This window comes from Paraburkholderia phymatum (assembly GCF_038900715.1).
Classification (GTDB): domain Bacteria; phylum Pseudomonadota; class Gammaproteobacteria; order Burkholderiales; family Burkholderiaceae; genus Paraburkholderia; species Paraburkholderia phymatum_A.
Window position 1 is genome coordinate 113653 of sequence record NZ_JAYMRZ010000017.1, and the last position, 57671, is coordinate 171323.

Genomic DNA, 57671 nt, shown 5'->3' on the forward strand with positions numbered 1-57671 from the left:
AGACGGTCCCACAGAATTGCCTGCATCAGGTTGCGGTTGTACTTCATCACGGGCGTCTGTCCCGTGTGGAACGAATGCGACTTCGCCCAGCCAAGGCCGAAGCGGATGCTCAGGCTGCCCTTGCGCGCGGCGGCATCGACGGCGCCCGGATCGTCCGTGACGTACAAACCCGGAATACCGATCGCGCCCGCCGGCTTCGTGATGTCCATCAGTGAGTTGAGCACCGTTGCGGGCGCCTCTTCGCGCGAGGCGCTGGTGCCGTGGCCATGCGCCTCGAAGCCCACGCAATCCACGGCGCAATCCACTTCGGGCTTGCCGAGAATCTGCGCGATCTGTTCGCCGAGCGTCGCGTCCTTCGACAGATTGACCGTCTCGAAGCCGACTGCGCGCGCATGCGCGAGCCGCTCTTCGTTCATGTCGCCGACGATCGTGCACGCCGCGCCCAGGATGCGCGCCGATGCAGCAGCCGCCATGCCGACAGGGCCCGCGCCCGCGATATACACCGTCGAGCCCGGCTTCACACCTGCCATGACGGCGCCGTGATAGCCCGTCGGCAGAATGTCCGACAGACACGTGAGGTCGCGGATCTTTTCCATCGCGCGATCGCGATCGGGAAACTTCAGCAGATTGAAGTCCGCATACGGCACCATCACGTATTCGGCCTGCCCGCCGATCCAGCCGCCCATATCGACGTAACCGTATGCGCCGCCGGCACGCGACGGATTCACGTTCAGGCACACGCCCGTATGCTGTTCCTTGCAGGTCTGACAGCGGCCGCACGCGACGTTGAACGGCACGGAGACGAGATCGCCGATCTTCAGCGTCTCCACATCGCGGCCCACTTCGATCACTTCGCCCGTGATTTCATGCCCTAAAACAAGGCCTATTTCGGCCGTTGTGCGGCCGCGCACCATGTGCTGGTCCGAGCCGCAAATATTCGTCGATACCACTTTGAGGATCACACCGTGACCGATCGCGCGTCCGCGCGGATCGACCATTTTCGGGTAATCGATCGGCCGTACTTCCACCTTGCCCTGCCCCAGATACACGACACCGCGATTGCTGCTCATCGTCTCGTCTCCATGTTGGTCTGAATGCGCAAATAGCGCTGATTCGAGGTTAGTCCCTTTGCCCCGTCCACCAATGTTCAAAACGCGACACGCGTTTTCCTCAAACCGACAAAGCCGGATTGCCTCGTTTTTGTTGATTGAACGTTCAATAAAAAAAGACTAGAGTGACGACTTTCGCCAAGCCTCGCGAGACACCATGCCCAAAGTCGGAATGCGCGAAGTGCGTCGCGCGCAGTTGATCGACGCCACGCTGCTCACGATCGACCAGTCCGGTCTGTCGGGCACGACGCTCGCGTCCGTCGCGCAGCGCGCGAACATTTCGACGGGCATCGTGAGCCACTATTTCGGCGACAAGGACGGCCTGCTCGAAGCCACGATGCGTCATATCCTGCGCGATCTGTGGGCCGCCACAACGCGCCGGCGCATCGCCGCGAAGCCGCAGCCCCGTGCGCGTTTGCGCGCGATCGTCGCGGCGAATTTCGACGTATCGCAGGTGAGCGGCCCCGTGATGAAGACGTGGCTCGCGTTCTGGACCGAGAGCATGCACGAGCCCGCGCTGCGCCGCTTGCAGCGCGTGAACACGCGCCGACTCTATTCGAACCTGTGCGCCGAGTTCGCAAAAGAATTACCGCGCACGTCCGCGCGGCGCGCCGCCAGCGGCCTCGCGGCGATGATCGACGGGCTGTGGCTGCGCGGCGCGCTGTCGGGCGATCCGTTCGATACGAAAGCCGCACTGCGTCTCGCCAACGACTACATCGACCTGCTGCTCGCGCGCAACGGCTCATAGAGCGCACACGCGGCGCTGCGCCACGAACACCCGCATTTCAAGGAGAAACCCGATGCCCGTCTACGGCCTGCAACGTCTCTATATCGGCGGCGAATACGTCGACGCCACGAGCGGCGTCACCTTCGACACGTTCGACCCCGCCACGGGCGAAACGCTCGCGACCGTTCAGCAAGCAAGCGACGCCGACATCGAGCGCGCCGTGCAATCCGCGCGCGAAGGCCAGCGCGCATGGGCCGCGATGACGGCGATGCAGCGCTCGCGCATCCTGCGCCGCGCAGTGGAACTGCTGCGCGAGCGCAACGACGAGCTCGCCGAACTCGAAATGCGCGACACGGGCAAGCCGATTGCGGAAACGCGCGCCGTCGACATCGTCACGGGCGCGGACGTCATCGAGTACTACGCGGGCCTCGCCACAGCCATCGAAGGCCAGCAGATTCCGCTGCGCGCCGAATCGTTCGTCTATACGCGGCGCGAACCGCTCGGCGTCACGGCGGGCATCGGCGCATGGAACTATCCGATCCAGATCGCGTGCTGGAAGTCCGCGCCGGCGCTCGCAGCCGGCAACGCGATGATCTTCAAGCCGAGCGAGGTCACGCCGCTCTCCGCGTCGAAGCTCGCGGAAATCTATCTGGAAGCGGGCGTGCCGCCCGGCGTGTTCAACGTCGTGCAGGGCGACGGACGCGTCGGCGCGATGCTGGCCGCACATCCGGACATCGCGAAGATTTCGTTTACGGGCGGCGTCGAGACGGGCAAGAAAGTGATGTCGACGGCAGGCGCTTCGTCGCTGAAGGAAGTGACGATGGAACTCGGCGGCAAGTCGCCGCTGATCGTCTTCGACGATGCCGATCTCGACCGCGCCGCCGATATCGCCGTGACGGCCAACTTCTTCAGCGCGGGACAGGTCTGCACGAACGGCACGCGCGTGTTCGTGCATCAATCGGTGCAGCAGGCATTCGAAGCGCGCGTGATCGAGCGCGTGAAGCGCATTCGCATCGGCAAGCCGTCGGACCCGTCGACGAACTTCGGGCCGCTCGCGAGCGCGGCGCAACTGGACAAGGTGCTCGGCTACATCTTGAGCGGCAAGCAGGAAGGCGCGCGGCTCGTGATCGGCGGCGCGCGCATCACGGACGGCGATTACGCGCGCGGCCAGTATGTGCAGCCGACCGTGTTCTCGAACTGCCGCGACGACATGAAGATCGTGCGCGAGGAAATCTTCGGCCCTGTGATGAGCATTCTGAGTTTCGCCGACGAGGACGACGTGATCGCGCGCGCGAACGACACGATCTACGGTCTCGCAGCGGGCGTCGTCACCGAGAACCTGTCGCGCGCGCATCGCGTGATTCACCGGCTCGAAGCAGGCATCTGCTGGATCAACACGTGGGGCGAGTCGCCCGCCGAAATGCCCGTGGGCGGCTACAAGCAATCGGGCATGGGCCGCGAGAACGGCATCACGACACTCGAGCACTACACGCGCATCAAGTCCATCCAGGTCGAACTGGGCCGATATCAGCCCGTGTTTTGAGGGAGCGCAGCATGGCAGCGAAAGAGTACGACTACATCATCATCGGCGCGGGATCGGCGGGCAACGTGCTCGCGACGCGGCTGACGGAAGACCGCGACGTGACCGCGCTGCTGCTCGAAGCGGGCGGCCCCGACTATCGCTTCGACTTTCGCACGCAGATGCCCGCCGCGCTCGCGTATCCGTTGCAGGGGCGCCGCTACAACTGGGCGTATGAAACGGACCCCGAGCCGTTCATGAACAACCGACGCATGGAATGCGGACGCGGCAAGGGGCTCGGTGGTTCGTCGCTGATCAACGGCATGTGCTATATCCGCGGCAATGCGCTCGACTACGACGGCTGGGCCGAACGAAAAGGCCTTGAAAACTGGGCCTATCTGGATTGTCTGCCGTATTTCCGCAAGGCGGAGACGCGCGATATCGGCGCGAACGATTACCACGGCGGCGACGGCCCCGTGCATGTGACAACCAGCAAGCCCGGCGTGAATCCCCTCTTCGACGCGATGGTCGAAGCGGGCGTGCAGGCGGGCTATCCACGCACGGACGATCTCAACGGCTATCAGCAGGAAGGCTTCGGCCCGATGGACCGCACGGTGACAGCGAACGGCCGCCGCGCGAGCACCGCGCGCGGCTATCTGGATCAGGCGAAGCAGCGCGCGAACCTCACGATCGTCACGCACGCAACCACCGATCGCATTCTGTTTAGCGGCAAGCGCGCGCAAGGCGTCGTGTATCTGGACGGTCAGGCGCAGATCACCGTGCATGCGCGCCGTGAAGTGCTGCTCTGTAGCGGCGCGATTGCGTCGCCGCAGATCCTGCAACGCTCGGGCGTCGGCCCCGGCGCGTGGCTGCGCGAATTCGACATCCCCGTCGTGCTCGATCTGCCCGGCGTGGGCCAGAACTTGCAGGACCATCTCGAGATGTACATGCAGTACGAGTGCAAGGAGCCCGTGTCGCTCTACCCCGCGCTGCTGCTGCGCAATCAGCCCGCGATCGGCATCGAATGGATGCTGAAGGGCACGGGCATCGGCGCGAGCAATCATTTCGAAGCGGGCGGCTTCATTCGCACGCGCGACGACGACCCGTGGCCGAATATCCAGTATCACTTCCTGCCCGTCGCGATCAACTACAACGGCACGAACGCGATCAAGATGCACGGCTTCCAGGCGCATGTCGGCTCGATGCGCTCGCCGAGCCGCGGCCGCGTGAAGCTGCGCTCACGCGATCCGCGCGAACATCCGTCGATTCTCTTCAACTACATGGCGGAAGCGCTCGACTGGCGCGAGTTCCGCGACGCGATCCGCATTACGCGCGAGATCATCGCGCAACCGGCGCTCGACCGTTTTCGCGGACGCGAACTGAGCCCCGGCGCGGAACTGCAAACCGACGCGCAGATCGACGCGTTCGTGCGCGCGCGCGCCGAGACCGCATACCATCCGTCGTGTTCGTGCGCGATGGGCTACGACGACATGGCCGTCGTCGATAGCGAGGGACGCGTGCATGGTCTGGAAGGATTGCGTGTGATCGATGCATCGATCATGCCGCGAATCACGACGGGCAACCTGAACGCGCCGACCATCATGCTCGCCGAAAAAATCGCCGATCGCATTCGCGCACGCGCGCCGCTCGCGCGCTCGACCGCGCCCTACTATGTGGCGAACGGCGCACCGGCGCGTGGCGCGCATATCGTTGCGCATGCACACGCGCGGAGCATGGCGACGCAAACGTATTGACGGGCATTCACGGGCCGTGTGCGTCATCCGCCGATGACGCGCACGTTCCACTGCAATGCCGAATCTGTTCTATATGACGGATTAATGGCGGCGTCTACTGGAGCGGACCGGAGCAACAGAACACCGGTCTATTCCTTCATCCATTCGAGGATGCCATGCCGACCAACGCTTCTTCATCCGTCTCTTCATCCACGAAACGGGCCAGCGCCGCCGCGCGTCTCGAACGCCTGCCTTTCTCGGGCTATCACCGCACCATCTTCATCATCATCGCGATCGCGTTCTTTTTCGACTCCGTCGATCTGGGCACGATGACCTTCGTGCTCGGCTCGATCAAGACCGAGTTCGGCCTGTCGAGCGCGACGGCTGGGCTCGTCGCCAGCGCGAGCTTCTTCGGCATGGTGCTGGGCGCCGCCGTCGCGGGCCTGTTCGCCGATCGCTTCGGGCGCCGGCCCGTCTTTCAATGGAGCATGGTGCTGTGGGGCGTCGCGTCGTATCTGTGCTCGACGGCGCATAGCGTCGAGGCGCTGATCGTGTATCGCGTGCTGCTCGGCATCGGCATGGGGATGGAGTTCCCGATTGCGCAGACGCTCCTCTCCGAATTCGTGCCGACGGCTTCGCGCGGACGTCTCGTCGCACTCATGGACGGCTTCTGGCCATTGGGCTTCATCGCGGCCGGCTGCGTGTCGTTCGTCGTGCTGCCGCAATTCGGCTGGCGCACGGTATTCGCGTTGCTCGCGATTCCCGCCGTCTTCGTGCTGATCGTGCGCCGCATCGTGCCCGAGTCGCCGCGCTGGCTCGAACATCGCGGACGCGACGCGCAAGCCGATGCCGTGCTCGAACAGATCGAAGCGAAAGTGATGAAGTCCAAAGGCATCCGTTCGCTGCCCGCACCGTCGATGCTCGCCGATACCGCCCCGCGTTCGAAACACGGCGCGTTTCGCGAGATCTGGAGCGCGGCGTATCGCCAGCGCACGATCATGGTCTGGGCGCTGTGGTTCTTCGCGTTGCTCGGCTTCTACGGCCTCACGTCGTGGCTTGGCGCATTGATGCAGCAGGCGGGCTTCGCCGTGACGAAATCGGTGCTCTATACGGTGCTGATTTCGCTCGGCGGCGTCCCCGGCTTTCTGTGCGCCGCATGGCTCGTCGAACGCTGGGGCCGCAAGCCGACCTGTATCGCGTCGCTCGCGGGCGGCGGCATCATGGCCTATCTGTACGGACAGACGGCGCTGCACGCCGATAGCGTGACGCTGCTGATCTGCACCGGCCTCGCGATGCAGTTCTTCCTGTTCGGCATGTGGGCCGTGCTCTACACGTACACACCGGAGTTGTACGGCACGGGCGCACGGGCCACGGGTTCGGGCTTCGCGTCGGCGATCGGTCGTGTCGGCTCGCTGATCGGCCCCTATGCGGTCGGCGTCGTGCTCCCGATCTTCGGACAAGGCGGCGTGTTCACGCTCGGCGCGCTGTCGTTCGGCGTCGCGGCGCTCGCCGTGTGGGCGATGGGCATCGAGACAAAGGGCCTGTCGCTCGAAACGCTCGTGTCGCAAGTCGATGAGGAGGCGGCAGAGTATCGCGTCGCCGTCGACGACGTTCGCTGATCGCGATCGTCAGCCTCCGCATCGCCGCATCGCTCGCTCGCGTATCGTCAAACGTCAGCGTGCTTTCCATTTGCTGTATCGGGCTTACCCGCGCGTAAGCCTGTTACAGCCGCGCGCCACCTGTCGAGGCGCATTCCGCGCATGATCGCGCGCGCATGCGCAAGCCGCGTCCTTTCACGATCGTCAAACCTGTAACGGCGTAACGTCATGAAACACATCCGTAGTCAAACTGTAGCGGCGCCCGATTAGCATGTGCGGGACTGATCGCTCACTCGACCATGGAGGTGTCCCGATGTTGAGCCCTCACGAAATCGCGACGCTCATGCTGTTGAACAGCAACGAACACCGTCTCGAATCGCTCGACCCCGATGTGCTCGCGTTGCGTCACTACGAACTCGTCGAAGTGCGCGATCTCGGCGGCGCGGCAGCATTGCAGATCAGCGCGCGCGGCCGCGATCTGCTCAAGCGTCTCGGGATGGATGCGGCACGCTGAGCGCCGCCGATCGCGGCCGGCGTCAAACTCGCACGTCGGCACGCGATGGGGTGTCACGGCATCGTGCTACCGCCGATGCGGGTCGGTGGTATCCGCAGTCGAACGCCCGTCGTTCACGAAGCTGTGCAGGCTCATGCGCACCGTGATGTGCATGCCTTGCGATGCAAACGACGTCAACGGCTCCTGTTTCGGCTGAGATTCGGGCGCGAGTTGTGGCGCGTCGTCCGCAAGCGCCTCCTCGATCACAGGACTCGCGGCAGCCGTTGTCGCAGCACTATCCACGGCAGCGGCGCGCTCTGTCGTCACGGGCGGCTCCTCCACCACAGGTGCTGCTTCGGCCACAGCTTTTTCGGCTACCGGCTCGGACGCGAAACCAGGGTTGCGTCGAATCAGACGCTCCGACATCTCAGGCTCATGAAGCGAGGGTTCTTCATGAGCAGGCTCATCATGAGCCGGGTGCCGATGAACGGGCTCTTGTCGAACAGGCTCTGAATCACCAACGGACGAACGGTCGAAAACTTCGACCCACTGCGGCACGTCCGCGAGATCCATGATCGTGAGCTTGCCGCCGTACACGGCGCCCGTGTCGATATTGATCACGTTGTCTTTCGCGGTGACGCCGGACACAGGCGTATGGCCGACGATCACGGCCGTCACGTTGTCGACGTGCCCCACTGGATGCGCCTGCGCGCGCACACTGCGCTTCGCCCTGTCGAGCAGCCCTCGCAACGTGTTGCGCGAAGGCTCGGGATGCGGCTTATACGTCTTCCAGCGCGTGCGCGCCCAGATGGCCTTGCGACGCATCGATCCATTGGGCGACTCGCGTTCGATTTCACGCACGAACGTCGCCCAGTCCGACGCGGGCGAATCCGCATGCACGATGCCGACGATGCCGTGTTCCGTTTCGATTTCGATCACATACGGCAGCGACGCCATATAGTCGGCGATGCGATCGACCCAGTCCATGTCCTCGGCGCGATCGAGCAGCCAGTTCGCGCCGTTGCCCAGCAGCGAGAGCGCCTGCTCTTCGCCGTGATGCCAGCGCACGATGACATCTTCGTGATTGCCCTTGACGGACCTGATGCGATAGCGCTCGACGGCTTCCAGCACGCAATCGGATTCCGGCCCCCGGTCGACGAGATCGCCGACGGCGAACAGCCGGTCACGTTGCGGATCGAAATGGCGGGCTTCGAGTTCTGCGCGTAATTGCCCGAAGCAGCCGTGAATGTCGCCCACGACGAAGTCACGACCTGAGTCATTACGCGGATAACGGATAACGGCGCGATAGGGCTCTTTCATGGCTCACAGTGAACGAAATAACGACAAACTACAATGGTGAATTCCGCAAAAAAGCGGCATAAAAATCAGCAAGGAATTCCTTTTGAAAGTGACAGCAAAGAACGCCGCTACGCGCGAGCGGCATCGATAACACCAAGCATAGCGCGTGGAAATGTCGGCAGGTGCTACACAAGAACGGATTGTGTAACTGTTGGTGAAGCGCATTTCAACGTGCGCAAGCGGCTCTGCTTCGGCTTACGCGGAGTCAGCCTGCAGCACGGCGTCCGTGGGCGCGACACGCTTGTAGTCCGACGCGAGCATGCGCGAGAGCAGAACTTTGGAAATGCGCAGCTCCGTCGCGGCTGCATCGAGCCGGCCCTGATTGCGTGCGACCGCGAGTTCGACGGCGGCCCATTCGGGAACCTCGTCTGTCTCGTCGGCCGGCCTCAACAAAGGGCCCTGCGCGATCTTGTCGAAACCCAGATCGGCAGCCGAGATCAACTGGCCTCTGCCGACGACGATCGCGTGCCGGATGCGGTTGATCAGTTCCTGCACGTTGCCGGGCCACGTGTGCGTGTCGAGCGCTTCCCATGCGCAGACGGAAAAACCTTGCACGCCATGACGCGAATCTGAGCGAAAGCTCATCAGCAGCCAGGATGCGAGCAGGCGGATATCGGCGCCGCGATCGCGCAGCGCCGGCAGCGTGATCGTATTCCCCGCGAACAACGCGACAAGGCGCGGATGCAGACGATGTTCTTCCGTCGCGCGTTGCAAGTCGAAATGTGTCGAGCAGATGATGCGCACATTGCGCGGCCCACTGTCGAGCAGATCTGCGAGACGTTGTTGCGCCGCAAGCGGCAGTTCGCAGATGCCGTCGATATACAGTGAACCGCCCTCCGCCATTGCCAGGCGGGATCGCTGATTGCCCCTTTCGACCTTGCTCTCCCCGTCGCCAAATAATTCGGCCGCGAGCCGCTCGGGCGCGTAGGCCGCGCAATGGATCGATACCCACGGTCCATCGCGGCGCGTCGAACCCGAATGGATCGCCGTTGCCGTCATCGTCTTGCCGCTCCCCGATTCGCCGACGATCATCACGGGCCGCTCGTGCTCGCACGCGCGCCGGATCGCCGCGCGCACATCCGTCATCGCCGCGCACGCGCCGATCATCGCGGGCGAGTCGTCGTCCGTGCTCTTGCGCGCGTGGCTGTCGCCCGTCGACGTTTCATACACGCGATCGACGGCCTGCGCGATCAGCTCGGCGGCAGCGGGCAGCGTGATGAAACTCACGCAGCGCGTGCGCACGATCCGGCGTATTTCCGGATCGTTCAGGTGCGCCTTCGTCACGACGGCGACCCAGCTGATTTCAGCGCTCGCTTTTGTCAGCACATCGACTTCGTTCAGATCATCTGGAATAGTCAACGACGAGAACTCGATCAAACCAGCAGCCCGATCATTGGCAAGCAACGCAGCGCCTTGCCTCTCGCGCACGTCGATGCAGCGAATACGCCATAACTCCGACGGCAGGTTGCCGTCGAGGCACGCCAGTTCAGGGTTGCACACGTGATAGAGCCGCTTTAGCTTGAGGTCCATGATGTAATCGGTTTTCCCGCCTCGATTGGTCGACATGCACCGACAGCATCACGTCCCCGGGAATTCGTTCGCGATCGGTTACTCAAAAATTAACGGAATCGCGACCCGTTATGCATCAGCGGTTGTTACTGTTTGAAAACGTCGAATCGCGACTACACGTTGGCGATTTTGAGCGCACTGCGCACGCAGTCCGCGCGCAAACGCACGTTTCCAAAGGAGAAAAAAGTTTGGCGGCATGGATCGCGCGGACGCCTCGGCCGACCTCCGAGTAACGATCCTTTACATAAGACACGATTGACTGTGGCGAGCGGGACACAGCGTCAGACGGCCATGTATGAGGTGCGGAAGTTCTTCCTCATTCGATTGCCGCATAGCGAGAAAAGTACTGACGGTGGCGCGCGATGTGCAGTGTGGGTCGGTAATTCTGAATGGGTCGAGTCTAAAAGTGACACGCTTACCGCGTAAAGCACATAACACGCATAGCGATTTTAGGCCACGAAACCTTAAGAGACGCTGATGCGGCGAAATCGACCGGCCATGCAGAGATGAACAATGTCACAGTTGCAACCAGCACATAACGACTGTTTTATGTGCGCGCAGTTCCCCACGTCGATGAACGCGCATGCGAGGTGAACGCAATGCTGTCGAGAGGTGCCGGGCGAATCGGGTCGCAGTTAAGCAAATCTTCAGGAGACACGCGGGACAATGGAGACTCTCTCGGGTTCTGGCAATGGCCCTCGGAATGGCCAGAATCCTTTCGCGCCGGCCTTCATGTTGCCATGAAGGGCCGGCTTTTTTGCTGCTTGCGCGCGCAGTGCGAGGCGCAGTCATGAATCCGCAGTCGTGAATCAATCATGAGCCGCACGGCCGCTCAACGCGCCGCGTCGAAGCTCCACGTTCCCTCGACGTCGATCACCGTCTTTACCGAGTTCGCCAGAAAACACGCATCGTGCGCGAGATGATGCAGATGGTGAAGCGCATCGTCGCTCGGCGCTTTCGCGCCTGCAAATGCAACAGCCGGTTTCAGCACGACGCGCGTCACCACGTCCTTGCCCGCTTCGTTCTTCGCCATCGTGCCTTCCGCTTCGTCGCGATACGAGGTCACGACATAACCCTCGCCTGCTGCAATCGACAGAAACCACAGCATGTGGCAACTCGACAATGCCGCGACATACGCCTCTTCGGGATCGACACCCGCCGGATCGGAGAACGGCACGCGCACCACGTGCGGAGAACTCGATGCGGGCACGACCGCGCCGCCGTCGAACGTCCAGCGATGCGCGCGGCTATAGCGGTTGTCGGTGAACGGGCCGCCGTTACTGCTCCATTCGATCAGTGCCGTGTGTTTGGCCATATGCGTGAGGTCCTCGCGTAGTGAGCAATCCGATGAGCTGAAGGCGGGTCAGGTGCGTGTCAGATAGGCGTGAGCACGTCCTGGCCCGCGAAGTGACGTGTGGCGTTGGCGATGAACGTATCGACACAGGCCGCATTCGCTTCCGGCGACGCGCCCGCCACATGCGGCGTGAGCACGACGTTGTCCAGATGCAGCAGCGACTGCGGCGGATGCGGCTCGCCTTCGTACACGTCGAGCCCCGCTCCCGCGATGACGCCATTGTTCAATGCATGCGCAAGCGCGTCCGTATCGACGACACTGCCGCGCGACACGTTGATGAGAAAGCCCTTCGACCCCAAAGCTTCGAGCACATGCGTATCGATCAAATGATGCGTGCCCGCGCCGCCCGGCGTCGCCACGACGAGATAGTCGCTCCAGCGCGCGAGATCACACAGGTTGTCGAAGTAGCGCAAGCTCACGCCGTCGCGCGGCTTGCGGTTGTGATACGCAACGTCGATATCGAAACCGGCCGCGCGGCGCGCCACCTTCTCCCCGATATGCCCGAGGCCGACGATGCCGAGCCGCTTGCCCGACACCGAGGGCCGCAACGGCAACGCATCGCGCCAGATGCCTTTGCGTGTCGCGCGGTCGCGCTGGGGCACATCGCGCACGACGGCCAGCAGCAATGCAAACGCGTGATCGGCGACGCAATCGTCGTTGGCGCCCGTGCCATTCGTGAGCACGATGCCGCGTGAGCGTGCATGCTCCGTCGCGATGTTCTCGTAGCCTGCGCCCAATGCGCTCACCAGTTCGAGCGCCGGCAACCGGTCGATTTCATCGGCGCTCAGGCCTGTGGTGCCACTCGTCAGCACCGCGCGAATCGCAGCGCCGTGTTTCGCGATCGATTCGGCGCGGGCTTCGTGTGTGGGCGCATAGAGGATGTCGAACGAAGCGGCGATGCGCTCCCGATTGTCGTCGAGAAGTGAGGTCAGTACGAGCAGGGACGGTTTCATGAGCGAGGCGCGAGCAGGAAACGTGAAGTGCTGCAAGACAGGTGCTGCAACGAAGTACCGGCAACGCGCAGTGTAGCAACAAGCCGTATCGGCCGCAGCGGGTTTGGCCGTCGCTCGCCATCAGTGCGCGGCCCATTCGGCGAGCGTCGCGATCGTGTTGATATTGCGCGCGGTCCCTGTTTTCGCAGCGGGAATCTTCAGTTTCGAATTCGCCATCCCTTCGCCGTAGTGCACATAGATTTCCTGCTTGCCGAGCACGACCTTTTCGTTTCGCTGGCCGGCGATGTGGTCGAGCGTATCGGCGGGCGGCGGGCCATCGAGAAAGATCGCGACGGTGCGGTTCGGTGCTTCGTCGCTGAACGGATTGGCGTGCAGCACGTCCGCCATTTCCTTGCCCGTGCGGATCAGCACGCCCACGGGCTTGCCCGTATAGGCTTCGAGCCGGCTTTCGAGCGCCGCTTGCACCGCGCGCCTCGCGAGCTTGCTTTCGAACACGACATTGCCGCTCGCAATGTACGTGCGTACGCCGATGAAGCCCGCTTCTTCGCATAGCCGGCGAAGCTCGGTCATCGGCAGCTTGCCGGTGCCGCCGACATTGACGGCCGCAACAGCGCAACGTAGGTGGTCATGTTCCGTTCATGGAGTCGCGATGGATGCGATGTTATCGCGTCGGCAACGAAGCGCAAACACCGGCGTAATTGCATCACGCGACAGTTCGTGCCGATTGAACAAAGCGAAGCGGCGCATCCCGCACAGGATGCGCCGCCATTGCATACGGTCCGCGTGCGCTTAGCTGTTGATGAACGCGAGCAGATCGGCGTTGATCTTGTCCGCCTCGGTCACGCACATGCCGTGCGGACTGCCCTCGTAGACCTTGAACGTCGCGTTCTTCACGATTTCCGCGGACTTCCTGCCCGCTGCATCGATCGGCACGATCTGGTCGTCGTCGCCGTGCAGGATCAGCGTCGGCACGTCGATCTTCTTCAGGTCTTCCGTGTAGTCGACTTCAGAGAACTCGCGGATGCACAGGTACTGGCCATGAATGCTGCCTGCCATGCCCTGTGCCCAGAACGCGTCGATCGTGCCTTGCGATACCTTTGCGTTCGGCCGATTGAAGCCGAAGAACGGGATCGCGAGATCTTTGTAGAATTGCGAGCGGTTGTCGGCGACACCCTTGCGGATGCCGTCGAACACGTCCAGCGGCAAGCCGCCGGGATTCGCTTGCGTCTTCAACATCATCGGCGGCACCGCGCCGATCAGCACCGCCTTCGCGACACGCTTCGTGCCGTGACGGCCGATATAGTGCGCGACTTCGCCGCCGCCCGTCGAATGCCCGACGAGCGTCGCGCCCTGAATGTCGAGTGCGTCGAGCAGCGCGGCGAGATCGTCGGCGTATGTGTCCATGTCGTTGCCGTTCGACGGCTGACCCGAGCGGCCATGTCCACGGCGATCGTGCGCGATCACGCGAAAGCCCTTCTGCAGCAAAAACAGCATCTGCGCATCCCATGCGTCCGCGTCGAGCGGCCAGCCATGCGAGAAGACGACGGGACGGCCCGAGCCCCAGTCCTTGTAGAAAATCTGCGTGCCATCCCTAGTGGTGATCGTGCTCATTGAACTTCGCTCCTTTTGCGTGGTGACACATTGAGGTGGTGACACATTGCGCCGCCGATGCGGCGGGTGAATCGAAGGAAAGCAATGGGCGAACGTGCTTCGCACCGATGCGCGCGCAATCACCCATCGACGTCGTTTCGATCATCGACGCAGATGGTACTGCGCGACAAAACTCTCTTCAGCAGAGGTCCGCGCGGCCAGACGGAACCGTGGCGGGCCGCGAAAAGACGCGCCGGTGCGACGGCAAACAGAAGCGGTGGCCCGCTATCGGGGCGGGCCGGTTTCACCTCGTTTTGCCTCGTTCGCCTTGTTTCGATTTGTCTCGACGCAATGGGCAAAACGCAATGCGTGGCAGTTTGCTTCGGCGCGGCGCTTCGTCAATGCTCGTTCCTCGGCGCGGCATTGGCAACCGCGCCGTTTTGCGCGACGAGCGTTTGCATCTGCGCGGGCGCGTCCGCGCCGCCCGATTCCGTATCGTCGTGATGCGAGACGATCGCCTTCACGCCGGCTTCGGCGGCGGGTGTCGCGACATAGGGAATGAAGGCCGAGATGGCCATCACGATGACGTAAGTGAACATGACGCTGCCCCTGTTCTTTTCAGGCATGAGGAGGCACACCGGAATGCCGGCGCGCCGCAGACAGATCGTCGCCCGCTTAACGGCGAAGCGCGTCGAATGGCTTCGCCGGAAAACACGTGTTCCTCGTATTGCGCGTGCTGCTCGCGTATGTGACGCGATGCGCGTTCACGTGGCCAATGCGCGAATTGCGTGTACCCTCCGTACAGATTCCGGTGACTCGTATGATCATTTGCACCGATAAACCGACGACCGGTTAAATCGATTCGTAGGGCATCGCAATGCGAAAGTCAAATGACGCGGCAGACAAGCCGTCGCCCGTCGTACTCTTCGGCGCGTTCGACCGGCACAATCTGGGCGACATGCTGTTTCCCCATGTCGTCGCGCGCATGCTGGGCGAGCGCGACGTGCGTTTCGCCGGACTCGCGGCGCGCGACCTGCGCGCGCACGGCGGCCATCGCGTTGAAGCGCTCATGCAGATGCACGAACGCGCGGCCGATCTGATCCACGTCGGCGGAGAAATCCTCACGTGCGATGCATGGGAAGCCGCCGTGATGCTGCAATCACCCGACGACGCGCAACGGGTCATCGCGTCGCATCAGCATGATCGCGATCGCCTGACGTGGGCGCATCGCGTGCTCGGCACGCGGGCGCATGCGCCGTATGTGTGGTCGAAGGAAGCGCTGCCCTCGGCCGCGCGCGTGCTCTTTCATGCCGTCGGCGGCGTGGGCCTGAGCGGCCGCGACGACGCGCTGCGCAACGAAGTGCTCGCGAAGCTCGCCACCGCTGACGACGTCACCGTGCGCGACGCGCGCACGCAGGCATGGCTCGCGCAGTCCGGCATCGAAGCGCGGCTCGTCCCCGATTGCGCGGTCATGGTGGCGGACCTGTTCGGCGATACGATCCGCGAGCGCGCGTCGCCCGCCATCGAACGGATACGCGCAGCGGCGCCCGGCGGCTATCTCGCCGTGCAGTTCAGCGCCGATTTCGGCGACGATGCAACGCTCGCTCAAATCGCCGCGCAACTGGACCGCGTCGCGCAAGCGCATCGCCTCGCCGTCGTGTTCTTTCGCGCGGGCGCTGCGCCGTGGCACGACGACCTGTCGTGCTTCGAGCGCACCGCCGCGCGCATGCACGCTTCATCAGTCCACGTGTTCGATTCGCTGAATATCTGGGACATCTGTGCGCTGATCGCGCACAGCCGCGCGTATCTCGGCAGCAGTCTGCATGGGCGGATCGTCGCGATGGCGTTCGCGCGGCCGCGCATCAATCTGCTGCATGACGAAGACTTCGCGCGGCCCTGCAAGCAGACCGCGTTCGCCGAAACCTGGGAGCACGCCGATTCGCCCAAAGGCGTCACCGTGAGCGGACTGGAAGCCGGCGTGAACGACGCTCTATCGGTTGAACAGAAGCGGCTCGCGCAGACCGCCTCGCGGCTCGTCACGCTTTACCGCGACGATTTTCCGACGCTCGCGTCGCTTCTCGTCTGATCGATCCGCGAGGAAAACGACTGCAGAATCGCCGCGATCTGCCGATATCCCGCTTGCGGCCGAACTCATCCGTTTCAGGGCCGCACGCCCGCTCTTTTTTGCCGGGCAGCGTAATTTGGCACCGTAGAATAGCGAGACTTTCGATTCTGGACCCGTCATGCCCAACTCCTCCCGCCCACGCAGCACAGCCGACGACGACTCCGAAATGTTCGACCTCGCCCCCGTCGCGCTGTGGCTGGAGGACTTCAGCGGCGTGAAGGCGCTGTTCGAAACGTGGCGCGAGCAGGGCGTGACCGATCTGCGCGCGCATATCGGCGAGGACGTGCGGCGCGTCGCCGAATGCGCGAGCCGCATCCGCGTGATCAAGGTGAATCAGAAGACGCTGTCGCTGTTCGAAGCCGCCGATTTCAGTTCGCTGACGGACAGCCTTTCCACCGTCTTCCGCGACGACATGCTGAAGACGCACCTCGAAGAGCTGTGTCAGCTTTGGGCTAGCCAGCCGCACTTCACGAGCCAGACCGTCAACTACACACTCGGCGGGCGGCGGCTCGACATCCTGCTGAAGGGCAAGATCCTGCCGGGACACGAGGACCGCTGGGATCGCGTGCTGGTGTCGACGGAGGACATCACCGAGCTGGAAAAAGCGCGCCGTCGCGTGACGGCCGCCGAACAGCACGTGCGCGGACTGTTCGAGCATTCGCCCGTGTCGCTGTGGGTCGAGGATTTCAGCGCGGTCAAGCGGCTGCTCGACGAAGCGCGTGCCGCCGGCATCACCGATTTCCGCACGTTCACCGACGTCCATCCCGAGTTCGTCGAGCGCTGCATGGCCGAGATTCACGTGATCGACGTGAACCGGCACACGCTGGAAATGTTTGCCGCGCCCGACAAGCGAACGCTGCTGTCCCGCCTGCCCGAAGTGTTCCGCGACGACATGCGCCCGCACTTCCGCGAGCAGCTGATCGACCTGTGGGACGGCAAGCTCTTTCAACAGCGCGAAGTGCTCAACTATTCGCTCGAAGCGAACGAGGTGCACGTGCACCTGCAATTCTCGGTGCTGCCGGGCCACGAACGCACATGGGACCTCGTGCTCGTCGCGCTGACCGACATCACCGCGCGCAAGAAGGCCGAGGCGTATCTGGAGTTTCTCGGCAAGCACGACGTGCTGACGAAACTGCGCAACCGTTCGTTCTATGTCGACGAACTGAACCGGCTGGAGCGCAAGGGTCCGTTCCCGGTGACGGTCATCATGGCCGACCTCAACGGCCTGAAGCGCGTCAACGACCAGTTGGGCCATGCCGCCGGCGATGCGCTGCTGCGCCGCGCCGGCGAAGTGCTCTCGAAGGCGATGGAGACGCCGTTCAACGCGGCGCGCATCGTCGGCGACGAGTTCGCGATCCTGCTGCCCGGCACCGACGAGCGCGGCGGCGCGGCGATGATCGAGACGATCCGTCAGCTCGTCGATCTGAACAACCAGTTCTATCCGGGCTCGCCGATCAGCTTTTCGATGGGCGCCTCGACGGTGCAGCGCGGCGAGCGGATCGAAGAAGGCGTGCAGCGCGCCGATCTGCTGATGTACGAGGAAAAGCGCGCGCACTATACATCGCAGGCATCGCAGGAAGCGGGCAGCAAGTGAGCGGCGGGCGTTGCGCGCCCGCTTGCTCATCCGGTTGCTCGTTCCGTTGCTCGCCCAGTTGCTCCTTCAATCGCGCACTGGAACGCCATATGCACTGACGATGCGGCGATCCTGCTCCGCCGCAGAAAACAGTTCCCATTCGAGCCCGTTCACGTCGACGCTGCTCGAATAGCCTTCCGCCGAGTCGTCCTCGAAGCCGACATGGCGCAACTGCCCTGCTTTTTCGGGCTTTTCGTTGATCGAGAAGTTGAGCAGACCGGTGCGCCACATCGCGTACTGTCCCGGTACCACGGCCGACGGCGGCTGGCCGAGCCGGCGGCTATAGTCGGCAATCGATTCGTCGAGGTTCGCAACGGCCAGCGCGATGTGAAAACGCTTCATGGTGTCAGGCTCCGCGTGAGGATTGTGTGGGTGACGACGCGACCATCGTAATCACCGCGCGCACGCGTAGCCAGTTCAGCAGTCATGCTGGTATCGGCGTTACCTGTCTCTCACGTTGTGTCGGGTTTCGATCTGAAAGGAGCCGCTTGCGATGCTTTCCCACGTGTACATCGGCGTCAATGATTTCGAGCGCGCGTATGCGTTCTATTCGGCGCTATTGCGCGAACTGGGACTCGTGCTCAAGTTTCGCGAGGATGACAGACCGTGGGCGGGATGGATGACACCCGGCGTCGCGCGGCCGCTCTTTCTGGTCGGCAGGCCGTTCGACGGGCAGCCGGCCGTCGCAGGCAACGGCCATATGGTCGCGCTGCTGGCGCCCGATCGGCCCACCGTCGATCGCGTGCACGCGGTGGCGCTCGCACATGGCGCGATATGCGAGGGACCGCCCGGACTGCGCCCCGAGTATCACGCGAACTACTACGGCGCGTACTTTCGCGACACCGACGGCAACAAGCTCTGCGTCTGCTGTCACGACGCCGCCTGAGAGCGATGCCACAGCGACGTCATAGCGCCGTCATAGCGCGGCGGGGCACGATGCTTCAGTTCGTCGTCACGTACTTGCCGAACTTGCGCACGGGCGCGGCGGGCCGCTGCGGCGGGACGGGAACAGCGGGGTCCAGCGTGCCGCGCATGCGCTTCACTTCGTCGACGGGACTGAGGCCGAACAGCCGCTTGAACTCGCGGCTGAACTGCGACGCGCTTTCGTAACCAACGCGCGCGGCCGCCGCGCTCGCGTTGAGCCCATCCTGCACCATCAGCAGGCGCGCATGATGCAGACGCGTCGTCTTCACGTACTGCATCGGCGAAGTCGACGTGACGGTCTTGAACTGCGCATGAAACACGGCAAGGCTCATGCCGGACTCGCGCGCGAGCGTCTCGACGTCGAGCGCGCCGTCGTATTCGGTGTGAATGCGGCGCAGCGCCTTCGCGATGCGCCCGAAGTGATGCTGATGCGTGAGCGCCGCGCGGATCGCGTCGCCCTGCACGCCCGTCAGCACGCGGTAGCAGATTTCGCGCACGATCGACGGCGCGAGAATCCGCGCATCGAACGGCGACACCAGCGCTTCGAGCAGACGCAGCACGGCATCGCTCAACGGCTGGTCGAGCGGCGTCGAGTAGATGCCGCGCGGCTCGCTGTCGACGGCGCCATGCGTTTCGTTCAGCAGCATCAGCAGTTCCGCGACCATCGTCAGGTCGACGCGAATCGAAATGCCGAGGAACGGCTCTTCGATGCTCGCTTCCGTCTCGCATTCGAACGGTAGCGGCACGGAGAGCACGAGGTATTGCTGCGCATCGTAGATGTACGAGTGGCCGCCCAGGTACCCGCGCTTTCTGCCCTGGCAGACGATCACGATGCTGGGCTCGTACATGACGGGCCGCCGCGGCATCGGATGATTCGCGCGCAGGAACTTGACGCCTTCGAGCGGCGCGTCCGTCATGCCCTCGTTCGGCGCGAGCGTGCGCAACAGTTCGACCATACGCTGCTGCGGCGTGAATTGCGCAAGCGCGCTATTTGAAAGTTTTGTGTCCGACATGATTAAATCCGTTCGACGCTTACATGATGCGCCATAGAATATGGCTTGAAATCTAGCATTAAATGGCCTGCCGCGAACGGCGTCAGGAGAAATAGGCAAGCCTTCAAGACGTTCAGGTATTCCCTGGGGCGCGCGCGATCCCTACTATGGGAACCCTGTCGCAAAGCCCGCTTTCTGTCCGCAACACCACCGTCCATCGCCTCGCACGAGGCATGCGAAGCGCGCACCGCCGCCTTCCCGTACATCGGACGGACATCCCAACGGACTCCCGCGTGCCTCGGCGCACGACAGATTCGCCCGCCGCGCGTTGTCAACGCGCGTGGCGCCTCGCTGAATTGCATCATCAGGATTGGAGCTTTCATGACCACGACCCACGCTTACGCCGCAACCGACGCGCAATCGAAACTCGCGCCGTTCGAATTCCAGCGTCGCGAGTTGCGCGAACACGATGTGCATATCGAAGTCCTGTTTTGCGGTGTCTGCCATTCGGACCTGCATCAGGCTCGCAATGAATGGAAGAACACGATGTTCCCCGTCGTCCCAGGCCATGAGATCGTCGGCCGCGTGACGAAAGTCGGGCCGCAAGTGTCGAAGTACAAGGCCGGCGATCTCGTCGGCGTCGGCTGTCTCGTCGATTCGTGCCGTACCTGCGCGAGCTGCCAGGAAGGCCTCGAACAGTATTGCGAGAACGGCTTTGTCGGCACGTATAACGGCAACGATCGCGTGACGGGGGCCGTCACTTACGGCGGTTATTCGACGCAACTCGTCGTCGACGAATCGTTCGTGCTGCGCGTGCCGGAGAACCTCGATCCCGCGGGCGTCGCGCCGCTTCTGTGCGCGGGCATCACGACGTATTCGCCGCTGCGCACCTGGGGCGCGGGGCCGGGCAAGAAGGTCGGCATCGTCGGCCTGGGCGGCCTCGGTCACATGGGCGTGAAGCTCGCGCATGCGATGGGTGCGCACGTCGTGCTGTTCACGACGTCGCCGTCGAAGATCGACGACGCGAAGCGCCTCGGCGCCGACGAAGTGGTGATCTCGAAGAACCAGGCAGAGATGGATGCGCACGCGAACAGCTTCGATCTGATCGTGAACACGGTCGCGGCGCAGCACGATCTGAATCCGTTCATCAACCTGCTCAAGCGTGACGGCACGCTGACGCTGGTGGGCGCGCCGGAGCACGATCACCCGTCGCCGCAAGTGTTCAACCTGATCATGAAGCGACGCCGGCTGGCGGGCTCGCTGATCGGCGGCATCGCCGAAACGCAGGAAATGCTGGACTTCTGCGGCAAGCACGGCATCACCTCGGACATCGAGATGATTCCGATGCAGAAGATCAATGAAGCATACGAGCGCATGTTGAAGAGCGATGTGAAGTACCGCTTCGTCATCGATCTCGACTCGCTCCGGAAGTAACGGGCAGCAGGACCCAACCGCTTTACCCCTTCCACCCGGGCCGCGCAGGACGGCGGCCTGTCCCTGCTCCCCGCGTTGTATCGCTCTTGCATCCGCAGTACCGGCGCGCCTTCCCGACGGGACGGGGCATGCCGCGGCTTTTCTTGCTGATTTGGTTTTTTGTGGAATGTCCCGTGTGCCAGCAATCAACTGGAGAGTTCCGTGATCGACCGTATCCAGGCGATGCGTACCTTCATGCGTATCGTCGATACCAATAGCTTTACCCGCGCCGCGCAATCGCTCGACCTACCTCGCGCGACGGCGACAACGATTGTGCAGAATCTGGAAGCAATGCTCGGCACCGCGCTGCTGGTGCGCACGACGCGGCGCCTGAGCCTCACGCCGGAAGGCGCGGCATATTATGAGCGCTGCGCGCAGATCCTCGCCGACATCGACGAGATGGAAGCGAGCTTGCGTCAGACGCAGGACAACCCGAGCGGACGGCTGCGCGTCGAAATGCCGGGCGCGGTGGCGACATCGATTGTCCTGCCGGCGCTCGACGATTTTCACGAGCGGTATCCGGCCATCGATCTGGCGATCGGCGTGAGCCATCGCAATGTCGATCTCGTCGGAGAGGCCGTGGATTGCAGCATCCAGTTGGGCGAGTTGCCCGATTCAGGGCTGGCCGCTCGACGTCTCGGCTCGCTGGAGCATGTGACGTGCGCGAGTCCCGCGTATCTGGAGCGCTATGGCGCGCCGGAGAGTCTCGACGACCTTTCGGGCCATGTCGCGGTGAACTGCATGTCGCCTCACAACGGCCGCGCCGTCGATTTCGACTTCGACGTCGGTGGCAGCCCGTTGACGGTGAAGGTGAACGGCTTCATCAAGGTCAGCGACGAGCACGCGTATCTGACTTGCGGTTTGCAAGGGCTCGGGTTGATCCAGCCCGCGCGGATCGCAGCGCAGCCGCTGCTCGAGAAGGGACTGCTGCGCGAAGTGCTGCCGCAGTGGAAGCCGGTGCCGATGCCTGTGTCCGTTGCTTTTGTCAAAGGACGTCGCGTGTCGCCGCGCGTGCGGGCGTTCGTCGATTGGCTCGCTGAGCTGTTCGAGCATCAGGGGCATGTCGAGGCGGATATGTCGCGTGTGCGGCAGTTGATGCGTGGGGGGTTGCATGCGGCGTGAGGGGTAGCTCGATCCCACTGCAACACTTCTTTGCGATCCATTCAGGAGCAGATGCTACAAGCGAATTGCTAATCAAAAAGGAGACGGGCTCTATGGCGATTCCATTGCATCTATGGTTGAAAAATGAAAATGGCGCAGAGATCCGGGGGTCGAGTCATGTCGTTGGACGCGAAGGAAGCATCGAGGTCCTCAGCCTCACGCACGGCATGCACGTAGACACGGATCATGTGACCGGCAAGCTGGTGGGCGGGCGGTCACACCGCCCACTCACGATCGAGAAAGAGCTGGATCGCTCCTCGCCGCTGCTGTACATGGCACTCGCGCGTGGACTGACTTTGCAGTCAACTGAACTCAAGTGGTATCGCGTCAACGATGCAGGCCGCGAGGAAGAGTATTTCAACATGCTCTTGCGCCACGTGAAGGTTGCCTCGGTCACACCTAAGGTGCTCAATATCAAAGAACAGCCCTCTATCCACCGCAACCATTTCGAAGTTGTTGAGTTTCGCTACGAGGAAATTACATGGTGGTATCTCGACGGCAATCTGAAGTTCAAAGACGCCTGGAACCTGATCTGAGGAAGGAGACGCAATGCCAGTGCGCTGTACGTTCTCTCTCAACAATCAGGAAACCTCGGAGCTTTACTGTTCCGGATATGGCACGGTCAAAGCGTTTTCAGGTTCAGGCCAAGGGCGTGACAATCCGTATACGACTTCAATACCCGACGTCGGCCCATTGCCTAAAGGCACCTATTACATCGTCGACCGCCACTCCGGTGGCATGATGGGATGGCTATACGATTGGGCCGGCGAACATGGTATCGGCACGACGGATCGCTCTAAATGGTTCATGCTCTGGAATCCGAACGGGGGCGACACGACCAATATCAACGGGGTCAAGCGCGGTTCGTTTCGACTGCATCCAAAGGGACCGCTTGGTCTGAGTCATGGATGCATCACCGTCGTCTATCCGCCTGAGTTCGACGCTCTCGAGAGATATATCCGGGCACGGCCACCTGGGCTTCCCGTACCGGGCGCAGCATTCAGGGCATACGGCACAGTGGAGGTCAGGTGAGACGACTGTTGTTTATTGCAGCGTTTATCACCTGCACCATTGGCGGTGGCTGGCTGCTCGCATGCTTCGTCACATCATTCCCGTTCGAAATGCCGGTATTCCTTTACCGTTTGATTCGCTTTTCGATAGCAGTCAGTGGCTATGACGGGCTTGATAATCCGGAGGACATTCAAACACTCGGACTGGTGTGTCTCGTGGTCGCATGCTGGCTGGTCGCTGCCCTCACGTTTTGGCTCGCGATGCTGGCAATCAGTCGCTGGCGGAGGTCTCCAGTCCGAACTTGAGTCCCGGCGTCGACGCTGGCCGGTTCAACCGTGCGGGACTTTAGAGCCCGCACGATGCGATCCCAGTCAGGTTGATCAGTTGTCCGCTTCTTCCTGTGTCCGGCGCCTTCGCGCCCGCGCCTCCCCCACCACCCTTGCCAGCGTCGCGGGGCTCATCCGCGCGGCGACTTCCCGCACATACTCGTGATGCCTCGCATCGAGCGGCGCGTCCAGGTGTTGCGCCTGGAGATAACGGATCAACGCGATGCGCCGATGGCCAAGCGCCATACTCTGATCGAGCAGCGCGACAGCCGCGTGCGCATCGCCGGCCGCATACGCGCGCTTGAGCAGTTCGGACGTATGCGCGCGCGACATCTCGAACGCTCGCTCAACGCCCAGCCGCAGAAGCCGCGCGATGCATGTCGTAATCGGCGCGCGTCCAGTCCAGCTCGACACCGATCCGCTTCGTACCCTCACGAATCTTCGGCTTGTGCAAACAAAGCGTGAGCGCGTCGAGCGCGGGCCACTCGTCGAACGAAAGCTGCGCGATCTCAACGGCGAGCGTTTCGAGCATCCGCGTATGCGGCTTGGTCGCGAGAAACTCGCTCACGCGATTGCAGTAGCGCTCATAGTCGATCATCGCATGCGAACCTTCTTCCGAAGGCTCGCAGCGATACGCAAGACTCGCGTCTATCACGACAGGCTGCGGCGCGAGATGTTCGTGCGCGTGAATGCCGATGCGCGTCGACACGACCAGTTCGTCGATGAAGACGCGCCAGCCCCTGCCGCGCGCCCCATGCGAGCCGCGCAACGGCTGCACGTAAGCCGCCAGAGGTTCTTCGAACGGCTTCACGACAACAGCGGCTCAGCCGCATCGAGCATGATACGCACGAAGTAATCGGCGAAGCTACGGCGCACGACGATTTCATACGTATCGCCGGCGACGGGCACGAGCACGATCGACGCCTTGAAGTAGTGGCTCTGCGCGCACTGGCCAGGCGCGAACATACGCGGATGCAGATCGAGCGGACAGCCGCGCGAGATCACGTCGCGCACTTTCTCGCCGCTTACTTCGAGCACGGTCCAGCCGCTGCCGATATCGACAGCCGATGCGAACTGCCCTTGCAGCGCCTCGACCAGCTTGTCCTCGGCGACGGGCGCCTGCGGCTGCAGCGAACGCACGAGCCATTCATCGGGGCCGAGCCACAGCACGTCATAGCCGTTGCCGCGCGCAACCGTATTCGGCTTTGCCGGCGGAAGGCAGCCCGTCACGCTTTCGACAGCACTCAGAAACGCTGCATCGGCCGCATCGCCACGCAGCGTCACCAGATCGCAAAACGCCTTCTCGCGCAGATGAAATTTCGTCGATGGCGCGGCCGCTTGCTTCTTCACCAGGCCGTTCACGCCGACGAGCGGCGACTCCTGCCAGGGCTGGCCCGCCATCCGTTGCACGACAGCCGAGGTAGCGCCCGGTGCATTATTCCTTGTTTCATTCCACATGTTGACGCACTCCTTCCGTGTCGTAGAAAACCGGGCTCGCGATCTTCGCAGCGATCTGCTTGCCGCTCGACAGCGGGATCGTCACGCTCTGGCCCATCTTGTTCAGTCCGCCCTTGACCACGGCGAGCGCGATCGAACGGTTGAGAATCGGGCTGTAGTAGCTCGACGTCACGTGTCCGAGCATCGGCGCGGTATCGCCCTGGAACGGACCGGCGACGATCTGGCTGCCCTCGGGAATCACGAACTGCGGATCGTCGGAAAGCAGGCCGACGAACTGCTTGCGGCCATCCTTCACGGTATCCGAGCGCGTGAGCGAACGGCGTCCGAGAAAGTCCTTCGACTTCGCAACCAGCCCGCCCATGCCGAGATCGTGCGGCGTGATCGATCCATCGGTGTCCTGGCCGACGATGATGTAGCCCTTCTCCGCGCGCAGCACGTGCATCGTTTCCGTGCCGTACGGCGTGATGTCGAACTCGGCGCCCGCGGCCATCAGCGCTTCCCACACCGCGCGGCCCATGTTCGCAGGCACGTTCACTTCATACGCAAGCTCGCCCGAGAAGCTGATGCGCATCACGCGCGCCCTCACGCCCGCGACCGTGCCGTTGCGATACGACATGAACGGGAACGCCTCGTTGGCGAAGTCGATGTCGCTGCACACCTTCTGCACGACCTTGCGGCTCTTCGGACCGACAACCGCGAACGTCGCCCAATGATCGGTGACGGATGCGAGGCGCACCTTCATGTCGGGCCACTCGGTCTGCAGCCACCGCTCCATCCACGTGAGCACGCGCGCCGCGCCGCCCGTCGTGGTGGTCATCATGAAGTGCTGTTCGCCGAGGCGCACGGTCACGCCGTCGTCGAACACCATGCCGTTTTCGTCGAGCATCAGGCCGTAGCGGCACTTGCCGACTTCGAGCTTGCTCCACGGATTCGTGTAGACCCAGTTCAGCAGCTTCGCGGCATCGGGGCCCTGAATGTCGATCTTGCCGAGCGTCGACGCATCGAGAATGCCGACGCTGTTGCGCACCGCGAGACACTCGCGCTTCACGGCCGCGTGCAGGTCTTCGCCCTTCAACGGGAAGTACCAGGGGCGCTTCCAGTTGCCGACGTCCTCGAACATCGCGCCGTTCTCGACGTGCCATTCATGCACGGCCGTCTTGCGGATCGGGTCGAGCAGATCGCCGAGTTCGCGGCCCGCGAACGTGCCGAAGCTCACGGGCGTGTAGTTCGGGCGGAACGTCGTCGTGCCCGTTTCGGGAATCGACTTGCCGAGCGCATCCGCGAGAATCGCCATGCCGTTGATGTTGCCGAGCTTGCCCTGATCGGTGCCGAAGCCCATCGCCGTATAGCGCTTCACGTGCTCGACGGATTCGAAGCCTTCGCGCGCAGCAAGCAGAATGTCGGCTGCCGACACGTCGTTCTGGAAATCGACGAACTGCTTCGGGCCGCGCGCCGCCTCGACGCGGCTGCCGACGAGCCACAGCGGCTGGATCGGCGACTCGGTGACTTCCGCGACCTGCGGCACTTGCGGGCGCGTCACTGCATAACCGATCGACTTCACGGCTTCGATGCCCGCATCGACGGCCAGACGCAAGCCGCGCGCGAGGCTGAACTCGCCCGCCGCCGCGCCGACGCTCGTCTCCGGCTGCATGCCCTTGCCGGGCACGAAGCAGACCTTCGTGTCGTTCCAGTGCGCCTTGCCGCCCGACTGCGCGAACAGGTGCAGCACGGGGCTGAAGCCGCCCGACATCGCGACCAGATCGCATTGCAGATCCGCCTGCTTCGCGCCCGTCTTGCCGTTCGAATACGAGACCACTTCGACCGACGTCACGCGCTGCTTGCCGTGCGCCGTCATCACGGCCGCGTTGTTCATGATCTTCACGCCATGACGGCGCGCCGCCGCCTGCAATGCGCCGCTGCCCTGCGCGCGCGGATCGACGACCGTCACCGTCGCGCCGCACGCCTTCATGTCGAGCGCGCACTGATAGCCCGCGTCGTTGTTCGTGAACACGACCGCGTTACGGCCCGGCAATACGCCAAAGCGCTGGATATACGTCGACACGGCCGACGCCAGCATCACCCCCGGCAGATCGTTGTTGCCGAAAACGATGGGACGCTCCTGCGCGCCCGTCGCGAGAATCACGCGCTTCGCGCGGATCTTCCACAGCAGCTCGCGCGTGCCCTTGCGCATCGACACGGGCAGATGTTCGGTCAGGCGCTGCGTCACCGTGACGAGGTTGTGGTCCTGATAGCCGAACGCCGTGCTGCGCGTGAGGATCTTCACGTCCGGCATGCGCGACAGTTCCGCTTCGATCTTCTCGACCCAGCTCATCGCCTGGCGTCCGTCGATCTCGGTCTTGCACGACAGCAGGCTGCCGCCGAGCTCGCGCTGATCGTCGACGAGAATCACACGCGCGCCGTTTACAGCCGCCGCATGTGCGGCCGCGAGACCCGTCGGCCCGCCGCCGACCACGAGCACGTCGCAATGCGCGTAGCACTTGTCGTAGCGGTCGGCATCGAGCACCTCGGGCGACTTGCCGAGACCCGCTGCTTCACGAATCTTCTCTTCGTACTTCGGCCACCATTTTTGCGGCCACATGAACGTCTTGTAGTAGAAGCCCGCGGGCATGAAGCGCGAGAACTTCTGGTTGATCGCCATGCGATCGTGTTCGAGATTGGGCTCGGCGTTCACGCTCGTCGCGACCAGTCCCTGATACAGCTCGATCTCCGTTGCGCGCGCATTCGGCACCGTGTACGCGCCGCGCTCGAGTTGCACGACGGCATTCGGTTCCGCGACGTCGGCCGTGACGATGCCGCGCGGACGGTGATACTTGAAGCTGCGCGCGACGAAATGCACGCCGTTCGCGAGCAGCGCCGATGCGAGCGTGTCGCCCTGAAAGCCCTGATACGTGCGGCCGTTGAACGTGAAGGTCAGCGGAATCGCGCGGTTGATGCGCCCACCGGCGCCGAGGCGGTTCTTCTGGCTCATTGCTTGTTGCCCCCTTGTGCATCAGCAGACGTGTTGCCGATCTTGAACGTGTCGTAGCTCTGGATGTTGTACGAGACCGTGTCGCGCGTCGCCATGAACCAGCGGCGGCAGCCCTGCGTGTGCATCCATTGCTCGCGGTGCACGCCGCGCGGGTTCTTGCGCATGAACAGGTAGTCGCCCCATTCCTTGTCGCTGAGCTTGTCGGTGTCGAGCGGACGCGCGATGTCGGCTTCGCCGCCACATGAGAATTCGGATTCGGCGCGCGGCCCGCACCACGGGCATTCGATCATCAGCATTGCGTTTCTCCTCGTGAGTGCGTTTAGTGGGCCACGGCAGCAGCGCCGTGTTCGTCGATCAGATGGCCGGTGTAGAAGCGGTCCAGCGAGAACGGCGCGTTCAGCGGATGCGGCTCGTCGTTCGCGATCGTGTGCGCGAACACCCAGCCGGAGCCCGGCGTCGCCTTGAAGCCGCCCGTGCCCCAGCCGCAGTTGAAATACAGGCCCTTCACGTCCGTCTTGCTGATGATCGGGCACGCGTCCGGCGACACGTCGACGATGCCGCCCCACTGGCGGTTCATCCGCACGCGCGAGAACACCGGGAACATTTCGACGATCGCCTGCAGCGTGCCTTCGATGATGTGGAAGCTGCCGCGCTGGCCAAAGCCCGTGTACTGGTCGACGCCCGCGCCGATTACGAGATCGCCCTTGTCGGACTGGCTGATGTACGCGTGAACCGCGTTCGACATGATCACGGAGTTGACGACGGGCTTGATCGGCTCGGACACGAGCGCCTGCAACGGATGGCTTTCGAGCGGCAGACGGATGCCCGCCATGTCGGCGAGCGTCGTCGTATTGCCGGCTGCGACCACGGCGACCTTCTTCGCCTTGATGAAGCCCTTCACCGTATCGACGCCCGTCACGCGGCCGCCGTCGCGGCGAATGCCCGTGACCTGGCAGTTCTGGATGATGTCGACGCCCGCCTGGTCCGCGCCGCGCGCGAAGCCCCACGCAACGGCATCGTGACGCGCGACGCCTGCGCGCCGCTGGATCGACGCGCCGAGCACGGGATAACGGCTGTTCAGGTTGATCGTCGGCTCGATTTCCTTGATCTGCTCGGGCGTGAGGAATTCGGCATCGACGCCGTTCAGCCGGTTTGCGTTCACGCGGCGCTCAGTGTCGCGCACGTCCTGCAGCGTGTGCGCGAGGTTCATCACGCCGCGTTGCGAGAACATCACGTTGTAGTTGAGGTCCTGCGACAGGCCTTCCCACAGTTTCATCGCCTTCTCGTACAGCGCCGCCGATTCATCCCACAGATAGTTCGAACGCACGATCGTCGTGTTGCGCGCCGTATTGCCGCCGCCGATCCAGCCCTTCTCCAGAATCGCGACGTTCTTCACGCCGTGTTCCTTCGCGAGGTAGTACGCGGTCGCAAGACCATGCCCGCCGCCGCCGACGATCACGACGTCGTATTCCTTCTTCGGTTCCGGGCTTCTCCACTGCCGCTCCCAGTTCTCGTGATACGACAACCCGTTGCGGAACAGACTGAATATCGAATAGCGGCTCATCGTGCAGACCCCTTCGTCGTTGCCTTGCTGGTTTCCATTAGCATTCGATGACGTTCACGGCGAGACCACCGCGCGACGTCTCCTTGTATTTCGTTTTCATGTCGGCGCCCGTCTCGCGCATCGTCTTGATGACGTTGTCGAGCGTCACGTAGTGCTGGCCGTCGCCCTTCAGCGCCATGCGCGAAGCGTTCAGCGCCTTGATCGCGCCCATTGCGTTGCGCTCGATGCACGGAATCTGCACGAGGCCGCCGACGGGATCGCAAGTCATGCCGAGGTTGTGCTCCATGCCGATCTCGGCGGCGTTTTCGACTTGCGTCGGCGTGCCGCCCATCACGGCCGCGAGCGCCGCCGCGGCCATCGAGCACGCGACACCCACTTCGCCCTGGCAGCCCACTTCCGCGCCGGAAATGGACGCCGTTTCCTTGTAGATGATGCCGATGGCGGCCGCCGTCAGAAGGAAATCGACGATGCCGTTCTCGTTCGAGCCCGGCACGAACTTCACGTAGTAATGCAGCACGGCGGGAATCACGCCCGCCGCGCCGTTGGTCGGCGCCGTGACGACACGGCCGCCCGCAGCGTTCTCTTCGTTGACGGCCATCGCGTACAGATTGACCCAGTCGAGCATCGACAGCGGATCGCGCAGCGACTCTTCGGAGCGCGTGCGCAGCTGCACGGAGAGATCGGCGGCGCGGCGCTTCACCTTCATCGGGCCGGGCAGCTCGCCGTGCATCTTGCAGCCGCGCTCGACGCAAGCGGCCATCGTGCGCCAGATGGTCAGCAGCCCTTCGCGCACGTCCTCGGGCGAGCGCGACGCGCATTCGTTCGCGAACGCCACCTGCGCCACGGAGAGGCCGCTTTCGCGGCACACGCGCATCAGGTCGTCGCCCGTGCGGAACGGATACGGCACTTCGCCGCCCGCGCGCACGCCGTTCACGCGATCGCCTTCGCGGTTCACGACGAAGCCGCCGCCGACCGAGTAATACTCTTTCTCGACGAGCAGCTGGCCGTTCTCGTCGAAGGCCTGGAAGCGCATGCCGTTCGGATGGACGACGCTGCCCGTGCCGGTCATCAGGCGGCGGAAGAACGCAATGTGCTCCTTCTCTTCGAAGGCGATGGCGTGCTTGCCGAGCAGCGACAGGCGCTTGTCCTTGCGGATTTGAGCCAGGCGCGGCTCGATCAGGTCGGGGTCGATGGTGTCGGGCAGATGGCCTTCGAGGCCGAGCAGCACCGCCTTGTCGGTGCCGTGGCCCTTGCCTGTCGCGCCGAGCGAGCCGTACAGCTCGACTTTCACGCGGCGCACGAACGCGAGCAGATTCGCGTCCTCGATATGCGAAGCGAAGCGGCACGCGGCGATCATCGGACCGACGGTGTGCGAACTCGATGGGCCGATGCCGATCTTGAACAGGTCGAAAACGCTGACGTTCATGGAAACCTTGCTCAGTTGAGTGGGCGGAAACGCGAAGATTGCAAAGTGACGCCAGTACACCAAAGCGTAAAATCCGCAGATAGAACAAAAACGGCATCGACGTGGGATGGCGACGCCAGCGCCCGCTCCGGCTGCGTTTCTGCGCAACTCGGCGACGGAAAATCGCAAGTCGAAGCGCGTTCAGGATCGCCGGATCGCACGCCTGTTGCGGGCGCACGCGCTTCGCATCCGCGAAAGTCGGCGTCGGAAAAGGACAAGAGGCGCGAAGCCGGATCGGCGACGCTAGGGTTATCCCCACGCGCGCGCGTTGTAGTGTCGCGTGTCGGTGCCGTGTTTTCGTTTTGCTTCGTCGTCAGCTCTTGTTCAGCCTGCCGGACCTTGTGACGTTTTCCTGCGCCATAGCGCCATGACCATCGTTGATTCGCTACCGCTGACTTCCATCGATGCGCTGCCCAAAGAGCGCATCCGCTTCGGCATCATCCTGTTGCCCAACTTCACGCTGACGGCCTTTTCGGGCTTCGTCGACATGCTGCGCCTGTCCGCCGACGAAGGCGACTACAGCAAGCCCGTGCGCTGCTCATGGAGCGTGATCGGCGAGTCGCTCGCGCCCGTGCGCGCGAGTTGCGGCATCCAGATCACGCCATGGGAGACATTCGCCGATGCCGAGCCGTTCGACTATGTGGTCGTCGTCGGCGGGCTGCTGCATTCGGGGCCGCAGGCAAGCGACGAGACCTTGCAGTTCATCCGCAATGCGGCGCGCTCGAATGCGACGCTGGTCGGCATCTGCACCGGCGTGTTCGCGCTGATGCGCGCGGGCGTGCTCGACGAGCACCGGATCTGCGTCAGCTGGTTCCACTACTGGGATTTCGTCGAGCGCTTTCCTTCCGTCAATTCCGACGCGCTGATCGCGGACCGGCTGTTCGTGATCGACCGTCGACGGATCACGTGCTCGGGCGGGCGCGCGTCGATCGACGTCGCGGCGGCGATCCTGCTGCGGCACTTCGAGACGGCGACCGTCCAGAAGGCGCTGCGGATTCTGCTCGTCGGCGAGATGCAGAAAGGGAACGCGCCGCAGCCGCATCCGCCGGGACTCGAACCGGCGACGCATCCGAAGGTCAAGCGCGCGATCCTGCTGATGGAGCAGCACGTCGGGCGCACGCTGCCGCTCGAGGAACTGGCTTGCAAGCTGGATCTGTCGCCGCGTCAGTTGGAGCGGCTGTTCAAGGCGGAAACGGGCAAGAGCCCGCAGGCGTTTGCGAAGCAGGTTCGGCTGAGAACGGCCGCGTGGCTGCTGACGAGTTCGGATCGCACAGTCGCGGATATCGCGTCGAGTTGCGGATTCTCCGACGCGTCGCATCTGGGGCGCGAGTTCCGCAAAGAGTTCGGCATGCCGCCGGTGATGTTCAGAGAGCAACGCGGCGGAACACCGGTTGAAGGCGATGCGGCCGCGGCGTATGAGGAGACGTTTCCGGGGAGGGTGGATGTGTTTTGAGGGGGGCGGTGCAAATGTGACAGCCGGAAAGTCAGGGCAGAACCCGACGTGACAAGCGTCGGCTTTTCGAACTGGGGGTGCGCGCGACCTTCAGTTGGACTTCCCGGGTAGACGGATCGTACGGCCCTCTCAGGACGGGGATCGCCGTCCCATACTAAAAGGGCAAATCGCGCCGACCTCGCAAAGGTCGCTTTTGCATTTGCGCTGCACGATGGAGCGTTACTCTGTTGGCGGCGAATCAGACTGCTGCGTAACGGTGACGTATTGCTTGAGTTCCGGCTGGTCGATTGCCAGGAGCAGAAGTGCTGCCCCGCCCAGTTGCCGGGCGAACTCATCGTCAAGTGCGAATGATCGGTCTTCAAGCGACCAGGGCAAGACAAGGGCTCGCTGCTTTAGCGCGGCGACAGCATTTCGGTCGACCGTACATGTTTCGATTTGCTGCCCATCCTCGTTGTACGTAATCAACACACATCGCGGTCCGCGTTTGCTCATCACATCCCCCTTAAACAGTTTGCGTAACGGTTCATTGCGCGCTCTTTGCACATGCTCCAAGAAGATCGATCCATCGCGGCGTAGGCTCTGCATTCGTCCATGTCAGCTTCGTATTGCATTTCGCATTCCGCTTCCTCTGTTGGAGTGAGGAATACCCCTGCATCCTGCTCGGCGTCGCCGGTCGCGTCAGGCGTGTACTCGAACGGCTGAGCATCGCCGAGCGGCGTCGATGCTTCGTCATCCGTATCGACGTCGCCCGCAAAACTCTCAGCCATGTCGGTTGTGCCGTCGCCATCCATCTCCGTATCCGAATCGCCGCCGAGCACGGATCCGGCCACGTCTTCCACCATGCCGGGCAGGTCGCCGTCATCGTTGCCGCTACTTGCAGCCATTGCAGCCCGAGCGGCTTTCAATTGCTTTTCCCACGTTGCCGGATCATACGGACCAGTCAAGACCGGTTCGCCTTCCCATGTCAGGGGACCGGGCCCCGCATTCTCGAAGGCGGCCCACTTTGTGCCGCCACTTCCGCCGAACGCGCCTCCGCCTGACTGCCACGGCCAACGCAGCGGCGCGGGCGTCGGCCGAAACGTCATCGGATGCGAGCGCCAGCCGCGGTTGATGACGGGCACAAGCACTCCGTCGCGGACGGCCTGTTTGAGCGCGCGCTCGATACCCGCGTTATCGGTTGGCAGTTCCCAATGAACGAGGTTCAACTGGTCACTCAGGAATGAGCGGATCGCATCGATATCCGCTGCAATGGTTCGCCGGAAATCGTATTTGGGACGGAAATACCGGTCGAAGGTGCGCCTGTCATCTTCGATTTCGCGCTCCCGCTCACGGCGCGCGTCCCAGTCGGCGAAGCGGCCCACGTATGCGCCAGAAAGGCTGTAGAACTCCCTGGCGGGTACAAGCACGCTGCCATGTACCGATATCGAGCGGCACGTGAAGCGCGTTATATGACATACACCCGCCTATAGCTGCGCATTCAGCCTCCACGTCGTTGTGCGATGAAGGGGATATACGTAGCACGGAGTCAGGTCGCCAAGGACCAATATGACGATTTTTGACGCAAGCGGCGCGGGGGGCGTCCCGCTGGTTTCGTGCGCGCGGGCGATTGCGCGAGATGATTCGCTCGGAGATTGAGCGTCATCTCGACGCGCGAGACTGGCAACAGGCGTTCGGCTGAACCGAGGAAGGGCGGACAGCCCACGTGCCTCGCAGCGGTGTGCGCTATGAGGCGGTCGAGTCCGATCTGGATCACGATGGAGATTGGAACGGCTACCAGTTACTCAGCCCCCCCTCCGCCTTCCTCAACTCACGATTCAATCGAAGCCGAACCCGATCACGTCTCCTCCGACCACACCATATTCTCCCTTGCCATCATCGCCGTCGAAGCCCCCGGCCCGAACGTCCCGGCCGTATAGCCACGCGGCTTGTCACCATTGCGCTTCCAGCCTTCGATGATGGGATCGACCCACGTCCATGCCGCTTCCAGTTCGTCGCGGCGCATGAAGTGCGTGAGCCTGCCGCGCACGACGTCGATCAGCAGACGCTCATACGCTTCCGCGCGACGGCTCGTGAACGCCTGCTCCAGATCGAGATTCAGGTTCACTGGCAGGGTGCGCATGCCGCTGCCCGGCTCTTTCGCGAGCATCTGCAACTGGATCGATTCGGCAGGCTGAAGCTGGATCACGAGACGGTTGCCGCAATTGCGCGGACCGCATGGGCTGTTCGGCATGATCGAGAACGGCATGTCCGCGAATTCGATGACGATCTCCGACACCTTCTTCGCCATCCGTTTCCCCGTGCGCAGATAGAACGGCACATTCGCCCAGCGCCAGTTGTTGATATGCGCGCGCAACGCGACGAAGGTTTCCGCGCGGCTGTCGGGCGGCACGTTCGCTTCTTCCAGATAGCCCTTGACGGGCTCGCCGCCTACTGCGCCCGCAGTGTACTGGCCACGGACCGTGTCGCGCGTAATGTCTTCCGCCGTCATCGGACGCAGCGAGCGCAGCACCTTCAGCTTCTCGTCGCGCACGGCGTCCGCATCGAGTGAAACGGGCGGCTCCATCGCGACGATGCACAGCAGTTGAAGCAGATGGTTCTGCACCATGTCGCGCATCGCGCCCGTATGGTCGTAGAAGCCCGCGCGCGTGCCCACGCCGACCGACTCGGCCACCGTGATCTGCACGCTGCGGATATACGGCGCCTGCCACAGCGGTCCGAAGATCGCATTGCCGAAGCGCAGCACCATCAGGTTCTGCACCGTCTCCTTGCCGAGGTAGTGATCGATACGATAGATCTGGTGCTCTTCGAAATGCCTGCCGACCGAGTTGTTGATCGCCTTCGCCGATTCGAAATCGTGGCCGAGCGGCTTTTCGAGCACGACGCGCGCGCGGTCGTCGACGAGATCGTGCGAAGCGAGGTTGTCGCAGATCGCAGTGAACAGTTCCGGCGACGTCGACAGATAGAACACACGCAGCGCATCCTTGCGCGACGCTTCGGCGAGACGCACGTAATCGGCGGGCTGATCGACATCGACGCGCACGTACTCGAAGAGCGCCAGAAAGTGGTCCCATGCAGCCGAGTCGAACGCCTTCGACTCGATGAAGGGCCGGCTCTGCTCATCCATCCACTTCAGATAGTCTTCGCGCTGCCAGTCGCGGCGGCCGATCGCGAGAATGCGCGTCTCGGCGGGCAGATTGCCGTGCGCATGCGCCATGTAGAGCGCGGGCAACAGCTTGCGGGCTGACAGGTCGCCGGCGCCGCCGAAGATGATCATGTCGAGCGGGAGGTCCGGCGAGGCAGGGGCGTTGGAAGTCGTCATAGCGCGGTCGCGAAAGATGAACTGCTGGGAGAAACGCAAGCCCGTCCGGGCCGCCCTTTCAGGCAGCGCTCATGCCGGACGCGTTTGCGCGAGACGACTATGGTGCAACGTTTTCGGATTGTTTGCACGCATGCTTTCGTGACACGACACGCACGCTCGTTCGTGCCGGATCACTCTCTCTCGAAACCGGAAACACGCGCCTCGATCGCAGACGCGAGCGCGTTTTCGGACATTCAGCCCGCGTCCAGCGTCGATCGCGCGACGCGTCCCGCTGCCAGATCCCACGCCGCGCAGCCGACGGTCTTGAACACGATCGGCCCGTCGAGCGCAGGCTCGCATTCGAGCGCGCGCGCCATGCCCGTGACCGTCGACCAGTCGATGCCCGCCTGGATGAAATCGCCTGCCTCGTGCTTCGCGCCCGCCAGATCGTCGACGTAAAGCGCGCTGCCCGCGAGCGTGCGCGCGCCGATCTCGCACATCTGCGGCGTGAACGCGCCGACGCCGATCACGAGCCGCCCCGCGCGCGGCGCTTCGTCATAGACGGCCTGACGGCTCGTCGTCAGCGCGATTACGACATCGACTGAATCGGGCGTCGCCGTATCGGCGAGCGGCTGGAGATCGCGCGCGCTGCCGCGCTGCGCATCGCAGAACGCCTGCGCGCGAGACGCCGACGTGCCGCGCACGCGCACGCGCGCCTCCGGATACAGCTCGCCGATCGCCTGCAGATGATTCGCGGCCTGCGTGCCCGTGCCGATCAGCAGAAAGTCCTTCGGCGCGGCGCGCGAGAGCGTCTCGATGCCGAGCATCGTCATCGCGGCCGTGCGACGTCCCGTGACCGTCGGACCGTCGAGAATGAATAGCGTCTTGCCCGTGTCGGGATTGAACGTCATGACCTGGCCGTGGATCGTCGGCAGCGCGCGCTCGCCGTTGCGCGGGCACACGTTGACGAGCTTGTGGATCGCGAGATCGGGCGCGGCGGCGGGCATCGACAGCATGATGCCGTTGTCGTTCAGCGGCACCACCAACCGCTCGGGGCTCGCGATGCGCCCCGCCGCGTAATCGGCGGCGGCTGTCTTCAGCGCATCGACGAGCGCGCGAAAGGGAATCAGGCGGGCCGTTTCGGCGGCGTCGAAAATCGGCGTGCTGCTCATGGCGGGGCGTGCTCCTCGTACGTTGAGTCGTGCGTTCGGTTTTGTGTTTGGGCCGGCGTTGTGTCGTGCGTTCAGTCCTGTGTTCAACCGACGCTCGGTTCTGCATTCAGTCCTGCACTGAGTCCTGCACTGAGTCCTGCGTTCAGTCCTGCGTTCAGTCCTGCGTTCAGTCCTGCGTTCAGTCCTGCGTTCAGTCCTGCGTTCAGTCCTGCGTTCAGTCGCGCGCCCAGTCCTGCATTCAGTCGCGCGCTCCGTCCTGCGCTCAGTCGCGCACTTAAGCGCGCACTCAGTCGCGCGTTCAGTCCTTCGTTCAGCCTCGCCTTCAGCGGACCAGAAATCCGTAATTGAGCGGATCGCGCTCATCGACGATCCAGTTCGCGAAGCCACAAATATGTGCGTCGCCTTCGATCTCGGGAATCACGGCGTCGAAGCGGTCGAGCTTCGTCTCCGACAGCACGCGTCCGCGAAACACCGTGCCGATGATCGACTCGTTGACGAGCGTCTCGTCCTTGCCCAACTGGCCGCGCAGATACAGTTGCGCGACGCGTCCCGCCGTGCCCGAGCCCGTCGGCGAGCGATCGACTTCTCGGTCGGCGAACACGCAGCAGTTGGCCTGCGTCGAGCCCGCGTGACGCGGCGCGTTATCGACGATCGTGCCGTAGATGTGGTTGATCTCGGGAATGTGCGGGTGCTGGACCTTGAACGCATCGTTGGCCGCGCGCTTCACTTCGGCGCCGAACTGGATCAGGCGGTCCACCTGCTCTTCGCGCACGTCGAGCCCGAACGGCTCGCCCGACGTGTAGAAATAAAACGCGCCGCCGAACGCGATATCGCCGCGCACAGCGCCGAAGCTCGGCGTCTGAACGCTCACGTCGCGCTGCCAGATGAACGACGGCACGTTGACGAAGCGCACGCTGCCCGCGTGATCGCCGTCCCATTTGACGAACGCCTCGATGAAGCCGCACGGCGCATCGATGCCTACGCGCGTTTCCGGCTCGGTGCGCTCGACCCAGCCGAGCGCGACGGCCGTCGTCGCGAGCGCGATCACGCCGTGGCCGCAATGGTCGCTATAGCCCTCGTTGTGGACGAAGATGATGCCGAAGTCAGCGCCCTCGGTGACGGGCTCCGTCAGGTAGCCGCCGTACATGTCGGCGTGGCCGCGCGGCTCCAGCATCAGCGCGCGGCGCAGATGATCGGCATGTTCCTTCAGCCATGCGCGCCGCTCGACGATGGTCTTGCCGGGCATCTTCGGCAGCCCGCTCGTGACGATGCGAAACGGCTCGCCGCCCGTATGCACTTCGACCGTGCTGATCACGCGGTTCAGTTTCATGATGCGTTCGCGCCTCGCGTTACGGGCCCGGCCGGCTGCATATCGAACATGTCGTCTCGCTCCATGATTGGCTATATTGGATCATAATGTAGACCAGCCTTGGTTGACCATCAACCAATTTCACAATTGTCGCGCTAAACTGGTTGAAATCCGGCTTACATCATCTTGCCGTCCATTCCTCGCTACGCACCTATGGCCACGACTTCATTTGCACTGGAACGCGCGTTTCGCCCGAAGCAGATTTACGAGCAGGTCGCGGAGCGCATGCGCGCCGACATTCGCAGCGGACAGTTCGCGCCTGAAGCTCGGCTGCCATCCGAACGCGATCTCGCCTCGCGCTTCGGCGTGGGCCGGCCCGCCGTGCGCGAGGCGCTGGGCGCGCTGCAGAACGAAGGGCTCGTGTTGACTCGGCGCAACTCCGGCACCTACGTGTGCGCGGACGCGTTGCAGCGCCTGTCGGCGGCACGCGCGGACGATCGCGCGCCGGGCGACGCCGATATCAGCCCCACGTCCGCGCTCGACGTGCGCCTGATCCTCGAACCGGCGATCGCGCGCCGGGCGGCCGCGCATGCGCGGCGCGACGAGCTCGCGGAGCATTACCTCACTCAGATGGACTCGATCGACGACGTGTCGGACGCCGTGCAGCGTGCGCTCTGGAATGACAGCGATCGTCTGTTTCATCGGCAACTGGCCGTGATGACGGGCGACGCGCTGCTCGTCAAAATCGCCGATGAGGTCGCGCAGGCGATGGATCAGCCGCTATGGAAGCGGTTGAAGGACGACGGTATCCACGATCCGGGGCGCATCCGGCTGTATGTGTCGGAGCATCGGCTGATTTATGAGGCGATCGTCGATGGGGATGCGGATGCGGCTGCTTTCTATGTCGAGCAGCACATCATGAGGGTGAGGCGGGATATCGCGCCGAAATAGGTTTTTGTCTGCGACGCTGTTTTGCTTTGCCCTTATCGCGGGCATCCGCGATGCGCCTCGCGGCGCTAGCGTTGCCCCTGTGCGGGGCGGCACCTACTTTTCTTTGCAGCGGCAAAGAAAAGTAGGCAAAAGAAAGCGGGCTAACACCGCCCGCGCTTGACCTCTACCCACGGGCTCTCGACGTCCCCGTGTTTCATACGGCAGTGTGCTCGCTGATGTTTGTTGCCAACGTTCCACCTAGACGCCTCACCCGCCTCATACGCGCGTGGCACGGCTAAAGACATCGAACGTTTCAGCGCCGCATGTCGGTAGTGAACAAGGTTGCAACGTCGTACAGGGCACCGCTCACACTTGGCGTCGCATCGCCTGGCGAGGGTTTCCTGCGCGGTGCGAATGTCTACACACAGTTTGCCGCAAAGGGGCTGGGGGATATTTGAGGTCGCGGGCCGTAACACGGGTGCGTGAAGTGGGTGAGGCGTTTGATCAACGCGCTGGCAACGTGCATGAGGTAGCATGCTGCCGCTCGAAAGATGGGAACGTTGAGCGCCCGTGGGTAATACAGAGAATTAGCGGTGTGAGCGGCTTTCTTTTGCCTACTTTTCTTTGCCGCTGCAAAGAAAAGTAGGTGCCGCCCCGCACAGGGGCAACGCCCGCGCCGCGAGGCGCACCGCGGATGCCAGCGGCAAGCTGAAAACACCAAAACCAAACAGCGTCGCAGACATCAAAAAACAGGCGCTCACAACATGCTCCTCGGCCTCTGCATCGTCCCATCAAAAAACCGCTGCAACCGGAACGCCGACAAATCCAGCGAAGGCCTGCCATCGTCGATCCACTCTGCCATCAGCCGGCCGACGATCGGACCCATCGCGAAGCCATGTCCGCAGAAGCCGGTGGCGATCAGCAGACCCGGCGTCTGCGACGGCGCGTCGAGCACGGGGATGCCATCGGGCAGCACGTCGATCAGCCCCGCCCACGACTCGACCACCCTCGCATCCTTCAACGCAGGAAAAAGCGTGCGCAGCTTCTGCAACGCGCGCGGCGCGTGCGCGCGGTTCGGCTGCGGATTCGGGTCGCGCGGATGCAGCACACGCTCGCCGGCGGGCACGACGCCTGGCAGACGGTCGAGCACATCGCGCGCGAATGCGCCATTCAGATGGAAGCTGAACTTCTCGCGCTGCGTCCATAGCTCCGGCAGGAACCACTTCAGCGCGCGGAAATGGCCGAACGTCATGTCGACGTCGACCTGCATGTCGTCGGCGAGATTGATCGCGCCATTCGCGCGCTGGCGAATACCGAGGCCGTGCCCCCAGAACGTCGACGCCGTGACGGCCGGCAACGGGTTCGTGCGCATGCACGTGCCGCGCACGGCCTGTTGCGGCAACGCGATGCCGAGCGTATCCAGCAGCCGCCAGCTGCTCGCGCCCGCCGCGCAGATCACGTGCCGCGTGCGGATCGTGCCACGCTCGGTGACGACGCCCGTCACCGAGCCCGCCGCCCGTTCGATGCCGATCACGCCGCAACCCTCGAAGAAGCGCGCGCCCGCTTCGACCGCGCGCGCGGCAAACGCAGCCGCCGCGCGGCGCGGCTCGGCCTGGCCGTCGCTCGCCGTGTACAGCCCGCCCAATGCCGGGCCGTGCATGCCGCGCACATGCTGGTCGATCTGCGCGCGCTCGAGCACGCGCGTGTCGAGCCCGTACTGCCTCGCGACGTCCATCCATTGCTGGAACGACGCCCAGTCCTCTTCGTTGTCCGCGACGTAGAGACAGCCGCCCTGCCTCCATTCGAGATCGAAGTTCAGCTCGCGTTCGAGCTGTTCCCAGATGCGCATGCCCGCCATCATCAGCGGCACTTCGGCGGCCTCGCGACCTTGCTGGCGCACGAAGCCCCACGCGCGCGTCGACTGCTGGCCCGCGATGCGCGACTTGTCGAGCACGACGGCCTTCACGCCGCGCCGCCCGAGGTAGTACGCCGCCGCGCAACCCATGATGCCCGCGCCCGCGATGACGACATCGGCTCGATCGGGAAACGGCGCGTCGGCCGGACTCAGGTTCGCGTGCAGCGGATAGGTCGTCGTCATCGGAAAGCGGAGTGCGCAACGTGGCGGTGTCGAGGGTCTGCATCTTCTCAGGCCCGCGCGGATGCCGCAATGCCGCTCAGAAAGCGACCCACCTCGCACCATCTCTTGCGCGCCGGCCACACGCGCTATCGGCATCGGTAAAGGACGATCGGCAAAAGACCGTCGACACCCGAGACAATGCGTTACGCATACGTTTTCGCCGCTAAAATAGAAGAGCCAGGCAACGAGCGAAGCTGTGCTGATCCGCGCGGGCAATCGAACTCAACAAAATGGGCCGTTTTCACGGCCAGGAGCGGCACGCGGCCATGCGGGCGCGGCGCGATTCCAGGCGCGCTGCGCGTTTTGCGGTACATTGGCTGTCCAGCGCAGGGGGCGCGCCCATCCGGCACGCCTGGGGGACCCGCGCTACGCGCCGTCGAAACGACGCTTCGTCATAAACAACGATTCATACTGACAGACAGAAACTTCGCGCATGTCCAACGAAGCCACCTCAACCGACTCGCTCGCCGTCGCCGAACGCGTGCGCGAGTTGATGAGCCGTCACGGCATCGGCAAGCGTCAGCAGACCAGCGAGCTTTGCCGCATCCTCGATTTGAGTTTTTCGCAGGGCCACCGCAAGCTGCGCGGCAACAGCCCCTGGACGCTCTCGCAGATCAAGAAGGTCGCCGAAGTGTTCGGCGAGCCGGCCGCGCAGCTGTTCGGCGCGCAGACGCTCGACCCCGGCATGGTCGGCGCCACCGCGCAGGAAGCGGTGTTCGCCATCGGCTCGATCGAGCTCGCGTGCACCGCATGGGTCGGCGCGCCGATCGAAGCGGGCAGCCGGCCGGAATTCATCGCGTGGTCGAAGCTCGACCAATGGCGCGTCGTGCGCTACGACGGCGCGCTCTATCAGAACGCACACGAAGTCCACAAGATCGAGATCTATCCGCGCCGCGCCGAAACGGACAAGCCGCTGATCGCCGTCGTCGACGACGACCAGGCGTCCGCCGACAACCTGCGCGACTACCTGGAGCGCAGCGGCTTTGCGGCCGTCGCGATCTACGGCCTCACCGCGTTCGCCGAAACGTTGCAGATGCAGGTGTTCGACGGCGTCGTGATCGACTGGCTGTTCGGGCCGCAGACGTCGGCGGAGGCGATCCGCGCGGTGCGCGCATCGGAAAACCCGGACGCGCCCATCTTCGTGCTGACGGGCGAACTGCTGACGGGCAAGGCGAGCGAATCGGAGATCAGCGACATCGTGCGCAACTACGATGTGGCCTGCTACGAGAAGCCCGCGCGGATGGCGATACTCGTCGCCGATCTGTCGAAGCGCTTGAGCCGGGCTTAAGCGCAAGGGCTGCGGGACCGGGCGAGGCGATCCAGCCCTATCGAGAAGCCCGCTTCACCCTTCCACCGACGCCCCGTGCCGCGCTGCCAGCGCGCGCTGCACGGCGTCGCGCAGCACTTCGTAGTGAACGGGCTTGCTCAGGCTGTCGAAAAACGGCGCGTCGTCCTGGCGCGTCGGTCCGTCCGGCGCATACGCGCTCACGGCGATCACGGGCGTGCGCGCCGCCGCGCCCGCCGCCGCCGCATACTCGGCCATGAACGCATAGCCGTCCTTGTCCGGCATGTGCAGATCGAGCAGCACGAGATCGCAGCGCCTTGTCGCCAGCCACGCGTGCGCGTCGTCGGCGTTGGCGACGGCGGCCGCGTCGCATCCCATGTGCTCGAGCATTTCGCACAGCGATTCGCGAATCAGCTGGTTGTCGTCGACGATCAGCACCTGCGGGCGGCCGTTCGCGTGCGCCTCGTGCGGCGCGGCCGCCGGTGCGGCAGGCGCGGCGACCGACGCGACGGGAATCGTCACCGTGAAGCGCGTGCCCTTGTCCACTTCGCTTTCGACGCCGATCGCCCCGTTGAACAGCGCGACGAGCCCCTGCACGATCGCGAGCCCCATGCCCGCACCTTCGAAGCGCCGCGTGCGCGACGCGTCGAGCTGCGTGAACTCCTTGAAAATCAGCGGAATCTGCGTGTCGGGCACGCCGGGTCCCGTATCGGTGACGACGATGACGAGCGCGCCCGCGTGCTGCTCGAAATGCAGCGTGACGTTGCCGCGTTCCGTGTAGCGGATCGCGTTGGTCACGAGGTTATTGACGATTTGCCGGATGCGATGCGGGTCGGAATCGACGAGACCCGTGCGCCCGCTCGCGCTCCCGTCGAACGCCAGCCCCTTTGCGCGCGCGGCCGGCTCGTGCTCGTCGACGACGGACGCCAGCAGTTCGCGCGGATCGAAATGCTCATGGCGCAACTCGAGCTTGCCGGCGCCCAGACGCGCGTAGTCGGTCAGGTCCTTCATCTGCGCTTCGAGATGGCGCGCGGCCGTCTCGAGCCGCTGGATCACCTTGCGGTCGGCCTCGGTGTGAAAGTTGAAGCCGAGCAGCTCGATCGACGACACGATCGCGTGCAGCGGCGTGCGCAACTCGTGGCTGATCATGCCGAGAAACGCGTCCTTCGCGAGGCTCGCTTCGCGCGCGGCTCGGCTCGCCTGATGCTCCGCGTCGAGCGCGGCGCGCTGCTGCACGATCAGGTTCGTGCGGCGGCGTCCGTTCATCACGAGCAGCACCGTCGCCGCCGCCGACAGCAACAGCAGCACGAGCCCGCCCGCGAACAGCATCCGGCGCTTCGCGATGAAGTCGGAGTTCATCGCCTCGCGATCCTGCACGTCGACGTAGCGGCGGCTCAGCGCGAGGTCATTCACTTCTTTCCAATGCTGGCGCAGTTGCTCGACCATCTGCGAGGCGAGCGTCGGCGAAGTGGGCAGCGCGTCGAGCATGGGCTGCATCGCGACGAGCATCTCGGACAGCCGCGCGATCTCCCCCTGCTGACGCTGGACGGCCTCCGCCTGCGCGGCGAGGCGCTGCGTCGAGCCCGCCATCACGCGCAGCTTCGACTGCAGCACCTGGAAATGCAGCGTGAGCCGCCGATAGTCGCTGTCGACGCCCGTCTGGTACAGCAGCAGCTGGCTTTCGAGCCGCGCGTAGGCGATCTGGAGCTGCGCGGCGTCCCAGTAGAAACCGTCGTAGGTGCCCGTGACCTGCTGGGTCGCGCGGGGATTGAGCAGAGCCGAATAGAGCAGATAGCTGATCGCCGCAGTCGGCGCCGCCAGCGCGGCGATCCAGATCACAACGAGTACGACGCGGCGCAGCGGGCGCCGTCCTATTTGACGATGAGTGCCTTGATCTGCCATACGAATTTTGCGTCCGCCGACGCCCCCGCCAGTTCGCCGGGGAATTGGTCGCGCGGGTAAATGAGAAACAGCGGGCCGAAATCGCTGACCTGCAGACGCTTGCCGTTCATGCTGTACGCGACGATCACGCCATAGCGGCTCGTATCGGACACAGGAACGGTGTACGTGTAGTCATCGAGCGTGTGGATTTCGATCTCGTCGCCGTACGCGCCCACTGTCTTCAGAATATCCGCGAGCAGCGGCCCCGTGAAGGTCGATTTTGCCGTCCACGTCGTCGAAGTCGTAATCGTATGCGTCGGCAGCGCGAGAATCTGTGCCTCCGAAAAATGGAACACGGAATGGTCGGAGTCGCTGGTCTTCGCGATCTTGCCTTTCACGTCGAGTTCGAGCGTCGTCGTCATCGGCGCGGCGCTCGCGCCCGGCGCCACGAACGCGAGCGCCAGCACGGGCACGAGCGCGAACGCGCGCAACCATCCGTATTTGTTCTTCTGCACTTTTGGTCCCTTTCGTGTGGTCTTGTTGTGTGTCTTCTTGTGCGTCTTTTTCCTGGGCGCGGCTCGCATTGTGCCTGACATCGCCGTCAGACGATAACGACAGCGCAGTCGGATGCCACGACACAGAATCTTTACACGGCGTGCATAATATCGGCTCCATCTCAAAAAAGCCGTTTCGCCGACGCGCGTCCATCCGGCTCAACACAAACCGCCAGCCGTCATGAAAAAGCCGGTTCTACCGTTGACCTACGAACAACTCGACCACTGGATCGATTCGCTGCAGCCCGCCCTGCTCGAAGAGCGCTTCGCGGCCGCTGTCGGCATCTTACGGGGCGGCGCGCCACTTGCGCTAATGGCTTCGCATGCGATCGGCGTGCCCGTGGCGTTTCTCAGCTACGACCGCCGCGCGCGCCATGTCACGTGGGACTCGGCGCAGCCGCTGCCGCCGCCAGGCTCGAAGGTGCTGTTGTGCGAAGACATCGCGGGACGCGGTTTCACGCTGGTCGATTGCATCGCGTTCCTGGAGCAGCACGGTCTGATCGTCAAGACGCTGACGGGCGCGTTCGACGAGATCAGCCGCATTCGCCCGGACTATGCAAACGACGCGTCGGGTTTCTTCGCGCTCTTCCCTTGGGAGCGCCAGGCCTACACGGACGGTTATCGCGAGGACTGGCTGAAGGTCGAGGCGGGTTCCGCCGAGGAAATGGCCCAAGACCATGAGTACGCGACCTATGCAATCGATCTGGATGGCATCCTGCTGCCCGACGTGCCGCTGTCGCGCTATGACGAAGACCTGTCCGCCGCGCTGAACGAACGCGACGCGCTGCTGCCGTTCGAGATCCTGCCCGACATCGATCTGGAGAAGGTGCGCGCGGTGATCACGGGCCGGCCGCATGTCGATCTGGACCGCACTCGCGCGTGGCTGGAGCGGCACGGCTTCGGTCATCTGGAGCTGGTGATGCGCACGCCGGACATGCACGATGAAACGCCGGCGGGCGCCGCCGCGCACAAGGCGCAGGCCGCGCTGCGCTGCGGCGTCACGCATTTCATCGAAAGCGATGCGGTGCAGGCGCTCTTCATCGCGAAGCAGGCGCCGCTTTTGCGCGTGATCTGGTGGGATGCGCTCGAGCACAAGGGCACGCTGATCAGCGCGTCGGCGTGGCGTTGAGCGTTGGCGGCTTGGAAGCCTTTGACGCCTTCAAAACCTTCCACGCCTTCGCAGCCTTCCACGCCTTCGCAGCCTTCGGAGCCTTCGGAGCCTTCGTGGCCTTCGTGGCCTTCGCAGCCTTCAAAAGACAAAGCCGCCCGGCCGCGTCCGCTCCGTGGCGCACTACGCCGCGGCCTGATCCTTCGCTTCGCCCAGATGCAAGTGCCGCGCGGCGCGCTGCGACGCGACGACGATCAGCTTCATCGTCGCGCGCGTCGCGCCGACGAACAGCTTGCGCGCATTGCGCTCGTCGAACTCGTCGAAATCGACTTCGCTCAGGATCACGCACGGCGCCGACTGTCCCTTGAAGCGGTAAATCGAGTCGAGCAGCACGTCGCCGTCGCGATAGGCGGGGTTGCCGAACAGATCGTATTTGCCCGTGAAGCTGCGCAGCCGGTGCGGGCCGAGCTGATCGAGCGGCCAGAGCACCGAGCCCTCGCGTCCGCGAAACGACAGCACCGCGATGTCCTGCTTGCGAAAGCCGAGCGCGAGTGCCTGCGTGATCGCGCGCTTGGTCGCGTCGATGCAGCTTTCCGGCGACTGCGCTTCGTCGTAGGTCGACAGCAGGATGTCCGAGCCGTCGAACGGACTGCCCGTCGCGAGCGCACCCGCAAGCGGCACCGTCGCGCCGACCACGTTGCGCAGATAGTCGAGGATGTCGCGCGGGCTGCGATAGTTGGTCGACTCGCGCAACACGGTCCAGCCCGGCAGCGCGACGCTCTCGCGCATGTACAGATTCTGCAGCGGATCTTCGAGCCACCACCACGCGCCGCCCGGCTTCAGCAGCCGTTCGAGCGCGGGCACCCACGGCTGCTGGAAATCCTGGCCCTCGTCGACGATCAGCACGTCGTACTGCCAGCGCGCGTCGATCGGCGTCGCGGCGAACGCGCTTTCGAGCTTGTCGAACACGTCGTTGCTCTGGAAATCGGGTGCCTCGCCGCTCTCCCGCACGACCCAGTCGCACAGCTGGTGATAGTTCGCGACCTTCGCCTCGGGCGGCGCGACGCGCGCGATATGGTCCGCGAGCGGCCGGTTGAAGCACACATACAGCGGTCGCTCGCCGCGCGCGACTGCGTCGTTCATCACCTGCACGGCAAGCTGCGTCTTGCCGGAACCCGCCGTGCCGATCACGCGCAGCCGGAACGGCGTGAATTCGAGCCGCCGCGCCCAGGTCGCCAGCCCGCCCGCGAGCCGCGTGACGAGCGTGCCCGCCTGGCCGACGAGCGCGCTTGCGTCGGGCGTAAGCGCGAGTTCGTCGGCGAGAAAGTGGTGGATCTTCGATGCGCATGCGAGACGCGGCTCGTCGGCGGGCAGCGCTTCGAGAATGACGCCGATGAGCTTGTCCTTGCGATTCGCGTCGACGATGCGCGCGGGGTTCACGCCGGCAATCGCCGCATCCCTCACGACGTGATCCGGGCAATACAGCAGCTCTTCGATGAAATACGTGCCTGCGCCGAAGGCCGCCGTGAAGCGCCGGTGCAGCCCTTCGATCGTGCGCGCGAGCGCGATCGCCACGTTGCGCTCGGTCTGCATGTAGACCTTGACGAGCCCTTTCGGCGTCTCGCGCAAAAAGCCCGTCTTCTGCTCGACGATCATCACGCGCCCCGACGGGCTGACGATCACGAAATCGGCCTCGCCGAACACGGAAAAGCCTTCGTGCAAGCGCGTCCAGTGCACGCCGTGATAGACCGTGTAGTCGCGCGGCAGCGCTTCTTCGAGAAGCGCCAGCGTTTCGCGCTCGCGCGCGGCGGCTCCCGTGGCGGCGAGGCTCTTCCAGTCGTCGGGGACAATGCGGGCCATGCGATGCCTCGTCATGTTGGGTGCGCTCATTGTACGCAACGCGTGCAGCGGAACTGGCGGCGCCCGGAAAGAAAAACCCGCATCGTGTATCGTTAGTGGTTGAACGCCGCGCACGAGGCGCGGCTTGCCACTGTAGACGAGTCAAAGAGGATTACCGGATGATTACAATCTGGGGACGCGCCAACTCGGTCAATGTCCAGAAAGTCTTGTGGGTGTGCGACGAACTCGTCCTGCCTTACGAGCGCATCGACGCGGGCCTGCAATTCGGCCGCAACGACGAACCCGACTACCTCGCGATGAACCCGACGGGCAAGATTCCGACGCTCGTCGACGGCGATTACGTGCTGTGGGAATCGAACTCGATCCTGCGCTATCTGGCGATGCAGTACGGCGCGTCGAGCCTGCTGTATCCCACGGAGCCGAAAGCGCGCGCGAGCATCGACCGCTGGCTCGACTGGTCATTGTCCACGCTTCAGCCCGCCGAGCGTCCCGTGTTCTGGACCATCGTGCGCACGCCGGAGGCGGGGCGCGACAACGCGAAGCTCGCCGCCGACATCGACAACGTCGCGAAGCTGTGGAAGCTGCTCGATGTACACCTGCAAGGGCGCTTTCATATCGAAGGCGATCACTTCACGCTCGCGGACATCGTGCTCGGCGCGTACGCGAAGCGCTGGTTCGGGCTGCCGGGCGTCGAGCGTCCGTCGACGCCGAATCTCCAACGCTGGTATCAGCGGCTCGCGACGCGCCCGGGCTTCAAGAAATACGTCGACTTCGATCTGACCTGAACTCATGACGATCACGCTCTATGCATGGGGCACGCCGAATGGCCGCAAGGTCAGCGTCGCGCTCGAGGAAATGGAACTGCCGTATGTCGTCGAGCCGATCAACATCACGCAGGACGAGCAGTTCGATCCCGACTTTCTCGCGATCAGCCCGAACAACAAGATTCCCGCGATCGTCGATCCCGACGGACCGGATGGCCAGCCGATCAGCGTGTTCGAATCGGGCGCGATCCTGCTGTACCTCGGCGAGAAGACGGGCAAGTTCCTGCCAAAGAGCCTGCGCGAGCGCGTGCCCGTGCTCGAATGGCTGATGTGGCAGATGGGCGGCTTCGGCCCGATGCCGGGACAGGTGCATCACTTCGCGGCGCTCGCTTCCGAGGACGACAGGCGCTACGGCCTCAAGCGCTTTTCGGCGGAGACGCGACGACTCTATGCGGTGCTGGATAAGCGGCTGGGCAAGACGGAATATGTGGCGGGCGAGTTGTCCGTCGCGGACTTCGCGATTCTCGGCTGGGCGTGGCGGCACGAACGCCACAAGGTCGATCTCGCCGACTATCCGAACGTCAAGCGCTGGTACGAGATGCTGTTCGAACGTCCGGGCGTCAGGCGCGGGTTCGAAGCGAAGCTCGACTGACGCGGGCCGTTCAATCGTGCGCGCCGCTGACCGCCACGCATGCGGGGCGGCGATCGGCGGGCCGGGTTCTAGCGCGGGGTTCAACCTCGCGGTTCAACCTTATAATCAGCGGATGAAAAACGCCAAGTCAACGGCTGCAGCCGCCGCTTCCGCAACGGCGGGCGCATCGAATCCAGCACATCGTCCGCAGCACGAAGAACCTCGCGCGGACCACGCGCATTCGCACGCGCACGATCCGCATCGCGAGCACGGCGGGCATGCGCAGGGCACGCCGGCGTCCGCAGAGGCCGCGCTCGCGCTGGCCGAAGAATATTGCCGCGAGCGCGGCGAAAAGCTCACGCCGATCCGCCGCAAGGTGCTCGAACTGCTGCTGACGTCCGGCCGCGCAACCAAGGCCTATTCGCTGCTCGACGACATGCGCCAGATCCACCCCGGCTCCGCGCCGCCGACGGTGTATCGCGCGCTCGATTTCCTGCTGTCCGCGGGGCTGGTGCACAAGATCGAATCGATCAACGCGTTCGCCGTCTGTCACGACCTGACGCAATGTCAGCACGGCATTCTCGTCGTCTGCCAGCAGTGCGGCAATGTCACGGAACTGCATCAGCCCGCGCTGCGCGAGGCACTCGTCGCGCAGATCGAACACGCGGGCTACCGGCTCGCCGGCGATGGAATCGAGCTGAAAGGGCTGTGCTCGGCATGCCAGGCCGCGCAAGCCGCCAGCAGCTAAGCAGCAACTGCGCACCCATCCCCGTCAGACGAGGCCGCGCCGCGGCTCGAACGTCAGGTCAAGCCGGCGGCGCGCGCGCCGATCGCGTCGCGCAGCAGCGTCACCAGTGCTTCGGGCGGCGCGGGCTTCGTCATGAAGTGCTGGAATCCCTCGCCGATGCTGCGCAGCCGGTAGGCTTCATCCGTATGGCCCGTCACGGCCACCGCGACGCAAGGCGCGTGATCGCCGCGAATCTCGTGATCCCGCAGACGCTGGATCAGATAGAACCCGTCCATCGCGGGCAGGTCCAGATCGCAGACGACGGCATCGGGCAGCACCCGAATGGCGGCTTCGACGCCCTCTTCGGCATCCGCCACGGCGATCACATTGGCCCCTTCTGATTCGAGCAGAATTTTCAACGATTCCCTGTTTTGCGGGTCGTCTTCGACGAGCACGATCGTGGCCTGATCGAGCCTCAATACTCCGTTCATCTTGATGTTATTGCTGTAAAAGCTGGTTATGCACTCTGACGTGGCCATGATGTTACGTACTTGTATACCGCGCCAGCGCCGGCAGCGGAAAAGAGTTCAACGTTTCTACGCTCGTCGGGTCGTTCTTACCAACGGACGACGGACGCGCTGTCCGTCCGCCAACCGCTCCCGCCTCGCGTAGTCGTCAATGCGTGCCCGGCGCGTTCGCCGCCGCGCACATCCCCTCTTCGGACTCGATTGTCCGCATCGAGTTGCACGCGACAGTGCGTTTTCGAGCATGTCCCGCCGTGTTCAAAAAGCGCCAGTACAGACACGACAGCGAGCCTGCGTCCAGGCGGCACCGCGCCATCTTGACGGCCGCGCAAGGCGCTCGCGTGACCATCAGGAGGCGTGCAGATAACGAGAGGAAGTCTGTGAAGCGCGCGGGATGAAAAGCGGGCCAGCCGGCCGAAACGGTCGAAGGCAAGGCACCGCGATGCATTGCGATCTTCTTCCTGTTCCTCGTTGTCTTCGTCGTCAGCCTGTCGATGCGCGCGCGGAAGATGGCTCACTGCCGCGCCGGCGCAAGACAGCATGACGGACGTCGACCTGCGAAACACACGGGACAATCAAGCACATTGCGTGCCGCTCGGCAAACCGCGCCAGGCGATGGCGAAGCGTCTCACATCTGAAGAAAACGCCTCGCCTGCAAGCGATCCGCGATCCGGATGCAACTGACAGCCAACTCCTCACACCCAACTCATTTGCGCGGCTTCGACACCACGCCATGAGCGAGCAACGCGACGGCATGACGCGCGATGTCGTCCGCCGTCAGCTTCCGGCGCACGGGATCGTGGCGCCACATCGCCGACGTGGCGAGCGGCAGGATCGCCAGCCCGATCACCGAGAGAAACACCAGCGACGGCTCCAGATCCGGATTCAGCCGCCCTTCCTTCTGCCACCGCTCGATATACGCGATGCCGCGCCGCTGGTTCGCATCGCCGAAACGTTCGTGCATCCGCTGCTTGAGCAGGCCGCCCTCGCTGATCACTTCGCGAATCCACAGCGACGGAAACCACGGGTAGTCGCCCGCCACTTCGACGAGCCGCTGCGCGAGCGACGTGATCGCCGCGATGGGATCGTCGGGATTCGCTTCGAACGAGCCGGCGAGCCGCGTGCGCAGCGGCAGGAAACGCTCGTCGATCAGCACGTCGAGCAACTGATCGCGGGTCTTGAAGTAGTAGTGCATCATCGCGGGCGTGAAACCCGCCCCGCGCGCGACCTGGCCGAGCGTCGTATCGACGATGCCCTGCCGCGCGAACAGCACAAGCGCCGCGTCCAGCAGACGGGCGCGCTGCTCGGGGCCGCGTCCGCTCCCCGACGGACGGCCGGGACGGCGCGCAGCCGCAACGGGCGCTGCGGCGCCGTCATGATCCGCATGCGCCGCCTGATCCACACCCGATACCGATTTCCTTGCCATGACAGTGAGATTGACGAATGATCCGATGTCGCATATATTAATCTGCGTGTTAATTAATTTCAAGCCAACTTGAAAGCATTGGAAACCGAGATGGAAACCCACACCCTTGCCCCCGACGCCGCGCCCGGCACGACCGGGCGCCCGTCGCTGCGCGTGCTGTTTCCGGCGCTGCTGCTGGTGATGCTGCTCGCGGCGCTCGACCAGACGATCGTGTCGACCGCGCTGCCGACCATCGTCGGCGACCTCGGCGGGCTGGACAGCCTGTCGTGGGTCGTCACCGCCTATCTGTTGACGTCGACGATCGTCGTGCCGCTGTACGGCAAGTTCGGCGATCTGTTCGGCCGCAAGATCGTCTTGCAGACGGCGATCGTGCTGTTCCTGATCGGCTCGGCGCTGTGCGGGCTCGCGCAGAACATGACCGAGCTGATCCTGCTGCGCGCGCTTCAGGGACTCGGCGGCGGCGGGCTGCTCGTCATCACGATGGCCGCGATCGGCGACGTGATTCCGCCTGCCGAGCGCGGCCGCTATCAAGGCGTGTTCGGCGGCGTGTTCGGACTTGCGACTGTGATCGGTCCGATGATGGGCGGCTTTCTCGTCGACCATCTGTCGTGGCGCTGGATTTTCTACATCAACGTGCCGCTCGGCATCGCCGCACTCCTCGTGATCGGCGCCGTGTTCAAGCCGCGCGTCGCGCACGTGAAGCACACGATCGACTACATGGGCGCGGCGTTTCTCGCGGGCGCCCTCACCTGCCTGATCCTGTTCACGAGCCAGGGCGGCACGGTGCTGCCGTGGACCTCGCCGCAACTGTGGTTCACGCTCGTGCTCGTGTTCATCTGCATCGGCGGTTTCATCTATGAAGAACGTCTCGCCGTCGAGCCGATCATGCCGCTCGAACTCTTTCGCGACCGCACGTTTCTGCTGTCGAGCGCGATCGGCTTTATCGTCGGCGTATCGCTGTTCGGCTCGGTGACTTTTCTGCCGATGTATCTGCAGGTCGTGAAGTACTCGACGCCTTCCGAAGCCGGCATGCAGATGCTGCCGATGATGGGCGGCGTGCTCGTGATGTCGATCGTCACGGGACGCATCATCAGCAAGATCGGCAAATACCGGATGTTCCCGATCATGGGCACGTTCCTCGTCGGCGTCGCGATGGTGCTGCTCACCACGCTAAAGATCTCGACGCCCGTTCATGTGATGTATGCGTATATGGGCGTGCTCGGCTGCGGTCTCGGCATGGTGATGCAGGTGCTCATTCTTGCCGTGCAGAACGCGGTGCCGTTCAGGCATCTCGGCACGGCGACGTCGGGTGCCACATTGTTCCGTTCGATCGGCGGCTCGGTCGGCGTTGCGGCATTCGGCGCGATCTTCTCGAATGGTCTCGCGGCTCGCCTGCAAGCGCTGATTCCGCCCGATACCGAACTGCCGCACGCGCTCGGCCCCGCTGCGATTCACAACTTGCCCGCTGCGTTGCGCGACGATTACCTGCAGGCATTCGCGAGCGCGCTGCATACCGTGTATCTCGTCGCCGCCTGTGTAGTCGTGCTTGCGTTCGCGCTTGCGTGGCTGCTTAGAGACCATCCGCTGCGCAAGCATTGAAGAACGCATCAGACGCTAGCAAACACAAGAACAAGAAGACGCGCAAAAGGCGTCCAATGCCTGGGTAAAGGCGTGCAACGTCTCTATGACGTGCTTGTGCATAAAGGCCGGTGTGCATTGCGCGCCGGCCTTTTATTTGATCGATGTGTTTCCTATGATCAAAAGGTAACAGGCGTCGTTGCAATTCTGCCTATGCATAAACCCTGATGCATGATCGTTTTTCTCCTTGAATTCAAGGGCCGCCGCGACCGATGTGTGCGATAGGTAGCAACGTCGATTGACGCGCCGCGAGAAAGAAACCATATTTGCTCACACACAGCGGCCCCATGATGAAAGAACTGGGCCGGCTGCTACCCAGCGCATGTGGATCGAGTTCCGCCAACTCGCTCGTTTGCTTCAACTTCGATCCTGAGCATGCCGAAATGGCATCGCCTACAACTGGTTGGGGTTCAAGCATGTCTGCCGAAACGACACCTGCCCAGGGCTTCCCAACGCCATGCACACGTTGCGGCGGCGTGCTGTATCAGCATGCCGACTTCTGCCCGTACTGCGGCGCCGATCATCCTCTCGACAGAGCGCAGCGCAAGCGCGCCGGAACCCAGTTGAGAGCCGTCGATACGCCGTCGCATTTGCCCGCCATTGCTCCCGATCCTTCGGGACTGCCCGCGCTCGCATCAGCCGACATGCCGATTCCGCCCCTCGCCGTGCCGCACGCTGCATGGCAGGCGGCCGGCCGGTGGATGGCCACGAGAGGCGTCGTGATGTTGCTCTTCGTCGCGGCGTTCGGCTATGCGGCCTGGCTGCTGCTCGGCGACAACCGCCGGCAGGACACGAGCAGCGACGAATCCACCAATAGCGCGAGCACGGCGGGCGGGTCGATTTCGCCTTATACACCACCCGCGCCGCCATCCGTGCCGCGAGCGACGCCGCAATCCGTGATGCAATCCGCCGCGCAATCGACGCGTGGCGCGCCGACGGCGACGAGTGTGAACGTGCCCGTCGCCGACATCACGCCGACACGCGTTGCGCCGCCGAAGCCACCCGTCGTCAAGCACTACCTGGACCTCCCCGAAGCGCTGCGCGCGGCACACGCCGGACTCGCGCACAACAGCCTCGCGGAAGCGAAGTCGGCGCTTGCCGATGCGATGTCGATCGAGCCGAACAACGCGGACGCAGCGCAGATCCAGAGTGAAATCGGCGACCGCGAGAAGAGGCGCGACGCCGCGCTCAACGTCGCGAGCAACTGCGCGAAGGACAAGCTGTGGAGCTGCGTGCGCGAGCATGCGGCGCACGCGCTCGCGATCGACGTCAGCAGCGCGGACGCGCAGTCATTGCTCGAGCGCGTGATTCTTTCGACGGGCTGGAAGCCGCTCGCCAGCGCGCCCGCGCCCGCGACTGCCGCCACGAACGTCAACAACGCCGACGCCAATGCCAATGTGAATACGAATACCAACGGCACGCCGGCGCTGCCGCCCCTGCCGCCTGCCGTCGCGGCGAAAAGCACCGCGACGGCAACGAGCGTCACTGCAAATTCCACGGCGACGAACGCGATGACGAATACGGTGACGAACGCAACAGCGAACGCGACAGGCAGCAACGCGGCGAGCGCAGCCAGCGGCGTCGACGCCGAGATGCGCGCAATCATCGATTCGGGCTGGAAGCATTCGCCATCGGCGAACAAGTGAACAAATAGCAGAGCACGTCACGCGATCGAGAAGACGCAGCACACACGTATTGCAAGCCTGAAGTAACGGAGCATGCGTGCTATCCGTTGCGCGCATGCGTTTGAACATACCGCGTATCAACACATAAGGCAGGTAGACCATGCTCAGAACAATACTGACGGGATTGACGGCGCTGGTGAGCTTATTGGTCGCGTCCGTCGCCATCGCTGCCGGGACGACGGGGGCAGCGGCGGCAGCCGGCGTCGCCGCGCACTACAAGATCGTCACGGGACAGGAGCGGGGCACGTACATCCAGATCGGCGCCGACCTCGCGAAATACGTCGCGCAGCCCGCGGGCATCGACCTCGAAGTGATGCCGTCGAAAGGCTCTGCGGAAAACGTGCAGCGCATGCGCTTCGAGGCAGGTGTCAAGCTCGCGCTCGTGCAATCCGATGTGTACCAGGCCTATATCGACATGGCGAACTCCGGCAACGCGGACGCCGGCACGACGATCCGTCCGCTGCGCCTCATCATGCCGCTCTATAACGAAGAGATCTATTTTGTCGTGCGCAACGACTCGCCGATGAAGTCGATCAACGAGATCAAGGACAAGGTGATCAGCATCGGGCCGATCGGCAGCGGCACTGCGCAATCGGCAACGACGCTCTATCGGCTGATGTTCAACCAGCCGATTCCCGAGCAGAACGTGCAGAGCCTCAGCAACGAGGACGCGATTGCCGCGCTCGTCGTGAAGAAGATCGACGTGGCCGTGATCGTCGCGGGACAACCGGCGAAGCTCTTCACCGACATGAACCCCGATCTGCTGTCGCAGATCCGCTTCCTGCGACTCGACGCGAACGCGCCCGAAACGACGCGCGCGAAGGAAACGTATTTCCCCGCGACGATCCGCCAGAGCAGCTACCCGAACTGGCTCAAAGAAGACGTGCCGACGCTGACCGTCAAGGCGTTTCTCGTCACCTACGATTACGGCTTGCGCGATACCGTCAGCAATCTGAACCGCTTCGCCGATTCGCTGTGCAACAACTTCGACGTGCTCCAGGAGAAAGGGCATCCGAAGTGGAAGCAGGTGAAACTCGAACTGCCGCCGCTCACGAAGGGCTGGCAATACTATCCGCCCATCGAGCGGCACTTGCGCGCGTGCATCGCGCACCGCGCTGCCGGCACGCCGACGGCCTCCGCGCAGCAGCAGCCCACGCCGCCTAAAGTCAACAAGCGTCCTTGCTCGGATCAGGAGCGCTTGCTGCTGTTGTGCGGGAAGTGAGGTTCGATAGCGTGTGCTTCTTCATCGACGCGTAACGCCACGGCATGACGGATGCCGTGGCGTTTTCGTTGCATATGAGAACAATGGGCGACGCAGCGCAGCGCGCACACGTTCGCCTGTTCACGCCTGCGCCGACGCCTCGCGCGCAGCGGGCGGAATCGCCATGCCGCCTTCGGCCGCGCTCCACTGCACGATCCATTCGGGCAGGACGGGCGAAGCCTGCGTGACGCCCGCGAGTTGCAGCAGATCGTTCGTCGGCACGGTGCCGCCGCTGCGCTTGAGAAACCGTGCGCGCACCACGCCCAACGCGACCTGCGCGCCATCGCGGATAAAAGACTGCTCGATGAACGCGTGCTTCTCGTCCCAGCCGATCACGCGCGTCGCCACATCGTAGCGGTCCCATAGCTCCAGCGATCGGTGAAAGCGCATCGTCTCCAGCGTGACGACGGGATACCACCCTTGCTTCCTCAGTTGCGGCCACATGCCCGAGCGCACCATCAGATCGACGCGCGCCAGATCGAGAATCGTGAAGTAGCGGCCGTTGGTCATATGGCGCAGCACGTCGAGATCGTTCGGCCACACGCGAAACGGCGTCACGCAAGTGTCGAGCACATGCAGACGGCCGCGCCGCGGGCTCAGCATCAAGGTAAGGAAGAGACGCAACAGCAGGTTCATGGCAAAGCCCGTATCGGCGACGCTGACGAGTGGATGTGAGACTGCGAACGAGCCTGCATGTTAATCGACGGCTGCTCAGCCGGAAACAGCGGAAGCGGCGTCTGGTGATAGAGCACCTCTTCGCATCGCGCATGCCGTCGCGAGCGATATGCGTTGTCCTGGTGCGCGTCGATGGCGGGAACACTGTGTCTCCTGGTTTTCCTCACCATCCTGGAACGGCTCACCTTACCGTCCGCCGACGGCGATTTTTGAAGCGCTTCATTTCCG

Annotated in this window: 51 protein-coding genes and 1 pseudogene (1 of these 52 running past the window's edge); 23 read left to right on the plus strand and 29 right to left on the minus strand. The window is 63.7% G+C overall.

From position 1 onward, the window contains the following. Positions 1-1070: the 5' portion of a formaldehyde dehydrogenase, glutathione-independent gene (gene fdhA, locus VSR68_RS27740; protein WP_342942910.1), read on the minus strand. The gene continues 130 nt to the left of window position 1, outside the view; 1070 of the gene's 1200 nt are visible here — the first part of the coding sequence; it begins with the start codon at positions 1068-1070; its stop codon lies off the left edge, out of view. Between the two features lie 196 nt (positions 1071-1266). Here fdhA and betI point away from each other — a divergent pair, with 196 nt between their 5' ends. The 5 genes from betI to VSR68_RS27765 all read left to right on the plus strand — a co-directional run bounded on the left by betI (position 1267) and on the right by VSR68_RS27765 (position 7200). After that, the gene (gene betI / locus VSR68_RS27745) at positions 1267-1857 is read left to right on the plus strand and encodes a transcriptional regulator BetI (protein WP_342942911.1); all 591 of its coding nucleotides are present in this window, start codon (positions 1267-1269) and stop codon (positions 1855-1857) included. A 52-nt stretch (positions 1858-1909) separates the two neighbouring features. Beyond that, a complete protein-coding gene (betB, locus tag VSR68_RS27750; protein ID WP_342942912.1) occupies positions 1910-3379 on the plus strand; it encodes a betaine-aldehyde dehydrogenase in 1470 nt (489 codons plus the stop codon). A gap of 11 nt (positions 3380-3390) precedes the next feature. Next, complete coding sequence (betA, locus tag VSR68_RS27755; protein WP_342942913.1) at positions 3391-5109, plus strand: choline dehydrogenase; 1719 nt, start codon at positions 3391-3393, stop codon at positions 5107-5109. Between the two features lie 155 nt (positions 5110-5264). After that, on the plus strand, positions 5265-6707 hold the full coding sequence (locus VSR68_RS27760) for an MFS transporter (RefSeq protein WP_342942914.1): 1443 nt from the start codon (positions 5265-5267) through the stop codon (positions 6705-6707). A 292-nt stretch (positions 6708-6999) separates the two neighbouring features. Continuing rightward, the gene (locus tag VSR68_RS27765) at positions 7000-7200 is read left to right on the plus strand and encodes a hypothetical protein (protein ID WP_342942915.1); all 201 of its coding nucleotides are present in this window, start codon (positions 7000-7002) and stop codon (positions 7198-7200) included. Positions 7201-7266: 66 nt separating this feature from the next. On the opposite strand, the gene VSR68_RS27770 is transcribed toward VSR68_RS27765, so the two are convergent. The 7 genes and pseudogenes from VSR68_RS27770 to VSR68_RS27800 form a co-directional block, all read right to left on the minus strand. Continuing rightward, on the minus strand, positions 7267-8499 hold the full coding sequence (locus tag VSR68_RS27770) for a metallophosphoesterase (RefSeq protein WP_342942916.1): 1233 nt from the start codon (positions 8497-8499) through the stop codon (positions 7267-7269). Positions 8500-8733: 234 nt separating this feature from the next. Continuing rightward, entirely contained in the window at positions 8734-10068 is a 1335-nt protein-coding gene (locus tag VSR68_RS27775) for a sigma-54 dependent transcriptional regulator (protein WP_342942917.1), read from the minus strand. Positions 10069-10939: 871 nt separating this feature from the next. Continuing rightward, the gene (locus VSR68_RS27780; RefSeq protein ID WP_342942918.1) at positions 10940-11422 is read right to left on the minus strand and encodes an OsmC family protein; all 483 of its coding nucleotides are present in this window, start codon (positions 11420-11422) and stop codon (positions 10940-10942) included. 59 nt (positions 11423-11481) lie between these two features. Further along, a complete protein-coding gene (locus VSR68_RS27785; RefSeq protein WP_342942919.1) occupies positions 11482-12414 on the minus strand; it encodes a 2-hydroxyacid dehydrogenase in 933 nt (310 codons plus the stop codon). A 120-nt stretch (positions 12415-12534) separates the two neighbouring features. Then, a pseudogene (locus VSR68_RS27790) lies at positions 12535-13043 on the minus strand (DUF1697 domain-containing protein). 160 nt (positions 13044-13203) lie between these two features. Next, entirely contained in the window at positions 13204-14025 is an 822-nt protein-coding gene (locus VSR68_RS27795) for an alpha/beta hydrolase (RefSeq protein ID WP_342942920.1), read from the minus strand. Between the two features lie 377 nt (positions 14026-14402). Continuing rightward, the gene (locus VSR68_RS27800) at positions 14403-14603 is read right to left on the minus strand and encodes a hypothetical protein (protein WP_342942921.1); all 201 of its coding nucleotides are present in this window, start codon (positions 14601-14603) and stop codon (positions 14403-14405) included. Positions 14604-14881: 278 nt separating this feature from the next. Between VSR68_RS27800 and VSR68_RS27805 the strand changes: the two genes are divergently transcribed. Both VSR68_RS27805 and VSR68_RS27810 read left to right on the plus strand, forming a co-directional pair. Continuing rightward, positions 14882-16090 carry a polysaccharide pyruvyl transferase family protein gene (locus VSR68_RS27805; RefSeq protein ID WP_342942922.1) on the plus strand — a complete coding sequence of 403 codons (1209 nt, stop codon included), beginning with the start codon at positions 14882-14884 and terminating at the stop codon, positions 16088-16090. Positions 16091-16247: 157 nt separating this feature from the next. Then, positions 16248-17723, plus strand: a complete 1476-nt coding sequence (locus VSR68_RS27810; protein WP_342942923.1) for a sensor domain-containing diguanylate cyclase — start codon at positions 16248-16250, stop codon at positions 17721-17723. A 66-nt stretch (positions 17724-17789) separates the two neighbouring features. Here VSR68_RS27810 and VSR68_RS27815 read toward each other — a convergent pair whose 3' ends face one another. After that, entirely contained in the window at positions 17790-18104 is a 315-nt protein-coding gene (locus tag VSR68_RS27815) for a hypothetical protein (protein WP_342942924.1), read from the minus strand. A 151-nt stretch (positions 18105-18255) separates the two neighbouring features. On the opposite strand from VSR68_RS27815, the gene VSR68_RS27820 reads away from it, so the two are divergent. After that, complete coding sequence (locus VSR68_RS27820; RefSeq protein WP_342942925.1) at positions 18256-18648, plus strand: VOC family protein; 393 nt, start codon at positions 18256-18258, stop codon at positions 18646-18648. Between the two features lie 55 nt (positions 18649-18703). On the opposite strand, the gene VSR68_RS27825 is transcribed toward VSR68_RS27820, so the two are convergent. Next, positions 18704-19699 (minus strand): AraC family transcriptional regulator, encoded by a 996-nt coding sequence (locus VSR68_RS27825; RefSeq protein ID WP_342942926.1) that lies wholly within the window; start codon positions 19697-19699, stop codon positions 18704-18706. Between the two features lie 360 nt (positions 19700-20059). Between VSR68_RS27825 and VSR68_RS27830 the strand changes: the two genes are divergently transcribed. The 5 genes from VSR68_RS27830 to VSR68_RS27850 all read left to right on the plus strand — a co-directional run bounded on the left by VSR68_RS27830 (position 20060) and on the right by VSR68_RS27850 (position 23628). Next, positions 20060-21112: an NAD(P)-dependent alcohol dehydrogenase gene (locus tag VSR68_RS27830; protein ID WP_342942927.1), complete on the plus strand. Its 1053-nt coding sequence runs from the start codon at positions 20060-20062 to the stop codon at positions 21110-21112. A gap of 201 nt (positions 21113-21313) precedes the next feature. After that, positions 21314-22273, plus strand: a complete 960-nt coding sequence (locus tag VSR68_RS27835; RefSeq protein WP_342942928.1) for a LysR family transcriptional regulator — start codon at positions 21314-21316, stop codon at positions 22271-22273. A 92-nt stretch (positions 22274-22365) separates the two neighbouring features. After that, positions 22366-22848 carry a type VI secretion system tube protein TssD gene (gene tssD / locus VSR68_RS27840; RefSeq protein WP_342942929.1) on the plus strand — a complete coding sequence of 161 codons (483 nt, stop codon included), beginning with the start codon at positions 22366-22368 and terminating at the stop codon, positions 22846-22848. Positions 22849-22861: 13 nt separating this feature from the next. Continuing rightward, a complete protein-coding gene (locus VSR68_RS27845) occupies positions 22862-23344 on the plus strand; it encodes a DUF2778 domain-containing protein (RefSeq protein WP_342942930.1) in 483 nt (160 codons plus the stop codon). Beyond that, positions 23341-23628, plus strand: coding sequence for a hypothetical protein (locus VSR68_RS27850; protein WP_342942931.1), 288 nt, complete (start codon positions 23341-23343; stop codon positions 23626-23628). Before VSR68_RS27845 ends, VSR68_RS27850 begins: the two co-directional genes overlap by 4 nt. Before the next feature lie 75 nt (positions 23629-23703). On the opposite strand, the gene VSR68_RS27855 is transcribed toward VSR68_RS27850, so the two are convergent. Genes VSR68_RS27855 through VSR68_RS27885 form a run of 7 tightly spaced genes read right to left on the minus strand, consistent with a single transcriptional unit; the run spans position 23704 to position 31086 of the window. Continuing rightward, positions 23704-23982 (minus strand): hypothetical protein, encoded by a 279-nt coding sequence (locus VSR68_RS27855; protein WP_342942932.1) that lies wholly within the window; start codon positions 23980-23982, stop codon positions 23704-23706. A 13-nt stretch (positions 23983-23995) separates the two neighbouring features. After that, on the minus strand, positions 23996-24460 hold the full coding sequence (locus tag VSR68_RS27860) for a dihydroneopterin aldolase (RefSeq protein WP_342942933.1): 465 nt from the start codon (positions 24458-24460) through the stop codon (positions 23996-23998). Next, the gene (locus VSR68_RS27865; protein ID WP_342942934.1) at positions 24457-25107 is read right to left on the minus strand and encodes a sarcosine oxidase subunit gamma; all 651 of its coding nucleotides are present in this window, start codon (positions 25105-25107) and stop codon (positions 24457-24459) included. The genes VSR68_RS27860 and VSR68_RS27865 overlap by 4 nt, the downstream gene beginning before the upstream one ends. After that, a complete protein-coding gene (locus tag VSR68_RS27870; RefSeq protein WP_342942935.1) occupies positions 25097-28096 on the minus strand; it encodes a sarcosine oxidase subunit alpha family protein in 3000 nt (999 codons plus the stop codon). Before VSR68_RS27870 ends, VSR68_RS27865 begins: the two co-directional genes overlap by 11 nt. Beyond that, complete coding sequence (locus VSR68_RS27875; protein ID WP_342942936.1) at positions 28093-28392, minus strand: sarcosine oxidase subunit delta; 300 nt, start codon at positions 28390-28392, stop codon at positions 28093-28095. Before VSR68_RS27875 ends, VSR68_RS27870 begins: the two co-directional genes overlap by 4 nt. A gap of 23 nt (positions 28393-28415) precedes the next feature. After that, the gene (locus VSR68_RS27880; protein WP_087733733.1) at positions 28416-29660 is read right to left on the minus strand and encodes a sarcosine oxidase subunit beta family protein; all 1245 of its coding nucleotides are present in this window, start codon (positions 29658-29660) and stop codon (positions 28416-28418) included. Positions 29661-29697: 37 nt separating this feature from the next. Then, the gene (locus tag VSR68_RS27885; protein ID WP_342942937.1) at positions 29698-31086 is read right to left on the minus strand and encodes an L-serine ammonia-lyase; all 1389 of its coding nucleotides are present in this window, start codon (positions 31084-31086) and stop codon (positions 29698-29700) included. Between the two features lie 406 nt (positions 31087-31492). On the opposite strand from VSR68_RS27885, the gene VSR68_RS27890 reads away from it, so the two are divergent. Further along, positions 31493-32578, plus strand: a complete 1086-nt coding sequence (locus VSR68_RS27890) for a GlxA family transcriptional regulator (RefSeq protein WP_342933166.1) — start codon at positions 31493-31495, stop codon at positions 32576-32578. A 219-nt stretch (positions 32579-32797) separates the two neighbouring features. Here VSR68_RS27890 and VSR68_RS27895 read toward each other — a convergent pair whose 3' ends face one another. The 5 genes from VSR68_RS27895 to lhpH form a co-directional block, all read right to left on the minus strand. After that, positions 32798-33070, minus strand: coding sequence for a hypothetical protein (locus tag VSR68_RS27895; protein ID WP_342942938.1), 273 nt, complete (start codon positions 33068-33070; stop codon positions 32798-32800). Continuing rightward, positions 33070-33939, minus strand: a complete 870-nt coding sequence (locus VSR68_RS27900) for a hypothetical protein (RefSeq protein ID WP_342942939.1) — start codon at positions 33937-33939, stop codon at positions 33070-33072. The genes VSR68_RS27895 and VSR68_RS27900 overlap by 1 nt, the downstream gene beginning before the upstream one ends. Before the next feature lie 473 nt (positions 33940-34412). Further along, positions 34413-35897, minus strand: a complete 1485-nt coding sequence (gene zwf / locus VSR68_RS27905; protein ID WP_342942940.1) for a glucose-6-phosphate dehydrogenase — start codon at positions 35895-35897, stop codon at positions 34413-34415. A 233-nt stretch (positions 35898-36130) separates the two neighbouring features. Beyond that, positions 36131-37048, minus strand: a complete 918-nt coding sequence (lhpI, locus tag VSR68_RS27910) for a bifunctional Delta(1)-pyrroline-2-carboxylate/Delta(1)-piperideine-2-carboxylate reductase (RefSeq protein ID WP_342942941.1) — start codon at positions 37046-37048, stop codon at positions 36131-36133. Positions 37049-37370: 322 nt separating this feature from the next. After that, a complete protein-coding gene (gene lhpH / locus VSR68_RS27915) occupies positions 37371-38378 on the minus strand; it encodes a trans-3-hydroxy-L-proline dehydratase (protein WP_342942942.1) in 1008 nt (335 codons plus the stop codon). Positions 38379-38570: 192 nt separating this feature from the next. On the opposite strand from lhpH, the gene VSR68_RS27920 reads away from it, so the two are divergent. After that, on the plus strand, positions 38571-39308 hold the full coding sequence (locus VSR68_RS27920; RefSeq protein ID WP_342942943.1) for a FadR/GntR family transcriptional regulator: 738 nt from the start codon (positions 38571-38573) through the stop codon (positions 39306-39308). 736 nt (positions 39309-40044) lie between these two features. Here the strand turns inward: VSR68_RS27920 and VSR68_RS27925 are convergent. Then, positions 40045-41385 carry an FAD-binding oxidoreductase gene (locus tag VSR68_RS27925; RefSeq protein ID WP_342942944.1) on the minus strand — a complete coding sequence of 447 codons (1341 nt, stop codon included), beginning with the start codon at positions 41383-41385 and terminating at the stop codon, positions 40045-40047. Between the two features lie 472 nt (positions 41386-41857). Here VSR68_RS27925 and VSR68_RS27930 point away from each other — a divergent pair, with 472 nt between their 5' ends. Further along, a complete protein-coding gene (locus VSR68_RS27930; RefSeq protein ID WP_342942945.1) occupies positions 41858-42712 on the plus strand; it encodes a helix-turn-helix domain-containing protein in 855 nt (284 codons plus the stop codon). Between the two features lie 54 nt (positions 42713-42766). On the opposite strand, the gene VSR68_RS27935 is transcribed toward VSR68_RS27930, so the two are convergent. Further along, the gene (locus VSR68_RS27935; RefSeq protein WP_342942946.1) at positions 42767-44611 is read right to left on the minus strand and encodes an ATP-binding response regulator; all 1845 of its coding nucleotides are present in this window, start codon (positions 44609-44611) and stop codon (positions 42767-42769) included. Then, positions 44581-45012 (minus strand): molybdopterin-dependent oxidoreductase, encoded by a 432-nt coding sequence (locus VSR68_RS27940; RefSeq protein WP_342943008.1) that lies wholly within the window; start codon positions 45010-45012, stop codon positions 44581-44583. The genes VSR68_RS27935 and VSR68_RS27940 overlap by 31 nt, the downstream gene beginning before the upstream one ends. A gap of 313 nt (positions 45013-45325) precedes the next feature. Between VSR68_RS27940 and VSR68_RS27945 the strand changes: the two genes are divergently transcribed. Next, on the plus strand, positions 45326-46273 hold the full coding sequence (locus tag VSR68_RS27945) for a phosphoribosyltransferase (RefSeq protein ID WP_342942947.1): 948 nt from the start codon (positions 45326-45328) through the stop codon (positions 46271-46273). Between the two features lie 162 nt (positions 46274-46435). Here VSR68_RS27945 and VSR68_RS27950 read toward each other — a convergent pair whose 3' ends face one another. Further along, entirely contained in the window at positions 46436-48112 is a 1677-nt protein-coding gene (locus VSR68_RS27950; RefSeq protein WP_342942948.1) for an ATP-binding domain-containing protein, read from the minus strand. Between the two features lie 158 nt (positions 48113-48270). Here VSR68_RS27950 and VSR68_RS27955 point away from each other — a divergent pair, with 158 nt between their 5' ends. The 3 genes from VSR68_RS27955 to VSR68_RS27965 all read left to right on the plus strand — a co-directional run bounded on the left by VSR68_RS27955 (position 48271) and on the right by VSR68_RS27965 (position 50255). Continuing rightward, positions 48271-48897, plus strand: a complete 627-nt coding sequence (locus tag VSR68_RS27955) for a glutathione S-transferase family protein (RefSeq protein ID WP_342942949.1) — start codon at positions 48271-48273, stop codon at positions 48895-48897. A 4-nt stretch (positions 48898-48901) separates the two neighbouring features. Further along, entirely contained in the window at positions 48902-49528 is a 627-nt protein-coding gene (locus VSR68_RS27960) for a glutathione S-transferase N-terminal domain-containing protein (protein WP_342942950.1), read from the plus strand. Positions 49529-49640: 112 nt separating this feature from the next. Beyond that, positions 49641-50255, plus strand: coding sequence for a Fur family transcriptional regulator (locus tag VSR68_RS27965; protein ID WP_342942951.1), 615 nt, complete (start codon positions 49641-49643; stop codon positions 50253-50255). A 53-nt stretch (positions 50256-50308) separates the two neighbouring features. Here the strand turns inward: VSR68_RS27965 and VSR68_RS27970 are convergent, their stop codons facing one another. Then, positions 50309-50773 (minus strand): response regulator, encoded by a 465-nt coding sequence (locus tag VSR68_RS27970; RefSeq protein ID WP_342942952.1) that lies wholly within the window; start codon positions 50771-50773, stop codon positions 50309-50311. Positions 50774-51464: 691 nt separating this feature from the next. Next, entirely contained in the window at positions 51465-52184 is a 720-nt protein-coding gene (locus tag VSR68_RS27975) for a TetR/AcrR family transcriptional regulator (protein WP_342942953.1), read from the minus strand. Between the two features lie 90 nt (positions 52185-52274). Between VSR68_RS27975 and VSR68_RS27980 the strand changes: the two genes are divergently transcribed. The 3 genes from VSR68_RS27980 (at position 52275) to VSR68_RS27990 (ending at position 56729) form a co-directional block, all read left to right on the plus strand. Continuing rightward, the gene (locus VSR68_RS27980; protein WP_342942954.1) at positions 52275-53783 is read left to right on the plus strand and encodes an MDR family MFS transporter; all 1509 of its coding nucleotides are present in this window, start codon (positions 52275-52277) and stop codon (positions 53781-53783) included. Positions 53784-54238: 455 nt separating this feature from the next. Beyond that, positions 54239-55468, plus strand: coding sequence for a zinc ribbon domain-containing protein (locus VSR68_RS27985; RefSeq protein WP_342942955.1), 1230 nt, complete (start codon positions 54239-54241; stop codon positions 55466-55468). Positions 55469-55607: 139 nt separating this feature from the next. After that, a complete protein-coding gene (locus tag VSR68_RS27990) occupies positions 55608-56729 on the plus strand; it encodes a TAXI family TRAP transporter solute-binding subunit (RefSeq protein ID WP_342942956.1) in 1122 nt (373 codons plus the stop codon). Positions 56730-56849: 120 nt separating this feature from the next. Here VSR68_RS27990 and VSR68_RS27995 read toward each other — a convergent pair whose 3' ends face one another. Further along, entirely contained in the window at positions 56850-57404 is a 555-nt protein-coding gene (locus VSR68_RS27995) for a thioesterase family protein (protein WP_342942957.1), read from the minus strand. Positions 57405-57671: the final 267 nt, after the last annotated feature.

Excerpts from the sequence above, each read along its gene's own strand:
- betI (WP_342942911.1), top strand. The coding sequence starts at position 1,267 with ATGCCCAAAGTCGGAATGCGCGAAGTGCGTCGCGCGCAGTTGATCGAC.
- betB (WP_342942912.1), top strand. The coding sequence starts at position 1,910 with ATGCCCGTCTACGGCCTGCAACGTCTCTATATCGGCGGCGAATACGTC.
- betA (WP_342942913.1), top strand. The coding sequence starts at position 3,391 with ATGGCAGCGAAAGAGTACGACTACATCATCATCGGCGCGGGATCGGCG.
- VSR68_RS27760 (WP_342942914.1), top strand. The coding sequence starts at position 5,265 with ATGCCGACCAACGCTTCTTCATCCGTCTCTTCATCCACGAAACGGGCC.
- VSR68_RS27765 (WP_342942915.1), top strand. The coding sequence starts at position 7,000 with ATGTTGAGCCCTCACGAAATCGCGACGCTCATGCTGTTGAACAGCAAC.
- VSR68_RS27770 (WP_342942916.1), bottom strand. The coding sequence starts at position 8,499 with ATGAAAGAGCCCTATCGCGCCGTTATCCGTTATCCGCGTAATGACTCA.
- VSR68_RS27775 (WP_342942917.1), bottom strand. The coding sequence starts at position 10,068 with ATGGACCTCAAGCTAAAGCGGCTCTATCACGTGTGCAACCCTGAACTG.
- VSR68_RS27780 (WP_342942918.1), bottom strand. The coding sequence starts at position 11,422 with ATGGCCAAACACACGGCACTGATCGAATGGAGCAGTAACGGCGGCCCG.
- VSR68_RS27785 (WP_342942919.1), bottom strand. The coding sequence starts at position 12,414 with ATGAAACCGTCCCTGCTCGTACTGACCTCACTTCTCGACGACAATCGG.
- VSR68_RS27795 (WP_342942920.1), bottom strand. The coding sequence starts at position 14,025 with ATGAGCACGATCACCACTAGGGATGGCACGCAGATTTTCTACAAGGAC.
- VSR68_RS27800 (WP_342942921.1), bottom strand. The coding sequence starts at position 14,603 with ATGTTCACTTACGTCATCGTGATGGCCATCTCGGCCTTCATTCCCTAT.
- VSR68_RS27805 (WP_342942922.1), top strand. The coding sequence starts at position 14,882 with ATGCGAAAGTCAAATGACGCGGCAGACAAGCCGTCGCCCGTCGTACTC.
- VSR68_RS27810 (WP_342942923.1), top strand. The coding sequence starts at position 16,248 with ATGCCCAACTCCTCCCGCCCACGCAGCACAGCCGACGACGACTCCGAA.
- VSR68_RS27815 (WP_342942924.1), bottom strand. The coding sequence starts at position 18,104 with ATGAAGCGTTTTCACATCGCGCTGGCCGTTGCGAACCTCGACGAATCG.
- VSR68_RS27820 (WP_342942925.1), top strand. The coding sequence starts at position 18,256 with ATGCTTTCCCACGTGTACATCGGCGTCAATGATTTCGAGCGCGCGTAT.
- VSR68_RS27825 (WP_342942926.1), bottom strand. The coding sequence starts at position 19,699 with ATGTCGGACACAAAACTTTCAAATAGCGCGCTTGCGCAATTCACGCCG.
- VSR68_RS27830 (WP_342942927.1), top strand. The coding sequence starts at position 20,060 with ATGACCACGACCCACGCTTACGCCGCAACCGACGCGCAATCGAAACTC.
- tssD (WP_342942929.1), top strand. The coding sequence starts at position 22,366 with ATGGCGATTCCATTGCATCTATGGTTGAAAAATGAAAATGGCGCAGAG.
- VSR68_RS27845 (WP_342942930.1), top strand. The coding sequence starts at position 22,862 with ATGCCAGTGCGCTGTACGTTCTCTCTCAACAATCAGGAAACCTCGGAG.
- VSR68_RS27855 (WP_342942932.1), bottom strand. The coding sequence starts at position 23,982 with ATGTCGCGCGCGCATACGTCCGAACTGCTCAAGCGCGCGTATGCGGCC.
- VSR68_RS27865 (WP_342942934.1), bottom strand. The coding sequence starts at position 25,107 with ATGTGGAATGAAACAAGGAATAATGCACCGGGCGCTACCTCGGCTGTC.
- VSR68_RS27870 (WP_342942935.1), bottom strand. The coding sequence starts at position 28,096 with ATGAGCCAGAAGAACCGCCTCGGCGCCGGTGGGCGCATCAACCGCGCG.
- VSR68_RS27875 (WP_342942936.1), bottom strand. The coding sequence starts at position 28,392 with ATGCTGATGATCGAATGCCCGTGGTGCGGGCCGCGCGCCGAATCCGAA.
- VSR68_RS27880 (WP_087733733.1), bottom strand. The coding sequence starts at position 29,660 with ATGAGCCGCTATTCGATATTCAGTCTGTTCCGCAACGGGTTGTCGTAT.
- VSR68_RS27885 (WP_342942937.1), bottom strand. The coding sequence starts at position 31,086 with ATGAACGTCAGCGTTTTCGACCTGTTCAAGATCGGCATCGGCCCATCG.
- VSR68_RS27890 (WP_342933166.1), top strand. The coding sequence starts at position 31,493 with ATGACCATCGTTGATTCGCTACCGCTGACTTCCATCGATGCGCTGCCC.
- VSR68_RS27895 (WP_342942938.1), bottom strand. The coding sequence starts at position 33,070 with ATGAGCAAACGCGGACCGCGATGTGTGTTGATTACGTACAACGAGGAT.
- zwf (WP_342942940.1), bottom strand. The coding sequence starts at position 35,897 with ATGACGACTTCCAACGCCCCTGCCTCGCCGGACCTCCCGCTCGACATG.
- lhpI (WP_342942941.1), bottom strand. The coding sequence starts at position 37,048 with ATGAGCAGCACGCCGATTTTCGACGCCGCCGAAACGGCCCGCCTGATT.
- lhpH (WP_342942942.1), bottom strand. The coding sequence starts at position 38,378 with ATGAAACTGAACCGCGTGATCAGCACGGTCGAAGTGCATACGGGCGGC.
- VSR68_RS27920 (WP_342942943.1), top strand. The coding sequence starts at position 38,571 with ATGGCCACGACTTCATTTGCACTGGAACGCGCGTTTCGCCCGAAGCAG.
- VSR68_RS27925 (WP_342942944.1), bottom strand. The coding sequence starts at position 41,385 with ATGACGACGACCTATCCGCTGCACGCGAACCTGAGTCCGGCCGACGCG.
- VSR68_RS27930 (WP_342942945.1), top strand. The coding sequence starts at position 41,858 with ATGTCCAACGAAGCCACCTCAACCGACTCGCTCGCCGTCGCCGAACGC.
- VSR68_RS27935 (WP_342942946.1), bottom strand. The coding sequence starts at position 44,611 with ATGGCAGATCAAGGCACTCATCGTCAAATAGGACGGCGCCCGCTGCGC.
- VSR68_RS27940 (WP_342943008.1), bottom strand. The coding sequence starts at position 45,012 with ATGACGACGACGCTCGAACTCGACGTGAAAGGCAAGATCGCGAAGACC.
- VSR68_RS27945 (WP_342942947.1), top strand. The coding sequence starts at position 45,326 with ATGAAAAAGCCGGTTCTACCGTTGACCTACGAACAACTCGACCACTGG.
- VSR68_RS27950 (WP_342942948.1), bottom strand. The coding sequence starts at position 48,112 with ATGGCCCGCATTGTCCCCGACGACTGGAAGAGCCTCGCCGCCACGGGA.
- VSR68_RS27955 (WP_342942949.1), top strand. The coding sequence starts at position 48,271 with ATGATTACAATCTGGGGACGCGCCAACTCGGTCAATGTCCAGAAAGTC.
- VSR68_RS27960 (WP_342942950.1), top strand. The coding sequence starts at position 48,902 with ATGACGATCACGCTCTATGCATGGGGCACGCCGAATGGCCGCAAGGTC.
- VSR68_RS27965 (WP_342942951.1), top strand. The coding sequence starts at position 49,641 with ATGAAAAACGCCAAGTCAACGGCTGCAGCCGCCGCTTCCGCAACGGCG.
- VSR68_RS27970 (WP_342942952.1), bottom strand. The coding sequence starts at position 50,773 with ATGGCCACGTCAGAGTGCATAACCAGCTTTTACAGCAATAACATCAAG.
- VSR68_RS27975 (WP_342942953.1), bottom strand. The coding sequence starts at position 52,184 with ATGGCAAGGAAATCGGTATCGGGTGTGGATCAGGCGGCGCATGCGGAT.
- VSR68_RS27980 (WP_342942954.1), top strand. The coding sequence starts at position 52,275 with ATGGAAACCCACACCCTTGCCCCCGACGCCGCGCCCGGCACGACCGGG.
- VSR68_RS27985 (WP_342942955.1), top strand. The coding sequence starts at position 54,239 with ATGTCTGCCGAAACGACACCTGCCCAGGGCTTCCCAACGCCATGCACA.
- VSR68_RS27990 (WP_342942956.1), top strand. The coding sequence starts at position 55,608 with ATGCTCAGAACAATACTGACGGGATTGACGGCGCTGGTGAGCTTATTG.
- VSR68_RS27995 (WP_342942957.1), bottom strand. The coding sequence starts at position 57,404 with ATGAACCTGCTGTTGCGTCTCTTCCTTACCTTGATGCTGAGCCCGCGG.